This window comes from Pseudonocardia bannensis (assembly GCF_012911875.1).
Taxonomy (GTDB): domain Bacteria; phylum Actinomycetota; class Actinomycetes; order Mycobacteriales; family Pseudonocardiaceae; genus Pseudonocardia; species Pseudonocardia bannensis.
This window is the reverse complement of sequence record NZ_JAAXKZ010000014.1, coordinates 1-56897: the sequence shown is the minus strand read 5'-3', so window position 1 is coordinate 56897 and position 56897 is coordinate 1. Positions and strand designations below refer to the sequence as shown.

General features: G+C 72.7%; 55 protein-coding genes, 1 tRNA gene, 1 rRNA gene and 1 pseudogene. 20 read left to right on the top strand and 38 right to left on the bottom strand.

Features of this window, described 5'->3' with window-relative positions; all coding sequences use genetic code 11:
* Positions 1-76 precede the first annotated feature (76 nt).
* Together HF519_RS06355 and HF519_RS30275 are read left to right on the top strand one after the other, a co-directional pair.
* Positions 77-355, top strand: a complete 279-nt coding sequence (locus HF519_RS06355; protein WP_169411042.1) for an SHOCT domain-containing protein — start codon at positions 77-79, stop codon at positions 353-355.
* A gap of 50 nt (positions 356-405) precedes the next feature.
* Entirely contained in the window at positions 406-1014 is a 609-nt protein-coding gene (locus HF519_RS30275) for a hypothetical protein (RefSeq protein WP_211169620.1), read from the top strand.
* 28 nt (positions 1015-1042) lie between these two features.
* Here the strand turns inward: HF519_RS30275 and HF519_RS06345 are convergent, their stop codons facing one another.
* Together HF519_RS06345 and HF519_RS06340 are read right to left on the bottom strand one after the other, a co-directional pair.
* Positions 1043-2026, bottom strand: coding sequence for an SDR family NAD(P)-dependent oxidoreductase (locus HF519_RS06345; RefSeq protein WP_169411040.1), 984 nt, complete (start codon positions 2024-2026; stop codon positions 1043-1045).
* 177 nt (positions 2027-2203) lie between these two features.
* Positions 2204-2686, bottom strand: a complete 483-nt coding sequence (locus tag HF519_RS06340) for an adenosine-specific kinase (protein WP_169411038.1) — start codon at positions 2684-2686, stop codon at positions 2204-2206.
* Positions 2687-2852: 166 nt separating this feature from the next.
* Between HF519_RS06340 and HF519_RS06335 the strand changes: the two genes are divergently transcribed.
* The 4 genes and pseudogenes from HF519_RS06335 to HF519_RS33215 form a co-directional block, all read left to right on the top strand.
* Positions 2853-3920: an alpha/beta fold hydrolase gene (locus HF519_RS06335; protein WP_169411036.1), complete on the top strand. Its 1068-nt coding sequence runs from the start codon at positions 2853-2855 to the stop codon at positions 3918-3920.
* A 30-nt stretch (positions 3921-3950) separates the two neighbouring features.
* Positions 3951-5954 carry an erythromycin esterase family protein gene (locus HF519_RS06330; RefSeq protein ID WP_169411034.1) on the top strand — a complete coding sequence of 668 codons (2004 nt, stop codon included), beginning with the start codon at positions 3951-3953 and terminating at the stop codon, positions 5952-5954.
* Entirely contained in the window at positions 5951-6304 is a 354-nt protein-coding gene (locus tag HF519_RS06325) for an RtcB family protein (RefSeq protein WP_312859935.1), read from the top strand. The genes HF519_RS06330 and HF519_RS06325 overlap by 4 nt, the downstream gene beginning before the upstream one ends.
* 45 nt (positions 6305-6349) lie before the next feature.
* Positions 6350-6643 (top strand): annotated as a pseudogene (locus tag HF519_RS33215) (HPF/RaiA family ribosome-associated protein); the annotation flags it as partial.
* Positions 6644-6746: 103 nt separating this feature from the next.
* On the opposite strand, the gene HF519_RS30980 reads toward HF519_RS33215, so the two are convergent.
* Complete coding sequence (locus HF519_RS30980; RefSeq protein WP_246242642.1) at positions 6747-7106, bottom strand: metallophosphoesterase family protein; 360 nt, start codon at positions 7104-7106, stop codon at positions 6747-6749.
* Between the two features lie 367 nt (positions 7107-7473).
* A complete protein-coding gene (locus HF519_RS06315; RefSeq protein ID WP_312859934.1) occupies positions 7474-8376 on the bottom strand; it encodes a universal stress protein in 903 nt (300 codons plus the stop codon).
* A 225-nt stretch (positions 8377-8601) separates the two neighbouring features.
* Between HF519_RS06315 and HF519_RS06310 the strand changes: the two genes are divergently transcribed.
* Positions 8602-10326 (top strand): SulP family inorganic anion transporter, encoded by a 1725-nt coding sequence (locus HF519_RS06310; protein WP_169411026.1) that lies wholly within the window; start codon positions 8602-8604, stop codon positions 10324-10326.
* On the opposite strand, the gene HF519_RS06305 is transcribed toward HF519_RS06310, so the two are convergent.
* The gene (locus tag HF519_RS06305) at positions 10315-11241 is read right to left on the bottom strand and encodes a universal stress protein (protein ID WP_169411024.1); all 927 of its coding nucleotides are present in this window, start codon (positions 11239-11241) and stop codon (positions 10315-10317) included. The two genes, HF519_RS06310 and HF519_RS06305, sit on opposite strands and share 12 nt — an antisense overlap.
* A 402-nt stretch (positions 11242-11643) precedes the next feature.
* Between HF519_RS06305 and HF519_RS06300 the strand changes: the two genes are divergently transcribed.
* The 7 genes from HF519_RS06300 to HF519_RS06270 all read left to right on the top strand — a co-directional run bounded on the left by HF519_RS06300 (position 11644) and on the right by HF519_RS06270 (position 20074).
* A complete protein-coding gene (locus HF519_RS06300; protein WP_169411022.1) occupies positions 11644-14238 on the top strand; it encodes a cation-translocating P-type ATPase in 2595 nt (864 codons plus the stop codon).
* A 156-nt stretch (positions 14239-14394) separates the two neighbouring features.
* The gene (gene acsA / locus HF519_RS06295; protein WP_169411100.1) at positions 14395-16170 is read left to right on the top strand and encodes an acetate--CoA ligase; all 1776 of its coding nucleotides are present in this window, start codon (positions 14395-14397) and stop codon (positions 16168-16170) included.
* The gene (pdhA, locus tag HF519_RS06290; RefSeq protein ID WP_211169619.1) at positions 16167-17144 is read left to right on the top strand and encodes a pyruvate dehydrogenase (acetyl-transferring) E1 component subunit alpha; all 978 of its coding nucleotides are present in this window, start codon (positions 16167-16169) and stop codon (positions 17142-17144) included. The genes acsA and pdhA overlap by 4 nt, the downstream gene beginning before the upstream one ends.
* On the top strand, positions 17141-18115 hold the full coding sequence (locus tag HF519_RS06285; protein WP_169411020.1) for an alpha-ketoacid dehydrogenase subunit beta: 975 nt from the start codon (positions 17141-17143) through the stop codon (positions 18113-18115). Before pdhA ends, HF519_RS06285 begins: the two co-directional genes overlap by 4 nt.
* A gap of 1 nt (position 18116) precedes the next feature.
* A complete protein-coding gene (locus tag HF519_RS06280) occupies positions 18117-19454 on the top strand; it encodes a dihydrolipoamide acetyltransferase family protein (RefSeq protein ID WP_169411018.1) in 1338 nt (445 codons plus the stop codon).
* Positions 19454-19726, top strand: a complete 273-nt coding sequence (locus HF519_RS06275) for an acyl carrier protein (protein ID WP_169411016.1) — start codon at positions 19454-19456, stop codon at positions 19724-19726. Before HF519_RS06280 ends, HF519_RS06275 begins: the two co-directional genes overlap by 1 nt.
* Positions 19727-19804: 78 nt before the next feature.
* On the top strand, positions 19805-20074 hold the full coding sequence (locus tag HF519_RS06270; RefSeq protein WP_169411014.1) for a DUF1876 domain-containing protein: 270 nt from the start codon (positions 19805-19807) through the stop codon (positions 20072-20074).
* 55 nt (positions 20075-20129) lie between these two features.
* On the opposite strand, the gene HF519_RS06265 is transcribed toward HF519_RS06270, so the two are convergent.
* Complete coding sequence (locus tag HF519_RS06265) at positions 20130-20549, bottom strand: CBS domain-containing protein (protein WP_169411012.1); 420 nt, start codon at positions 20547-20549, stop codon at positions 20130-20132.
* Positions 20550-20605: 56 nt separating this feature from the next.
* Complete coding sequence (locus HF519_RS06260) at positions 20606-21055, bottom strand: universal stress protein (protein WP_169411010.1); 450 nt, start codon at positions 21053-21055, stop codon at positions 20606-20608.
* A 229-nt stretch (positions 21056-21284) separates the two neighbouring features.
* Here HF519_RS06260 and HF519_RS32695 point away from each other — a divergent pair, with 229 nt between their 5' ends.
* Entirely contained in the window at positions 21285-22244 is a 960-nt protein-coding gene (locus tag HF519_RS32695; RefSeq protein WP_169411008.1) for a universal stress protein, read from the top strand.
* Positions 22238-23764: a bifunctional aminoglycoside phosphotransferase/ATP-binding protein gene (locus HF519_RS06250; RefSeq protein WP_169410955.1), complete on the top strand. Its 1527-nt coding sequence runs from the start codon at positions 22238-22240 to the stop codon at positions 23762-23764. The genes HF519_RS32695 and HF519_RS06250 overlap by 7 nt, the downstream gene beginning before the upstream one ends.
* A 154-nt stretch (positions 23765-23918) precedes the next feature.
* Here HF519_RS06250 and HF519_RS06245 read toward each other — a convergent pair whose 3' ends face one another.
* The gene (locus HF519_RS06245) at positions 23919-24254 is read right to left on the bottom strand and encodes a hypothetical protein (protein WP_169411006.1); all 336 of its coding nucleotides are present in this window, start codon (positions 24252-24254) and stop codon (positions 23919-23921) included.
* Between the two features lie 108 nt (positions 24255-24362).
* Positions 24363-24917: a flavodoxin domain-containing protein gene (locus HF519_RS06240; protein ID WP_169411004.1), complete on the bottom strand. Its 555-nt coding sequence runs from the start codon at positions 24915-24917 to the stop codon at positions 24363-24365.
* A gap of 421 nt (positions 24918-25338) precedes the next feature.
* Between HF519_RS06240 and HF519_RS06235 the strand changes: the two genes are divergently transcribed.
* Both HF519_RS06235 and HF519_RS06230 read left to right on the top strand, forming a co-directional pair.
* The gene (locus HF519_RS06235) at positions 25339-25800 is read left to right on the top strand and encodes a pyridoxamine 5'-phosphate oxidase family protein (RefSeq protein ID WP_169411002.1); all 462 of its coding nucleotides are present in this window, start codon (positions 25339-25341) and stop codon (positions 25798-25800) included.
* A 214-nt stretch (positions 25801-26014) separates the two neighbouring features.
* Positions 26015-26182 carry a hypothetical protein gene (locus HF519_RS06230; protein ID WP_211169618.1) on the top strand — a complete coding sequence of 56 codons (168 nt, stop codon included), beginning with the start codon at positions 26015-26017 and terminating at the stop codon, positions 26180-26182.
* A gap of 81 nt (positions 26183-26263) precedes the next feature.
* On the opposite strand, the gene HF519_RS06225 is transcribed toward HF519_RS06230, so the two are convergent.
* From HF519_RS06225 to HF519_RS06205, 5 genes are all read right to left on the bottom strand, one after another.
* Positions 26264-26337 (bottom strand) — tRNA-Pro (locus HF519_RS06225).
* A 229-nt stretch (positions 26338-26566) separates the two neighbouring features.
* Positions 26567-27607, bottom strand: coding sequence for an alpha/beta fold hydrolase (locus HF519_RS06220; RefSeq protein WP_169410998.1), 1041 nt, complete (start codon positions 27605-27607; stop codon positions 26567-26569).
* Between the two features lie 69 nt (positions 27608-27676).
* Complete coding sequence (gene fmdA / locus HF519_RS06215) at positions 27677-28924, bottom strand: formamidase (protein WP_169410996.1); 1248 nt, start codon at positions 28922-28924, stop codon at positions 27677-27679.
* 39 nt (positions 28925-28963) lie between these two features.
* Positions 28964-29263, bottom strand: coding sequence for an FmdB family zinc ribbon protein (locus HF519_RS06210; protein WP_169410995.1), 300 nt, complete (start codon positions 29261-29263; stop codon positions 28964-28966).
* A gap of 75 nt (positions 29264-29338) precedes the next feature.
* A complete protein-coding gene (locus HF519_RS06205; protein ID WP_169410993.1) occupies positions 29339-30430 on the bottom strand; it encodes a substrate-binding domain-containing protein in 1092 nt (363 codons plus the stop codon).
* 108 nt (positions 30431-30538) lie between these two features.
* On the opposite strand from HF519_RS06205, the gene HF519_RS06200 reads away from it, so the two are divergent.
* Positions 30539-30997, top strand: a complete 459-nt coding sequence (locus tag HF519_RS06200; RefSeq protein WP_312859932.1) for a MarR family winged helix-turn-helix transcriptional regulator — start codon at positions 30539-30541, stop codon at positions 30995-30997.
* 14 nt (positions 30998-31011) lie between these two features.
* Here the strand turns inward: HF519_RS06200 and HF519_RS06195 are convergent, their stop codons facing one another.
* The 12 genes from HF519_RS06195 to xerD form a co-directional block, all read right to left on the bottom strand.
* Positions 31012-32205, bottom strand: coding sequence for a sensor histidine kinase (locus HF519_RS06195; protein WP_246242639.1), 1194 nt, complete (start codon positions 32203-32205; stop codon positions 31012-31014).
* Positions 32206-32207: 2 nt separating this feature from the next.
* Positions 32208-32879, bottom strand: a complete 672-nt coding sequence (locus tag HF519_RS06190; protein ID WP_169410990.1) for a response regulator — start codon at positions 32877-32879, stop codon at positions 32208-32210.
* A 62-nt stretch (positions 32880-32941) separates the two neighbouring features.
* On the bottom strand, positions 32942-34342 hold the full coding sequence (gene der, locus HF519_RS06185) for a ribosome biogenesis GTPase Der (protein WP_246242659.1): 1401 nt from the start codon (positions 34340-34342) through the stop codon (positions 32942-32944).
* Between the two features lie 59 nt (positions 34343-34401).
* Complete coding sequence (locus HF519_RS06180; protein WP_169410988.1) at positions 34402-35058, bottom strand: lysophospholipid acyltransferase family protein; 657 nt, start codon at positions 35056-35058, stop codon at positions 34402-34404.
* Positions 35055-35807, bottom strand: a complete 753-nt coding sequence (gene cmk, locus HF519_RS06175; protein WP_169411091.1) for a (d)CMP kinase — start codon at positions 35805-35807, stop codon at positions 35055-35057. The genes HF519_RS06180 and cmk overlap by 4 nt, the downstream gene beginning before the upstream one ends.
* A gap of 300 nt (positions 35808-36107) precedes the next feature.
* Entirely contained in the window at positions 36108-36470 is a 363-nt protein-coding gene (gene aroH / locus HF519_RS06170) for a chorismate mutase (protein ID WP_169410986.1), read from the bottom strand.
* Between the two features lie 62 nt (positions 36471-36532).
* Positions 36533-37285, bottom strand: a complete 753-nt coding sequence (locus HF519_RS06165) for a pseudouridine synthase (RefSeq protein ID WP_169410984.1) — start codon at positions 37283-37285, stop codon at positions 36533-36535.
* Positions 37285-37944, bottom strand: a complete 660-nt coding sequence (gene scpB / locus HF519_RS06160) for an SMC-Scp complex subunit ScpB (RefSeq protein ID WP_169410982.1) — start codon at positions 37942-37944, stop codon at positions 37285-37287. The genes HF519_RS06165 and scpB overlap by 1 nt, the downstream gene beginning before the upstream one ends.
* Positions 37937-38776 (bottom strand): segregation and condensation protein A, encoded by an 840-nt coding sequence (locus HF519_RS06155; RefSeq protein ID WP_211169628.1) that lies wholly within the window; start codon positions 38774-38776, stop codon positions 37937-37939. The genes scpB and HF519_RS06155 overlap by 8 nt, the downstream gene beginning before the upstream one ends.
* Positions 38777-38778: 2 nt before the next feature.
* Entirely contained in the window at positions 38779-39672 is an 894-nt protein-coding gene (locus tag HF519_RS06150) for a ParA family protein (RefSeq protein ID WP_169410978.1), read from the bottom strand.
* Positions 39673-39894: 222 nt separating this feature from the next.
* On the bottom strand, positions 39895-40656 hold the full coding sequence (locus HF519_RS06145) for a DUF4097 family beta strand repeat-containing protein (RefSeq protein WP_169410976.1): 762 nt from the start codon (positions 40654-40656) through the stop codon (positions 39895-39897).
* Positions 40657-40711: 55 nt separating this feature from the next.
* Positions 40712-41659: a site-specific tyrosine recombinase XerD gene (gene xerD / locus HF519_RS06140; RefSeq protein ID WP_312859930.1), complete on the bottom strand. Its 948-nt coding sequence runs from the start codon at positions 41657-41659 to the stop codon at positions 40712-40714.
* A gap of 195 nt (positions 41660-41854) precedes the next feature.
* On the opposite strand from xerD, the gene HF519_RS06135 reads away from it, so the two are divergent.
* On the top strand, positions 41855-43069 hold the full coding sequence (locus tag HF519_RS06135; protein ID WP_169410972.1) for an FAD-dependent monooxygenase: 1215 nt from the start codon (positions 41855-41857) through the stop codon (positions 43067-43069).
* Here HF519_RS06135 and HF519_RS06130 read toward each other — a convergent pair.
* The 12 genes from HF519_RS06130 to rrf all read right to left on the bottom strand — a co-directional run bounded on the left by HF519_RS06130 (position 43050) and on the right by rrf (position 56686).
* The gene (locus HF519_RS06130) at positions 43050-44036 is read right to left on the bottom strand and encodes an LLM class F420-dependent oxidoreductase (protein ID WP_169411090.1); all 987 of its coding nucleotides are present in this window, start codon (positions 44034-44036) and stop codon (positions 43050-43052) included. The genes HF519_RS06135 and HF519_RS06130 overlap by 20 nt on opposite strands.
* A gap of 58 nt (positions 44037-44094) precedes the next feature.
* A complete protein-coding gene (locus tag HF519_RS06125) occupies positions 44095-44718 on the bottom strand; it encodes an NUDIX domain-containing protein (RefSeq protein ID WP_312859929.1) in 624 nt (207 codons plus the stop codon).
* Positions 44715-46508, bottom strand: coding sequence for a CTP synthase (gene pyrG / locus HF519_RS06120; RefSeq protein WP_169410970.1), 1794 nt, complete (start codon positions 46506-46508; stop codon positions 44715-44717). The genes HF519_RS06125 and pyrG overlap by 4 nt, the downstream gene beginning before the upstream one ends.
* A gap of 103 nt (positions 46509-46611) precedes the next feature.
* The gene (locus HF519_RS06115; protein WP_169410968.1) at positions 46612-47538 is read right to left on the bottom strand and encodes a copper transporter; all 927 of its coding nucleotides are present in this window, start codon (positions 47536-47538) and stop codon (positions 46612-46614) included.
* Positions 47535-48719 carry a putative cytokinetic ring protein SteA gene (gene steA / locus HF519_RS06110; protein ID WP_169410965.1) on the bottom strand — a complete coding sequence of 395 codons (1185 nt, stop codon included), beginning with the start codon at positions 48717-48719 and terminating at the stop codon, positions 47535-47537. Before steA ends, HF519_RS06115 begins: the two co-directional genes overlap by 4 nt.
* 101 nt (positions 48720-48820) lie before the next feature.
* On the bottom strand, positions 48821-50662 hold the full coding sequence (recN, locus tag HF519_RS06105) for a DNA repair protein RecN (protein ID WP_169410963.1): 1842 nt from the start codon (positions 50660-50662) through the stop codon (positions 48821-48823).
* Between the two features lie 50 nt (positions 50663-50712).
* Positions 50713-51660 carry an NAD kinase gene (locus HF519_RS06100; RefSeq protein ID WP_169410961.1) on the bottom strand — a complete coding sequence of 316 codons (948 nt, stop codon included), beginning with the start codon at positions 51658-51660 and terminating at the stop codon, positions 50713-50715.
* A gap of 28 nt (positions 51661-51688) precedes the next feature.
* Positions 51689-52492, bottom strand: coding sequence for a TlyA family RNA methyltransferase (locus HF519_RS06095; protein WP_169411086.1), 804 nt, complete (start codon positions 52490-52492; stop codon positions 51689-51691).
* Between the two features lie 5 nt (positions 52493-52497).
* Positions 52498-52746 (bottom strand): hypothetical protein, encoded by a 249-nt coding sequence (locus tag HF519_RS06090; protein ID WP_169410953.1) that lies wholly within the window; start codon positions 52744-52746, stop codon positions 52498-52500.
* Entirely contained in the window at positions 52743-53816 is a 1074-nt protein-coding gene (locus tag HF519_RS06085; protein WP_169410959.1) for an HAD-IIA family hydrolase, read from the bottom strand. The genes HF519_RS06090 and HF519_RS06085 overlap by 4 nt, the downstream gene beginning before the upstream one ends.
* The gene (locus HF519_RS06080; protein ID WP_211169617.1) at positions 53813-55036 is read right to left on the bottom strand and encodes a tetratricopeptide repeat protein; all 1224 of its coding nucleotides are present in this window, start codon (positions 55034-55036) and stop codon (positions 53813-53815) included. The genes HF519_RS06085 and HF519_RS06080 overlap by 4 nt, the downstream gene beginning before the upstream one ends.
* A 1533-nt stretch (positions 55037-56569) precedes the next feature.
* Positions 56570-56686 (bottom strand): 5S ribosomal RNA (gene rrf, locus HF519_RS06075).
* Positions 56687-56897: the final 211 nt, after the last annotated feature.

The window sequence follows — 56897 nt, the reverse complement described above, 5'->3', positions numbered from 1 at the left end:
TCGAGTCGCTCGTGGACGCCAGTCTTGCCGTGCCGGGCGCCCCATACGGGCGCTCGCTGGGCACGGGAGGTTCCAGATGATGTTCTGGTGGGGCAACCACATGGGCGGCTGGGGTTCGATGCTGATGGCCATCAGCACCATCGTCGTCTGGCTGGTGGTGATCGCGGGCATCGTCGCCTTGGCCCGGTACACCGCCCAGCAACGGCAGGAGTACGCGGCGCCACCACCACCGCGGCCCACTCCCGAACAGCTGCTCGCCGAGCGGTTCGCGCGCGGTGACATCGACGAGCCCGAGTACCGGCACCGCCTCGACACCCTCACCACCACGGTACGCACCCCCGCGGACCGGTCGTGAACCGCGGCCCCGGCGGCCTCGGGCCCGTCCACCCCGTAGCGGAGAGCCCCATGTTCCTCGACACTGCCAGCTCCCGACCCTGGTGGAAGCACCCGCTGCTCCTGTCGGCAGCTGGGCTCGTCGCCCTCCGTCTCCTGGGCGTGCTCGTCTTCCGCACCCAGGTCCCCGCCGTCATGGACAGGCTGCGCGCATTCAACAAGCACGCCCTGAACCCCGCGATGCTCCACCTGGCCGGCCGTCCACACTGGTACGCCGCCCGTGTGGAGCACGTCGGGCGCCGCTCCGGCCGGGCCTACGCCACACCCGTCATCGCACAAGCGATACCGGGCGGATTCACCATCCCCCTGCCCTACGGAACCGACGTCGACTGGCGCCGCAACGTCACGGCTGCCGGAGGCGGCGTCCTCGAGGTGGGGGGCGTGCGCCACACGATCAGCGGGCCCTGCGTCGTGGACAGCTCGGCGGTGCTCGCCGACCTTCCACCGCTCTGGCAATGGGTGTCCCGCATCTACCGGATCCAGCACTGGCTCACGGTCAGCGCAAAGCCGGCTCCCGACTCGAGCGCCGACGGAGCGGCACATTCCGCGGTCCTGCCGAGAGGGACGACCGGTTCGCCGATGTCGACGCCGTCACCGGCCAGCCGACGGCCACCAACCTGATGGCCGAGTACACCTAGACGGCTCCTCACTAGTCAAGTCGATCTTGATTCGGGGTTGTAGGGTCGGGGTTGGCGAGTCCGGGAAGTGACTTGTCCGAAGAGCCGGTGGTAGGGGTTGAGCCGGCCGCGCTGGACTCTGTCGTCGCCCCCTGGTGTCCTCCCGGACTCGCCCCTTCCTGTTGCGTGGCGTCGCAGAGCAGCCGGCGGTAGACGACGACGGAGAGTCGTCGTTTCAGGCAGCGCAGGGCTTCCTTGCGACCTTTCCCGGCGGCGCGTTTGCGCAGGTAGTAGTCCCGTCCCGGGCAGTCGCGCTGGACTTGGCTGATTGCCATGGTGTGTAGGCAGCAGTTGAGCTGACGGTCCCCGGCCCGCGACAGGCGGTGGCGGACGACGTCGCCGGAGGAGACCTCGACGAGGGCCACGTCGAGCAGGTGCGCGACGCCCTCGGTGGGCTGGGGATCAGGCGCAGGCTCGTCGCCCCGCCGTACAGCGCCTCGACGGCCGGGTTGAGGACCGTGCGGGTCGCCGCCCCGGCCGGCGAGCCCGAACGCCGAGCTGGTGGGTACGGCTGCGCCGCCGCGGCCCTGCTCGATCATCAACGGCGCCGTGGCGTGCACGGTGTTCCACACTCCGACGAGGTTCACGTCGAGCTGGTCACGGAACGCCCGTGCCGGGTCGGTGCCCGGCTTCACGATGCCGATGCCGGCGTTGGCCAGCACGATGTCTACGCCACCCAGCTGTCCTGCGGCGTCGGTGACCCCGCTGGTCAGCGTGTCGGCGTCGCGGACGTCGACCTCGGCGGTGACGACGCGGCGACCCTGCTCGCGCACCGGCCGCGCAGTCTCGTCCAGGTCGGCCCGGGTGGCCAGGTCGTAGGCCACCGAGTCGATGTCGTGGCCGATGTCGAGTGCCACGACATCGGCACCCTTGGACGCCGGCCTGACAGCGTGGCTGCGGCCCTGACCGCGGCCCGCACCGGCGATGACCGCGATCTTGCCGTCGAATCTGCGCATGTTCCTCCGTGCGCTCTGTCGTCCACGTAGGCAGACCCTGCCCCGTCCCAGACTCGTCGCCCGACAGCGCGGCCCACCCTGGAGCGCCTCTCCCCGGTCCAGCGGCACCGCAGGGTGTCCCTGTGCCACCTGCTCGCGCGGTGAGCGGAACGCGTGCACTCGGTCAGCCCGCCTGACTCACAGCTTGTAACCGATCCGGCGTAGGAGTGCCTTGCGCTGGTCCTCGTCATGTGAGCTCTCCACCCCTCGCGGCGATCCGCCGTCAATCACCCCGAGGACCCCGCGGCCGAGATCGGTCTCGGCCAGCAGCACCTGCACCGGGTTGGCTGTGGCACAGAAGATCGTGCAGATCTCGCTGACCTGCTTGAGCCGGTTCAGGACGCTGACCGGGTGGCCATCCCGGAGCAGCACCACAAAGGAGTGTCCGGCCCCGATCGCCTGGGCGTTCCGCACGGCGAGCGCGACCAGTTCCGGGTCGTTGCCCGAGCGGCGCACGAGGCACGGCCCTGACGCCTCGCAGAACGCGATGCCGAAGTGCAGCTGGGGTGCCGCCTCGGCGAGCGTCTCGTGAATGTCCTCCACGGTCTTGATGAAGTGCGCTTGGCCCAGGACGAGCTCGACGTCCTCACCGGTCTCGATCGGCACCACGGTCAGGTCCACGTCACACCTCCCGTCCGGGCACAGCCCGATCCTCGGCCGACCGTGCCGGGTTCGTCAGATGCCCAACGGCGCTCCGGTGCAGGGCCGATCGGCACTGGGCCGGGCTGCCCACCGGCCGACACCCTCTTCAGATGCCGTACCAGCGGAGGGTGGCGGGCGCACTGTCATGACCCGCCTGCCGGACATCGCGCTCGACATGCTGGACCAGATCCGGCGCGCTACGGGGCTGCTGTTCGATGCTCTCGGTTCCGGGCCGCGCACCACCCCGTCCACCGTCCTCAACATTGCGCCGGGAGTGCGACTGCACGTCTACCCCTCGGCCTCGCCGTCCGGCTCCCCGGTGCTGCTCGTGCCGGCGCCGATCAAACGCTCCTACATCTGGGACATCGAGCCGGACCTCAGTGTCGTGGCCCGCTGCCTGGAGCACGGCATGCGTGTCCACCTGGTGGAATGGACCGATCCGGGACGCGCCCAACAACGGTTCGGGCTCGACCAGTACGCCGATCGCCTGCTCGTGGAGTGCCTGCGGGTGGTCACCGAGCGGACCGGCGCCCAGCGCGTCCCCCTGGTCGGACACTCGCTGGGCGGAACGTTCAGCGCCGTCTGCGCGGCCCGCCACCCCGACCTCGTGACCGCCATCGCGCTACTCGAGGCTCCGCTGCACTTCGGGACCGATGCAGGCGCGTTCACGCCTTTCGTGTCCGCGACGCCGGCCGCGTCGTCGCCTCCGCTCTCGGCGGGCGGCGTACCGGGCTCGCTGCTCGACATCGTTGCCGCCACCGCCGCGCCGGCCGAGTTCCAGCTCGACCGCTGGACCGATTTCGTGCGAAGCGCCGCCGACCCGGTGACGCTGGCGTCGTATCTGCGCGTACTGCGCTGGACCATGGACGAGTTCCGGCTACCGGAACACCTGTTCTCCGACGTCGTCGAGCGGCTGTACCGCGCCGACGAGTTCATGCGCGGCACGCTCGTGGTGGACGGGCGGCCCGTCGGAGCCGCAACACTGGTCGTGCCGATGCTCAACGTCGTCGATCCTCGCTCCGACGTGGTCCCAACGTGCTCGATCATGCCGTTCCACGAGGCGGCCGCCAGCGCCGAGAAGCGGGTGCTCGAGTACCACGGCGACACGGGAGTGGCCGTACAGCACGTCGGCGTACTCGTCGGGCACAACGCCCATCGTGACCTGTGGCCGGAGATCCTCGGTTGGCTGACCGGTCTGCCCACGTCGCGATGAATCCTTGACCACTCCCCACGAGGAGGCCCCATGTCCGATCGAGTGTTCCGGGACCGGAGGGACGCAGGCCGGGTCCTGGCCGGCCTCCTCGGTCGTTACCGGGGCGGTACCGACGTCGTGGTCCTCGGGTTGGCACGGGGCGGTGTGCCGGTCGCCTACGAGGTCGCTCGAGCCCTGCGTGCTCCGCTCGACGTGTTCGTGGCCCGCAAGCTCGGTGTTCCCGAACACGCGGAGCTGGCCATGGGAGCAATCGCCGGTGGGGGGGTCGTCGTCATCGACGACGATGTTGTCCGGGGCCTGCGCGTCACCCCCGAACAACTTCGACAGGTGGCCGAGCAGGAGGGCCGCGAGCTGCTCCGCCGCGAGCGGGCCTACCGGGACGACCGGCCGGCGCCCGACGTCCACGGCAAGACCGTCATCCTGGTCGACGACGGCCTCGCCACCGGTTCGAGCATGTACGCGGCCGTCGAGGCGCTGCGCCGGTTGCGGCCCGCCCGGATCGTCGTCGCCGTGCCGGCCGCGCCGCAGTCCACTTGCCGTGAGTTGGGGGCCGTGGTCGACGAGATGGTCTGCGCGACCACTCCGTCACCCTTCTACGCGGTCGGGCAGTCCTACTGGAACTTCTCCCAGACCACCGACGCCGACGTCCGCAGGCTGTTGCAGGCGGCATCGGCGCTCGCTCCTGCCGCGCCGGAGAGCGCCACCGCGGTGGAGATCCTCCGTGCCGCCGCGGTGCCCACGGAGGACGGCGTTCCGCCCGGCGACATCCTGTCCGACCTGGTCGGCGACGCGCACTTCGTGCTGATCGGAGAGGCGAGCCACGGTACCCATGAGTTCTACGCGGCGCGCGCCGCCATGACGCAGCAACTCATCGAGGAGAAGGGTGTCTGTGCGGTGGCGATCGAGGCGGACTGGCCCGACGCCTACCGGGTGAACAGGTACGTCCAGGGTCGTGGCGATGACCGGATCGCCGAGGAGGCGCTGCGCGGCTTCGAACGCTTCCCCACGTGGATGTGGCGCAACGCGGCCGTACTGGAGTTCGTGGGGTGGTTACGGGAGCGCAACGACCGGTCCGGGGAGGAGCGTGGCCGGGTCGGCTTCTTCGGCCTCGATCTCTACAGCCTCTACCGCTCCATCCACGAGGTCATCGCGTACCTGGACGGCGTGGACCCGGCCGCCGCGGCACGCGCCCGCGAGCGCTATGCCTGCTTCGACCACCACCACACCGAGGACGGCCAGGCCTACGGTTTCGCGGCGGCGTTCGGTGCTGGCGAGACGTGTGAGCGCGAGGTGCTCGACCAGCTCGCCGACATGCAACACCACGCACTGGAGTACGCGCGGCGCGACGGGTGGCCGGCCGAGGACGAGCTCTTCTACGCCGAACAGAATGCACATACCGTGAAGAACGCGGCCGAGTACTACCGCTCCATGTACACCGGACGGTCCTCGTCGTGGAACCTGCGCGACCGCCACATGGTGGACACCCTGGACGCGGTGGCCGCGCATCTCACCCGACAGCGGGGCGAGCCGGCGAAGATCGTCGTATGGGCCCACAACTCCCACCTCGGTGACGCCCGCGCGACGGAGTCCACCGTCCGCGGAGAGCTGAACGTCGGGCAGCTCATGCGGGAGCGGCACGGCCTCGACTGCCGCACCCTCGGCTTCACCACCTACACCGGCACGGTGACGGCAGCCGACCAGTGGGGTGGTGCGGCGCAGCGCAAGTGGGTCCGCCCGGCGCTGCCCGGCAGCACCGAGGAGCTCTTCCACGAGGTGGGCGTCAAGGAGTTCCTGATCCCGTTCGGCGTGGCCCCGCACGCTGCCGAGGTCCTGCGCGCGGTCCGCCTGGAACGCGCGATCGGCGTCATCTACCGGCCCGAGACCGAGCGCCAGAGCCACTACTTCCAGGCTCGGATGGCCGACCAGTTCGACGCCGTGATCCACATCGACGACACCCGAGCGGTTGAACCGCTTGAACGAACAGCTCACTGGGAGACCGGCGAGGTCCCGGAAACGTATCCGTTCGCCGTGTGACGGTTCGACAGGACCGACCCGGAGGCGGGACGCCGGACCTGGCGAGGGCCGGTCAGCCCGTGCTGGTACCCGGCTCCATGGGAACCGCCTCCAACGGGCTCGCCGGTACCCACGACGGCGTGGCGTTCCACTCCGCATGCCACGCCGCGACGCGGGCGATCACCGGCCGGAAGCTGAGACACGAGCTGGAGGAAGCCGGGATCGCGGTCCGGGCCGCCTCGCAACGGGGACTAGCCGAGGAGGCGCCGTTCTCCTACAAGGACGTCGACGAGATCGTCGACTGCCGCGAGCACGCAGGACTGGCCCGGCGCGTGGCGCGGTTACGCCCGCTCGGGGTGGTCAAGGGATGAGGCTCGGCCCCCCGAAGGGCGGCAGCGCCGGAGAAGGAGCAGCACATGCGTCAGGAACGAGAGCGACTCACCGTGCCGGAGATCGTCGTCCAGCTGGAGGGCGGGGTGCAGCCGGACCTGGCCGATTACGCGCGGGAGAAGGCCGCAACGGCGCTGCATCACAGCAGGCAACCTGCACTGCACGTCCGGGTCCGGGTCGTCCGTCACGGCGACCCGGCCCGGGAGCGACCGGTCACCGCGCAGGTCAACATCGATCTCAACGGCCAGCTCGTCCGGGTGCAGACCTCCGCGTCCACCCCGCGCGAGGCGGTGGACCGGCTCGTCGCCCGGCTGCAGCACCGGCTGGAGCGGTGGCGCTGGACCGGGAGGCCCGGCGGAGCCGGATGTACCACCGGGACCCACACGAGTGGCAGCACGACGCACCACCCGCGCAGCGCAAACCCTACTTCCCCCGGCCGCCCGAGGGGCGGGAGATCATCCGGCGCAAGCAGCCCGGAGGCGGCGGGTGATCCACGCTGCTTCGCCGGGTCGACGAGGCGGTGTGGCAGTAGTCGAGTGCGAGCGGGACCGCCTCCACCCGCACCGGCCCGTGGTCATCGACCGTCACCAGCCACAGCAGGCCGAGGTCGTTGCGCAACCGCGGATGCCTGGCGTAGTCGTCGATGAAGTCGCCGAGGTCATGGAGGATCCCGTCCTGGACACCGAGGAGCACGTGCGCGGAGTGTCCGGCGACCGGCGTGGCCCCGGCCGACCGGAACTCGGCCGCCGCCCGCCGCACATGGGCGAGTGGCTCGGCGACCATGTTCGGCCCCCGTGCGGGGACACCACCACGACCTCGGCATCCAGGGCGGCGATACCGTCCAGCAGCCACCCTGGGAGGTGGCCCGCACCAGAGATCGGCGTAGGCGACGCCGGGGCGGCTCGGTCCCGCCTCGAACGCAGCGGGATGGTCGGTGACGCCCACGACTCCCACACGGGCGCCGCCCCGGGCGAGAACGACCGGTGCCCGCGCAGCGGCCTGGTCCACCCCGGCCCCGGCCCAGGCGAAGCCGGCGGCGTCGAACAGGGCAGAAGGCGGCACGTGCGGGATCCGCTCTCCCACTCCACGGCCGAGCATGGTGTCTTCGGCCAGGGCGATTCTCACCATTCCCCGGTCCGGGTGCGGACGGTCACGAACGCCCCGCTTGGTCGGGCCGCACGATCACGACGGGGCAGCGCGCATGGTGCACCAGGGCCTGGCTGGTCGAGCCGAGAAGCAGACCGATGAAGCCGCCCCGTCCGCGGGCCCCGACGACGACCAGTCGGGCACCGGCCGAGCGTTCCACCAACACCCGCGCCGGGCTGTCACGGACCACCACCCGCTCCACCGGCACGTCCGGATACTTCTGCGCCAACCCGGCCAGCCGCTCGGCCAGCAACCGATGCTCCTCGGCCTCGATCGCCTCCCAGTCCACGAACCCGGCGGCGGCCGGATCCATCACCGCGTCCTGCCAGGCGTGCACCGCGACCAGCGCGCTGCGGTGGGCATCGGCGTCCGCGAACGCGAAGGCCAGCGCCGTGTCGCTCAGCGGCGACCCGTCCACACCGACGACGACGGGACCCTCCAGTGCCACCGCGACGTCCTGGTCCGTGCCCCGGACCACCACGACCGGGCATGCCGCATGCGCGGCCACCGCCACCGTCACCGAGCCCACCAGCAGGCCGCTGAACCCCCCGAGGCCACGGTTGCCGAGCACGACAAGCTGAACCTCTCGCGATTCGTCCAGCAGAGCGGGAACCGGATATCCCTCCAGCACCTGCGGCACGACCTCGACGTCGGGTGCGACCCCCCGGGCCACGTCCGCGGCCGCCGCCACCTGCGCGCGGGCGATCTCGAGCAGCGCCTCCTGATAGTCCGGCCCCCAGTTCGGCTCACCGAAGTGCCGGACACTGCTCCCGCCGGAGGCCGTCACCACCCGCAGCGGCACCCGCAACCGCAGCGCCTCCTGGGCGGCCCACTGCACGGCCCGCAACGCCGGCTCCGATCCGTCCACCCCGACCAGTACCGGGCGACCACCCTGCAGATCCGCCACCGCGACCCCTCCTCGCGTCACCGCCTGCCACGACGCTGCCACCCCGGCCGGGGCACCAGGAGCGGCCATCGGCTCACATCACCGGGCCGTTCGGCCCAGGACCCGCAGGGACCACGCCCATGGGCGCTCCCCCTGCGCACACCCAGGATGGGAGACGGCCCAACCTCGGCATCCGGGCGGAGTGATCATGCGCGTGGGTACAGCCGGACCATGAGCGCGCCTCGCATGACTCGACCGTCGTTCGGAACGGCGTTGCGACCGGGGCTGGCCGCCCTGCATCGCCGCGATGGCCCCGCGCTGCGGGGTGATCTGCTGGCCGGGCTCACCGTCGCCGCCTACCTGGTGCCGCAGGTTCTGGCCTACGCCGAGCTCGCGGGACTGGCACCGGCGGTCGGGCTGTGGGCGGTCGTCACGGCACTCGTGGTCTACGCCGTCCTGGGCTCGTCTCCGCAGCTGTCCGTGGGCCCGGAGTCGACGACCGCGCTGATGACCGCGGTCGCCATCGCGCCGCTGGCCGGCGCCGATCCGGGCCGCTATGCCGCGCTGGCGGCCGGGCTGGCCCTGATGGTCGGGGGCATCTGCCTGCTCGGCCGGGTCGCCCGGCTGGGGTTCCTCGCCGACCTGCTGTCCCGACCCGTCCTCGTCGGCTACCTGACCGGCATCGCGCTCATCATGATCGTCAGCCAGCTGGAGAACATGACGGGGGTGCCCGTGGAGGGCAGCACCTTCCCGCCCGACCTCGCCTCCTTCGCCACCCACCTCGGCAGCGTCCACCTGCCGACGGTGCTTCTCGGCACGAGCGTGCTCGCGTTCCTGCTGGTGGGCAGCCGGCTGCTGCCCCGCGCGCCGATACCACTGCTCGGGGTCCTGCTGGCCACCGCCGCGGTCGGTGCCCTCGCGCTGTCGCGCTACGGCATCGAGACCGTCGGACCGGTCCCCGCCGGTCTGCCCAGGCCTGCGCTGCCGGCGCTCGGCCCCGACGATCTGGCGCAGCTGATCCTCCCGGCCATCGGCGTCGCGATCGTGGGCTACTCCGACAACGTGCTCACCGGGCGGGCCTTCGCCACCCACCACCGCGAGAACATCGACGCCGACCAGGAGATGCTCGCGCTCGGCGCCGCGAACGTGGTGGTCGGGCTGTTCCACGGCTTCCCGGTCAGCAGCAGCGGCAGCCGGACCGTCATCGGCGACGCTCTCGGCAGCCGCAGCCAGCTGTACTCGCTGGTCGCCCTCGTGGCGGTGTTGGCGGTGCTGCTCGTCGGGGGCCCGGTCCTCGCCGCCTTTCCCACAGCAGCCTTGGGAGCCCTGGTCATCTACGCCGCGCTGCGGTTGATCGAGCTCGGCGAGTTCCGTCGGATCGCCCGGTTCCGCCGCACCGAGCTGGCCCTGGCGCTGGCCACCACGGCCGCCGTGATCAGTCTGGGCGTGCTGTACGGCGTCCTCGCTGCGGTCGCGCTGTCCATCCTGGACCTACTGCGCCGGGTCTCCCGCCCGCACGACGGGATCCTCGGCTTCGCCCCCGGCCTGGCAGGCATGCACGATATCGACGACTATCCCGACGCCACCGTCGTTCCCGGCCTCGTCGTCTACCGCTACGACGCACCCCTGTGCTTCGCCAACGCCGAGAACTTCCACCGACGCGCCCTCGCCGCGCTCGATGACGCACCGAGCGCACCCTCGTGGCTGCTGCTCAATGTCGAGGCATTCACCGACGTCGACCTCACCGCCACCGACATGCTGCACCAACTCCACGACGAACTCGCCCGCCGACGGATCGTGCTCGCCCTCGCCCGCGTCAAACAGGAACTGCGCGCGAGCCTGCAGGCCAGCGGCCTCCTCACCCGGATCGGTGAGGACCGGATCTTCCCCACCTTGCCCACCGCGGTGCAGGCGTTCCACGCGGAGCACGGACCACCCGGATCGGCGGGGCTCTCCCGTTCAGCAGGCTGAACCGGGTGGCGCGACCGGTGCGGAACGCTCTTCGGCACGGGGGGCATCGTCGACCGTCGTGATCGGCTTGGTCACCACGACCGGGCACGGCGCGAACTCGACGAGGGCATGGCTGGTGGATCCGAGCAGCATGCGGTGGGACGGTGTGCTGCCGCGGTGCCCGACGACCAGCAAGCGGGCGGTGCCCGCACGATCGAGCAGTTCGCGCAGTGGATCGTTCTCAACGGTCTGTCGCTCGACCCGCAGTCCAGGGTGGCGGGCCAGGACGGGCGCGAGCCGTGCGTCCAGCAGTGCGGCACCGCGTGCGGCCAGGACATCCCCGTCCTCGGGCAGCCGTCCTACCCGGCCGGGCCCGTCGGCGACGACCTCGGACCAGGTGTGCACTGCGACCAGGGGGGCGCCGATCGACTCGGCCAGTTCCGCGGCGAACTCCAGTGCGGCCGCACCCGCTGCGGAGTCATCCACTCCGACAACGATGGGGCCCCCGCGGGGTGGCGGTATCTGCGGTGCGCTACCGCGAACGACCGCGACCGGGCAGGCGGCCCTGCCGATGAGTGCGAACGCGGTCGAGCCGGCCAGCATCCCGGACCAGGCTCCGTCGCCGTAGCTGCCCAGCACCAGCAGCCGCGCCCCTGCCGACCGCTCCACCAGCAGGTCGACGGCGCCTCCCGGCACGATCTCGATGTCGAGCGACCCGGCGCCGGCGCGATCGGCGGCGTCGAGCAACTCGCGCAGCCAGGTGGGCACCGTCGCGATCGGGGCATCGTCCCGTTCACCGAGGACGGTGTGCACCAGGCACAGCGGGGCGTGCCACGCTGCCGCGATGTCTGCGGCCCAGGCCAGAGCGTGCCGGGCCGAGTCCGACTGGTCGACCCCGACCACGATCCGCCGAGGCTCTGTCGTTCTGGCATCCATCCGGCGGCCTCCTCCAGCGCGGTCCCGAGCGGGTAGATCGCAAGCCTCGCCGGGCCGTGGTGCCGAACCCAGGGGCAGCGGGCCGCAGACAGCGGGACGAAAGGCCCGCGGTTCCGGCTTCGTCGACCTCCCGCTCGGCGCCGCAGGCTTGATCTGCCTATGTCCTGGCCCCTCGGGGTTGAACGGCCCGTGCGCAACCGACCCTCGGCCCGTCCGCGGGGGGCCTCCTCCCGTCGCTCCACGCATCGGCACGAGGAACGCTTGTCGGTGAGCCGATCCGAAGGGGACCTTCATGCGCAGCGGCCTGCGGGACCACGAGCCGCTCGCCCCCGCGTGGGCCGACGGCGAGCGCGGCTGCCGGCCACCAGTGACCGAAGCGGGACGTGTCCCGGCGGGGCCACGATGAACACCGCCCCGGGACCCGCCCTCCGGACCAGCACGCTGGAAAGCCCCTGGACGGCGCCGCCCGCGGACGTCGCCCGTGCGCTCGGGGTGGACCCGGCGGTCGGGCTCGCCGGGGCCGAGGCCGCTGATCGGCTGCTCACCAACGGTCTCAATGACCTGCCTCGGGACCCGCCGCGCTCGATCCTGCATTCGGTCCTCGCGCAGCTGCGCGAGACCATGATCCTCGTCCTACTGGTGGCCGCCGGGCTGACCGCGATCACCGGTGATCTCGCCGACTGCGCAGTGATCCTGCTGGTGATCACGGTCAACACGACCGTCGGCGTTCTGCAGGAACGACGCGCGGTCGGGGCGGTGACGGCGCTGCGCTCGCTCGCGACGCCGTACGCCACCGTCGTGCGCGACGGCACGGCGCAGCGGATCGCCGCCCGCGGGCTGGTGCCGGGTGACGTGCTGCGAGTCGCCGAGGGCGACGTCGTCGGCGCCGACGCACGCCTCGTTGACGCCCACGAACTGCAGGTCGACGAGGCGCTGCTCACCGGGGAGTCGCTGCCGGCGGAGAGGGACGCGCAGGCGGACACTCCCGCGTCCGCCGTCCTGAGCGACCGGCGGACGATGCTGCACGGCGGCACGCTCGTCGTCCACGGCACCGGTACCGCCGTCGTCGTCGCGACGGGCCCGCGGACGGCGCTCGGCGGGATCGCGGCGCTGCTGCACGAGCGGGACGTCCCGGACACTCCGCTGCAGCGCCGGCTCGCGGCCCTCGGCCGCCGGCTCTCCCTCGCTGCCACGCTCGGGTGCGCGCTCGTCGTGGTGCTGGGTCTGTTCCGTGGCGAGCCGTGGGAGCTGATGGTGGTGGCCGGGATCAGCCTGGCCGTCGCGGCGATCCCGGAGTCGCTCCCCGCAGTCGTCGCGCTCGCGCTGGCCGCCGCGACCCGCCGGATGGCCGCACGTGGCGCGATCGTCCGCTCGCTGCCTGCGGTGGAGGCGCTGGGGTCGGTGACCGTGCTCGCCACGGACAAGACCGGGACATTGACCTTCGGGAGCACCGCCTGCGTCGGGCTGTGGACGCCGGACACCGGCGAGTTCGGGCTCGGAATGGCCGCCCCGGTCCTCGAGGGGCCGGGAATCCTCGACGGGACCGGCCCGCTTGCCCTGCTGGAGGCCGCGGCGCTCTGCAACGACGCGCAGCCCGGCGCGGGAGGCACCGAAGGGGCGCTGCTCGAAGCGGCCGTGGAGGCCGGGATCGACGTCGTCGCGCTGCGCCGGGACCTCGCCCGCACCTCCCAGGTGCCGTTCGACTCGAACCGCCGGTCGATGCGCACGTGGCACGCGAGCCCGGGCGGAAGCCTGGAGGTCGTCAAGGGTGCACCGGAGGTGGTACTGACCGAGGTCCCTACCGTGCCGGACGCCGAGAGCGTCGTGGACCGCTGGACCGGAATCGGCCGGCGAGTGCTCGCGGTCGCCGCCGGGCCCCCCGGGGCGATCCGCCTGCTCGGGCTGCTCGCGTTGGCCGACCCGGTGCGACCGGATGCCCGCAGAGCGGTGCTGGCGGCGCGAGCGGCCGGGATCCGGACGATCATGATCACCGGGGACCATCCGGGCACCGCGGCCGCGGTTGCACGCGACACCGGCCTGATCGCCGCCGGCGACCTGCCGGACGATCCTGGGAGTGGGCTGCGCAGCGTGTATGCACGCACCGACCCCGGCGGCAAGCTGGACATCGTCGCTGCGTGGCAGCGGGCCGGCCACCTCGTCGCGATGACCGGTGACGGGGTGAACGACGCACCGGCGTTGCGCGCCGCCGACGTCGGCGTCGCCATGGGCCGGCGCGGCACCGAGGTGGCCAAGGAGGCCGCGGATGTCGTGCTCACCGACGACAGCCTGGGCACGATCGTGGCTGCGGTCGCCGAAGGCAGGCGGGTGTTCGACAACGTCCGCCGCTTCGTGCGCTACGGGCTCTCCGGCGGGTTGGCGGAACTGCTGGTGATGCTCGTCGGGCCGTTCATGGGAATGCCGCTGCCGCTGCTGCCGGCCCAGATCCTGTGGGTCAACCTGGTGACGCACGGGCTGCCCGGGGTGGCGATCGGTTCCGAGGTCGCCGAACCGGACGTCCTGCGCCGCGCTCCCCGGCCACCCCATGAGGGCATCCTCACCCGGCGCACCGCCACCGAGATCCTCATCGTCGGATCCGTGATCGCGGCCGCCTGTCTCGGCCTGTCCGGCTGGGCGGCAACGCAGGGGATGCCCTGGCAGACTCTGCTGTTCGCCACGCTCGCGCTGGCCCAACTCGGTGTCGCGCTCACCACGCGATCGGACAGCCGTCCACTCTGGCGGACCTCCCCGGCCGGCAATCCGTTCCTCTACGGCGCGGTCTCGCTCAGCCTGGCCGGGCTGCTGGCGGCGATCTATGCGCCCGGTCTGTCCGATCTGCTGGGTACCGCCCCGCTGAGCGGCGCCGAACTGGGGCTGGCCGCTGCGGTTGCTGCCGTTCCGGCACTGCTGATCGAAGCGGCGAAGGTGGCGAGAGGCCGGCGCAGCCGGCGGGCAGACAGCCATCCCGGGTCGGCGGCTGAGCCGCTACGTGTCACCTGAGCCCGCGGTTCGGCCGTCGAACGGCCCGCGCGAACCGGCCGATCGACCCTCGTGGCGCCGCGGCGGCCGGCGACAACCTGATCCCATGCACACGTGCCCGAGCGTCGCCTCCCCGCCGTACGCCTGCCGGGCCCGGCCGTGACCGTCGAGCGGACGCTGCGGTCGGAGACGATTCACAAGCGCGGCGATGAGCGGGTCGAGGCCTACCTCGTCGACTACGACCGGGCCCGTCGCGAGTTCAGCTGGGAGCAGGCGCGCGCCGCGCTCTCCGGGCTGTCCGGCGGGACCGGGCTGAACATCGCGTTCGAGGCCGTCGACCGGCACGCCGCGGGGTCGCGCGCGAGCATCACCGCGTTGCGCTGGCTGGATCGCGCCGGCGGCGTGCAGGAGATCAGCTACCGCGACCTCGCGGAACTCACCGCGCGCTTCGCCAACGTGCTCGGTGCCCTCGGCGTGCGTCCCGGTGAGCGCGTGTTCACCCTGCTCGGGCGCGTGCCGGACCTCTACGTGGCTGCGCTGGGCGCGCTGAAGGCCCGCTGCGTGCTCTCCCCGCTGTTCGCCGCGTTCGGGCCCGAGCCGGTGGCCGAGCGGATGCGCCTGGGCGAGGCCGCGGTCCTGGTGACCACGCCGGCGCTGTACCGCCGCACCGTCGCCCCGATCCGGGACCGGCTCCCGGCGCTGCGGCACGTCCTGTTGACCGGACCCACCGAGACCGACTTGTCCGGCACCGGGAGCCTCGCCGGTCTGCTGAGCGCGGCCTCCCCGGAGTTCACCATCGGCCCGACCGACCCGCAGGACGCCGCGCTGCTGCACTTCACCAGCGGGACGACCGGCCGGCCCAAGGGAGCGCTGCACGTGCACGAGGCCGTCGTCGCTCACCACGTGACCGCCCGGTTCGCCCTCGACCTGCGCCCCGACGACGTCTTCTGGTGCACCGCCGACCCGGGCTGGGTCACCGGTACCTCCTACGGGATCATCGCGCCGCTGGTCATCGGGGCCACGATGCTCAGCGACGAGAGCGAGTTCGACGCCCGCCGCTGGTACCGCGTGCTCGCCGAACAGCGCGTCAGTGTCTGGTACACCGCGCCCACTGCGATCCGGATGCTGATGCGCCGGGGTCCGGAGGAGGCCGCCCGGCACGACCTGTCGGCCCTGCGCCTCATCGCGAGCGTCGGCGAGCCACTCAACCCGGAGGCGGTCCGCTGGGGCGCGGAGGTACTGGGGCGGCCGGTGCACGACAACTGGTGGCAGACCGAGACCGGCGCCATCATGATCGGCAATTTCGCGGCCGCCGAGATCCGGCCGGGCTCGATGGGCCGCCCGCTGCCGGGAATCGATGCCGGCCTGCTGGAGCGCGGACCGAACGGACGCGCGCTGGTCGACGCCGATGGCCGTGTGCGCCCATTGGAGGAGGCCGCCGAGGGCGAGCTGGCGCTGCGCGCGGGCTGGCCGTCGATGTTCCGCGGCTACCTGCACGACGCCGATCGCTACGCGGCTGCGTTCGCCGACGGCTGGTACCTCACCGGCGACGTCGCCCGCCGCGACGCCGACGGCTGGTACTGGTTCGTCGGCCGGGCCGACGACGTGATCAAGTCCGCCGGTCACCTGGTCGGCCCTTTCGAGGTGGAGAGCGCGCTGATGGCACACCCCGCGGTGGCCGAGGCCGGAGTGATCGGCACGCCGGACCCGGTGGCCGGGGAGCTGGTCAAGGCGTTCGTGACGCTGCGTGCGGGGGTGGAGCCGACCGAGGAGCTGCGCACCGAGCTGCTCGGCTTCGGGCGCCGCGCGCTGGGCAGCGTCGCTCCGCGCGAGATCGTCTTCGACGACGCGCTGCCGCACACCCGCAGCGGCAAGGTCATGCGCCGGCTGCTCAAGGCCCGCGAGCTGGGCCTCCCGGAGGGGGACCTGTCCACCCTGGAGGTGACCCGATGACCGCGTCGCTCCGGGAGGAGAAGGACCGCCTGGAGCTGCTGACCGAGATGCTGCGCATCCGGCGTTTCGAGGAGCGCAGCGTGGAGCTCTACAGCAGCGCCGCGATCCGCGGGTTCCTGCACCTGTGCATCGGCGAGGAGGCCGTGGCGGTCGGCGTGTTGCAGGCCCTCGGCGCCGACGACGCGGTGGTCTCCACCTATCGCGAGCACGGGCATGCGCTGGCCCGGGGGGTGCCGATGCAGGCCGTGTTCGCCGAGATGTTCGGCCGCACCACCGGGTGCAGCCGCGGGCGGGGCGGCTCGATGCACCTGTTCGACGCCTCCCGCCGGTTCTACGGCGGCAACGCCATCGTCGCAGGCGGGATCCCGGTGGCCGTGGGGCTGGCGCTGGCCGACGCGATGCAGCGGCGGCCGCTGGTCACCGCGTGCCTGTTCGGCGACGGCGCGGCCGCGGAGGGCGAGTTCCACGAGTCGCTCAACCTCGCCGCCCTGTGGCGGCTGCCGGTCGTGTTCTGCTGTGAGAACAATCAGTACGCGATGGGCACCGCCCTGGCCCGCAGCCACGCCCAGACCGACCTCGCGCTGCGCGCCGCCTCCTACGGCCTGCGGTCCTGGGCCGTCGACGGGATGGACGTGCTCGCGGTGCGCGACGCCGCCCGGCTGGCCGTGGACACCGCGCGGGCGGGTGGTGGCCCCTGCTTCCTGGAGCTGCGGACCTACCGCTTCCGCGCGCACTCGATGTACGACGCCGACCGCTACCGGGGCAAGGCCGAGATCGCCCGCTGGCGCGAGCGGGATCCCGTCGAGCTGCTGGCGTCCGCTCTGGTGGCCGAGGGCGTGATCGACACGGCTCGGCGCGCGGCACTGGAGGCGGAGGTCGCCGCGGAGATCGACCGGGCCGTCGAGGCCGCCGAGGCCGCTTCGCTGGAGCCGGTCGAGGATCTCACCCGCTTCGTCCGGTCGGAGGTGTCATGAGCACGACCACCTACCGGGAGGCGTTCCGGGCGGGGCTGCGCGAGGCGCTCGCCGTCGACGACCGGGTCTTCCTCATGGGTGAGGACGTCGGCCGCTACGGCGGCTGTTTCGCCGTGAGCCAGGGCCTGCTGGAGGAGTTCGGCGAGCAGCGGATCCGGGACACGCCGCTGTCGGAGTCGGCCTTCGTCGGCGCCGGCATCGGTGCCGCTCTGGGCGGCATGCGCCCGATCGTCGAGATCATGACGGTCAACTTCAGCCTGCTCGCCCTGGATCAGATTCTCAACAACGCCGCCACCCTGCTGCACATGTCCGGCGGGCAGCTGGGCGTCCCGGTCGTGATCCGGATCCCGACCGGCCCCGGTCGGCAGCTCGCCGCGCAGCACTCGCACACGCTGGAGGGGTGGTACGCCCACATTCCCGGTCTCCGGGTGGTCGCTCCGGCGACGCTCGCCGACGCGCGGGGGATGCTGGCCACCGCCCTAATCGACCCCGACCCGGTGCTGATCTTCGAGCAGATCGCGCTCTACGGTGCGTCCGGTGAGCTGGCCGACGACGCGGGGCCGGTGGACCTCGACCACGCCGTGGTCCGCCGGCCCGGGTCCGACGTCACCCTGGTCGCGTACGGCGGTTCGCTGGCCCCGGCGCTGGCCGCGGCCGAGGAACTGGCCGTGGACGGCGTGTCCGCCGAGGTGGTGGACCTGCGCACGCTGCGACCGTTGGACACCGAAACCGTGCTGGAGTCGGTGCGCCGGACCCACCGGCTGGTCGTCGTGGACAACGGGTGGCGCAGTGGCAGCCTCTCCGCCGAGATCGCGGCCCGGGTGGCAGAGCACGCGCTCTACGAGCTGGACGCCCCGGTGGAACGGGTCTGCGCCGTCGAGGTACCGATTCCCTACCCGCGGCACCTGGAGGAGGCCGCTCTCCCCGGACCCGCTGACGTGATGGCCGCCGCGCGGCGGGCGGTCGGCTGACATGGCCGAGTTCCGGATGCCGTCGCTCGGGGCGGACATGGAGTCCGGCACGGTCCTGGAATGGCTGGTCGGGCCCGGGGACCAGGTGCGGCGCGGCGACGTCGTCGCCGTCGTCGACACCGACAAGGCGGCCATCGACGTGGAGTGCTTCGACTCGGGGGTGATCGAGCGGCTGCTCGTGCAACCCGGGGAGAAGGTCTCGGTCGGGACTCCGCTGGCCCTCATCGCAGCCACCGGAGCGGACGCCGGGCCGGCGCCGCCCGAGACCGCCGCGCGGCCCCGAGAAACCCCACCGCCCGCACCTCATCCGGCCGCACTCTCACCGCTGGTCCGCCGACGCGCCGCCGAGGCCGGTCTGGACATCGCCACGCTGACCGGTACCGGGCCGGGTGGGGTCGTCACGGCCGCCGACGTCGACCACGCCCTGCACCCGGCGGTGCCGGTCGCGGCACCTCTGGTGCCGTCTGTGACCCCCGGGCCCCCGGAGCCGGTCGTCGCCGCGGCACCCGGTGCCCGGATCCACGTCTCGCCCTACGCCCGGCGGCTGGCCGCCGAACGCGGGGTGGACCCGACGGTGCTGCGCGGGTCGGGCCCCGATGGCGTGGTGCATGCCCGTGACGTACCCGCGGTCCCGGCCCCGGTCGTGACGAACGGCGCCGGGCCGGCACCCGTCGCCGCGACGGCCCTGCGCCGGGCGACCGCCGCACTGATGGCTCGTTCGAAGCGCGAGATCCCGCACTATTACCTGGCCCTGGACATCGACCTGGGACCGGCCCTGGACTGGCTGCGCGCCCACAACCGGGCGATTCCGGTGGCGGCCCGGGTGCTGCCGGCTGCGGTGCTGCTGCGCGCCGTGGTGCTGGCCGCGCAGGCCGTCCCCGAGCTCAACGGGCACTGGATCGACGATCGCTTCGTCCCCGGCCGCGGTGTCCAGCTGGGCGTCGCGGTGTCGCTGCGCGGCGGCGGCCTCGTGGTGCCCGTCATCCGGGACGCCGGCACGCTGGGGCTCGACGACCTGATGGCCCGCGTGCGCGAGGGCGGGGAGCGCGCCCGCACCGGGCGGCTGCGCTCGTCGGAGGCCGGCGGAGCGACCATCACCGTCACGAACCTCGGCGAGCTCGGCGTGGACGCGGTCGACGGCGTGATCCACCCACCGCAGGTGGCGCTGGTCGGTTTCGGCGCCGTCCGGCCCCGCCCCTGGGCCGCCGGCGACGCGGTGCTCGTGCGCCCGGTCGTCACCGCCACCTTGTCCGCGGACCACCGCGCGACCGACGGCGCTCTAGGGGCGCGCCTGCTGCGCGAGATCGACCGACGCCTCCGACGACCCGAGGAGCTGTGATGACCGCACCCCGGCACGACCTGACGCCTCTCGAAGCCCGCACACTGGTGCTCGATGTCCTGCGCACCGTCTCCCCCGGTCCGGCGCTCGACGCCCTCGGCCCGCACGACGACCTGCGCGACGCCCTGGGGCTCGACTCGCTGGACTTCCTCGCGGTGGTGACACGGGTCAGCGAGCGGACCGGGCGGCGGATCGACGAGGACGACTACGACGGGCTCGCCGACCTGGACGGCTGGGTGGGTTTGCTCACCACGTCGGATCCGGCCCTCTGACCGGTGCGGGCGTCTCGTCGCCGCAGATCCGATACCAGGCAGTCAGCACGACCTGACGACGGACAAAAGGGAACGATCATGGGCAACGCCACACAGTGGACCGTCAGCATCGACATCGATGAGCATGACGGGCGTACGCGAGCCGTGGCGAGGTTGCACACGCGCGACAGCGATCGGCTCGTGGGCGTCGGCCTCGCCCGCCTCAACCCGGACGACCAGGACGTGCCCACGATCGGTGACGAGCTGGCGGTCGCCAGGGCCCTGTCGGAGCTGAGTCATCGCTTGCTGAGCACCGCAGCCGACGACATCGAGGGGGTCACCGGGAGCCTGGCACATCCTCACCTCTGAGCGGCCCTCGTCTGCGCGTACCGCTGTCCGGCAGGTTCGCCCGGGCAGCACCCGATCAGTTCTCGGCGAGCAGCACCGACAGCACGTCGCGCATCGCCACCACGCCCAGCACCTCGCGGTCGTTACCGACGGGTATGTGCCGTACCCCGGCGTCGCGCATGAGGATCCCGACGGCTCGGACGGAGTCGGCCGGGTCCGCCCATACGACCTCGGTGCTCATGACGTCCTCCGCCTGCACCTCGGCGAGGTCTCGTGCCGTGGTGAGCGCGGTCACGACGTCCCGCTCGGAGAGCACGCCCAACGGTCCGTGCTCGCCGGTCACCAGTACCGCACCGATCTCGTCGGCCACGAGCTCGGCAACCACCTCGAGCATCGAGCAGCCGACGTCGACGGTGGCGACCGTGCTGTTCATGATCAGGCGTACCGGGTCGGACGGCGTGACGTGGCCGGTCGCGGCGTCGTTCACAGCAGGCATCGCTAGCTCTCTTCTGTGCGTCTTCTGTGCGGCACGTGTCCGGTGAGGACCACGGACTAACCCACCGCCACCCGGTCCGGAGTGGGGACGATCGTGACCGGGCAGGTCGCGTGCAGGACGCACTTCGAGGCCACCGAGCCGAGCAGCAGATTGGCGAAGCCCCCACCACCCCGATGACCGACCACCAGTAGATCGGCGTGGCGGGCCGCGTCGACCAGGGCGGCGGCCGGATCACCGACCACCGGGCGGATCTCGACCGGGACGTCACGTGCCTGCTCGCCGAAACTGTCCGCCACCTTTCTGACGTGGGCTTCGACATGGTCGCGGATGGTCTCGCGCAGCGCCTCGGAACTCTCGGGCGCGGCGGGCATACCGTAGGCGCATGCCCAGTAGGGCGGCAGGTCGAACGCCGCCACGACGATCAGCTGCGCTCCGCGACGGGCCGCCTCCTGCAGCGCGAACCCGATAGCGACCTCGGACCCGGGGGAGCCATCTGCTCCGACCACGACAGTTCTCGTTCGGTCGTCCACGGTTGACCTCCTGCGCGCTACGACCGGCGCACCTGCGGGCCGGGCTCCGATCAGCGTGCGCGTCCGGCGCCGCGTCGGCCCACCGTCGGCAGGCCTGATCGTGCGGGCTGGAGGACCCGCACGATCAGGCCTGCCGGCCCTGCTGGCCGGTATCGGGTCGAGCGCACCCTGACCGGGCCGACGAGCTGCGGACAGAGGAGATCTCGTGACCGAGCAGACCCCCCATGAACCGCCCGTGGTCGTCGGCGTGAACGGAACCCAGACCGCGTTGCGGGCGGTCCTCTGGGCAGCGCACGAGGCCCGGCTGCGCCGCGCACCACTACGGATCGTGCACGCGGCGCCCTACGCCACCGAGCCGACCGGGCCCGGCCGGCGCCGCGCCGACGCGATCCTGGCCCGCGCCTACACCCTCGCGCGCCGCCAAGGCCACGCCCTCGACGTCCACACCGAACGATCCGACCACGAACCGGAGCAGGCCCTGCTCGAGGCGGCCGACCGCGCCCAGCTCCTCGTCCTCGGCATGGCGGGCGGGCAGCGGCTCACCGACGCACTCATCCCGTCCACGGCGCTGCCGGTCAGCAGCCACGCCGGCTGCCCGGTGGTCGTGGTGCGCGGCAGGCAGGTCCCGATGTCCCCGGGCCGCCCGGTGGTGGTCGGCGTCGACGACCCGACCACCGATTCAGCCGCGCTGCGCACCGCCTTCGACGACGCCCGCCGCCACCGCACCCCACTGACCATGCTGCACGCCCGGCACCGCGCCGGCCCGTGGCGCGGGCACCTCCACGAACGCGACACCCAGGCCGAGGCATTCGGGCACCTCACCGATGCGCTGTCACCGTGGCGCACCCGCTACCCCGACGTCCAGGCCGGCCTGCGCCTGCTGCTCGGCAACCCGGTGGACCTCCTGCTGCGCGAGGCCGTACACGCACGGCTGGTCGTGCTCGGCACCCACCGGCGCGGGACCACCGCACGCGCAGTCTTCGGATCCACCAGCCGCGAAGTACTCCGCGCCTGTTCATGCCCCGTCGAGGTGGTGCACCCCAGCGCCTGGCATACGGTAAGCGGCACCACGCCGGCTACCGCAGCTCCAGCCCCGTCGGCGGTGACCACACCGAGCACACCCGCCTGGACGAACCACCCGCACGACCGTGGCGAACTGTGGTGACGGCCCCGCCCACCGCAGAGTTCGCGGCAGTCCGTGAGACACACGTCGGCGTGGTCTTCCTGGTCGGCGACCGCGCCTACAAGCTGAAGAAGCCGGTGCGCACGGGATTCCTGGACTTCAGCACACCCGACCGGCGGCTCGCCGCCTGCCGCCGCGAGCTCGAACTCAACCGCCGGCTCGCGCCCGACGTCTACCTCGGGATCAGCGACGTCTCCGCCCCGCACGACGGAGCACAGGACCGGAGCGGCTCCGGAGACGCCGCAACCGCCACGGCGGAGCATCTTCTGGTCATGCGCCGCATGCCCGGCGGGCGCCGGCTGTCCGCGCTGGTGCGCGCGGGAGATCCGGCGACCGGCCCGCTGCGCGAAGTGGCCCGGTTGATGGCCGGCTTCCACGCGAGCGCCGAACGCGGGCCCCGCATCACCGCCGAGGGCGGCCCGGAAGCGTTGCGGCGCCGATGGACCGACAACCTCGAGCAGGCCAAAGCGTTCCGGGGAAGGGTGCTGTCCGAGGCGGTGGTCGACTCGATCGCCCGGCTCGCCCTGCGCTTCATCGACGGCCGGGGCGAGCTGTTCGCCGACCGGCAGGCCCACGACCGAATCGTGGACGGCCACGGCGACCTGATCGCCGAGGACGTGTTCTGCCTCGACGACGGACCGCGGGTGCTGGACTGCCTGGAGTTCGACGACCAGCTGCGCTTCGTGGACGGCCTGGACGACGTCGCGTTCCTGGCCATGGATCTGGAACGGCTGGGCCGGCCCGACCTGGCCCAGCTGTTCCTGGGCGCCTACGTCGAGTTCTCCGGCGACCCGGCACCGGCGGCGCTGCGCCACCACTACGTGGCCTACCGCGCGTTCGTGCGGGCCAAGGTGGCCTGCCTACGCCACGAGCAAGGCGACCCCCCTGCGGCCGAGGACGCGACGGGATACGCGGAGCTGGCACAGCGTCATCTGCAGGACGGCGCCGTGCGCCTCGCCCTCGTGGGCGGACTGCCCGGAACCGGCAAGACGACCCTGGGAGGTGGACTCGCCGACCGGTTCGGCGCGGTGCTGCTCTCCAGCGACCGGATCCGCAAGGAGCTGGCCGGCCTGGACCCCACCCTGCCGGCCGCCGCCGGGTACCGGCAGGGGCTCTACACCCCGGAGCACACCGACACGCTCTACCGGGAGCTGCTCCGCCGCGCCGGGGAACTACTGGGCCGTGGGGAATCGGTGGTGCTCGACGCGTCGTGGGCCGACGCGGGCCACCGGCACGCCGCCGAGGCGCTCGCCCACCGCACGCACAGCGACCTCGTCCGGCTGCAGTGCCGGGCCACCGCCGAGACCGCCGGACGGCGGATCCTGACCCGAGGACCTACCGCCTCCGATGCCACACCTGCCGTGGCGACCGCCATGGCCACCGACGCCGGCCTCTGGCCTGAGGCGGTCGCCATTCCCACCTCCGGGTCCATCGAGGACTCGCTGGACCGCGCGGCCGCGGTGTGGCGCCTCACCGCAGCCCGGACTACGACCCACCGGTGAGGACCGACCGGAACAGTCGCCATCGGCGCAGTCTCCCGCGGTTCGACGAGCACCAGCGGTACACCGTGCGCGTCCGGCCGGGCAAGGACCGGCTACCCGGCCCTCCGCGTCGCCCGACCGCTACGAAGATGCCGCACCGTCGCGACCACCCACATCAGTGAGATCGCGGCAACGCACACCGCGAGTGTCCCGGGCTGCCGGAGTCGATGGTCGACAGGGCGAAGGCCACTGCGATGATCCCGACGGCGCCCAGCAATCCGGCCCTCAGCCTGCCGACAGTCGCGACTCGCGCATCGACGACGAACGCCGTGATCCCGGCGACCAGTGCGATCACGGCGATGCCGCGGGGCCCGGGGACGAAAGGCAGACCGGGGCGGGTCAGGTCGGGGACCAGGAGCAGCACCACGACTGCGACCAGAACGCTCGCCACCGTGTCCCGCCAGACCCACCCAGGCGTCGGCTCCCCTGCGACGTCCCGGACCGGGCTCATGGTTCCGTCCCCGGCCTCTGGCCCGCCTCGACCCCGCCCCCAACGGCGTCCACGGCACTCCGTGCAGTGGGCACTGGGGTGAGATGGCGGAGGACGAGCATCTTCGGATCAGCCGTCGGCGTCATGAACGCTCTGCATCCGAGGTTCCCGCGATCGCGTTTCCAGCTGATCCGCGATGTCGTCGGCCCACGCGTCGACGTCGTCCCAGTCGCGGAAGTCGCCGTAGCGCCCGGCCAGGACGGCGAAGAGCGCGCGGCCGACCAGAGACCTGTTCTGCTCCTTCTGGTAGACGCCGGAGAAGAGGCGGTGGCCCCGGAGCTCTACGAGGTCGCGGAGACCGGCGATCGCCTTCGGCCCCTCCGACATGGCGAAACGGCGCAAGGGCCGGCGTAACGCCGCCGGCATTCCGACGCTGAACAACCACGTTGGCCGGTGGCGGAGGATGTCGGCGTTCTCCCGGACGAACCGCGTCGCCTGCCCGAGCCAGACTCCGTTGTGGATGGCGCTACCGAGCACCACCGCGTCGTAGCGTTCGGCGTCCGTCACCCGGTCCAGGGCGACGACCTCGACGCGCCGGCCGTGGTCGGCCAACCGGGCCGCCACCCGCTCGGCGATCTCCCGCGTCGAGCCGTGCTCACTCGCGTAACCGACCAACACCGACATGACCCACCTCCGGGTCCGGATCTGATCTCCAGCATTCGCGCACATTCCGGTCGGTCGAAGAGCCGATGGTCCCCCTTCCGAAGGGCTTCCAGCGGCCTCCGCCCAGTAGCCCACACACCAGGACCTGCAGCTCGGTCAGCTGCAGCCGCACGAGAAAACCGGGCGACGCGGACAGCCACGATCAGGCGGGACCCCCCTCAGGGCTGCTCCTCCAGTCAGGCGCTCAGCGACCAGTCAGGCGCTCGGCGACTCATCAACGTCGGGCCGAAGCCAGCAACGGAGGCCGCGAGGGCCAGATGGTGGGAAGGTCCAAATCCGGATGCTCCGCGGCCTCCCAGAGCGGGTCTTCCGGCCCTGGACGGCTCTGCCCGGCGCTCTACCGTCGAGGACCGTCCGATGACGCGCAATGGAGGAGAGGGCGATGAACAAGGGCCCGGGCTCCCCGGACGAACGACCCCTCGAGACTCTCGACCGCGATGCCTGCCTCGCGCTGCTCTCGACCGTCGCCATTGGACGGGTGGCCTGGGCTACATCGACCGGAGCTGTCGTCGTGCTGCCCGTCAACTTCGTCCTCGACGGAGAAACGATCGTGTTCAGCACCGGGCCGGGCGAAAAGCTCACCGCAGTACGCGAGGGCAGGCAGGTCTCCTTCGAAGCGGACGATGTCGAGGAGGCGATTCATACCGGGTGGAGCGTGCTGATCACCGGCACCGCAGAGGTCGTCGACGATCCTGAGCAGGCGCACCGAATCGAGCGACTCCACCTCGAGACCTGGGCTCCAGGCTCCGGGCGGTTGTTCATCCGGTTGCCGGTGGAGGAGGTCACCGGCAGGCGCCTCCCTCTGCGACCGGGCAGGGTGACGATCGAACGGCTCGACCGCTGAGAGCCGGCCACGGCGGCGGGCTGACGAGCGACAACCGCTGGGCGCGGATATGCGCCCGACGGGCGTCGCGCGACGCCACCGCCGCGTGACCGCGCCGGGTGTCTGATCCCGGGGCCAGCGTCGCTACGACCACCTCATCCGGGGCGGATGATGCCGGGCCACATGTGGGGCCTTTGTGCTGGGACGGCAGCTGTAGCCGGCCGTGGTGGCCATCATGCTGCGGATGGTCCACGACGACGCCGACCCCGCCCGGGGCGACGCGGGTGCCACCGGGAGCATGGCCTCCGACCGGATGGTGGCGCTGGCGCGGCGCTGCGGGCAGGGGCTGGTCATCGGGGCCTCGGTCAACGAACTTCGTTGCCGCGACACCAGGACCCGATGAGGTCCGGCCCGCGCACTGTTCTCGCTGCCCAGATATGCCGATGGGCGGTGTCCCCGTCGAAAGACACCGCCCATCAGACCGTCGGGACGACAGGATTTGAACCTGCGACCCCTTGACCCCCAGTCAAGTGCGCTACCAAGCTGCGCCACGTCCCGGCCGCCCCCTTGGGGGCTCGATCAGACTACCGCACCGCAGATCGGAGTCCCCTACCGGCCGGTCGTCAGCTCCCCCCTAGCTCGCTGGCCTGCACGCTTGCTGGATACCGACCGCGAGGGCACCCGCGGCGGGCATGTCCAGTTTCGACGATCAGGTCCCGTGTGACCACCGCCCTCGGTCGCCTCGGCAGGGGCGACTTTCGTGGGTACCGACGAGTAGCCCAACCTCTCACTTCCCCGGATCCGCACTGAGCAGCTCCGCGACCGCGGCGTCGATGACCGCCGTGTCTGCCGGGTTCTGTCCGGCGCCGGCGAAGTGGCCCCAGACGCCGGGTATCACCCGCAGCTCGGCGTTCGGCATGTGGGAGACCTCCCACTCCTCGTCCTCGGGCGGGAAGTAGAGGTCCTTCTCCGCCGGCATCACGATCGCGCGCGCCCGAATGGAGGCGAGAGCCTCCTCCGTGGAGGAGAACCCGGGCGTGGTGCCCACGTCGCCGTGCCACCACGTGTCGAGCATCGTGAGCAGGTTGTCGGGATCGCGGTCGTCCAGGAAGAAGCCCTCCCAGAAGCCGACGAGGAAGTCCTCCAAGGAGGTGTAGCCGAGTTCGCGCCACACCTCGTCCCAGTAGAAGGCCTGCGAGTAGCCCCATCCGGCGTAGACCCGGGCGGCGGCGCGCAGGCCGGTGACCGGTAGCAGTTCGGGCGAGTACCACCCACCCTCGAAGGCGCAGTCCGCGGTCAGCGCGGCCTTGACCCCCTCGAGGAAGACCCTGTTGTGCGGGGCGGTCCGTGCGGACCCGCAGAACGGCAGGATCCGCTGCACCATCTCCGGATGGCTGACCGCCCACTGGAAACTCTGGCCGGCGCCCATGGACCAGCCGAGCACCAACGGCAGGGTCTCGATCCCGAACACCTCGGTCACCAGCCGGTACTGCGAGGCGACGTTGTCGCGCACCGAGACCCTCGGGAACCGGGCCCGATCCCAGGGTGGCGGCGTGTTCGACGGCGAGGACGACAGCCCGTTGCCGAGCATGTTCGGCACGATGATGAACCAGCGGTCCGGGTCGAGCGCCATGCCCCGCCCGATCAGCCATTCGTTGTCCCAGTGTCGCCCGGAGTACCAGGTCGGATACACGATCGCGTTCGACTTGTCGTCGTTGAGCGTTCCGTAGGTTTGGTAGGCGACCCGTGCGGGCCGCAGCGTCTCACCGCATTCGAGGGTGAAGTTCGCGATCTCGTGGACCTCGTACGGTGCGTCAGGGCCGGTCATGGCGCCTCCTCGCTCTCGTGGCCCCCCGCATCGATGGTGCTGCGCTGAATCGTGGCCCCGCAATCCCCGTCACGTGGAGACCGCGCAGCCACCGCGATCGACCGCGACCGGCCCCGACGCGGACGGCCGGATGTCGACGTCGAAGATCGCGGTCGGCAGGTAGAGCGAGCAGCACGCGTTGGGGATGTCGACGACGCCGGACACCCGCCCCTCGATCGGCGCCGCGCCCAGCAGCAGGTACGCCTGGGGCCCGCTGTAGCCGAACTTCTTGAGGTACTCGATCGCATTGAGACAGGCGTTGCGGTAGGCGACGGTCGCGTCGTTGTAGAGGTTGGTGTCCGTCTCGTGGTCGACCCCGATGCCGATGAACGTGACGAACTCCGAGTACCGCGGCTCCACGTTGCCCGGCATCAGGATCGGGTTCGTCGTCACCCCGTAGGTCTGCATGCCGCCCTTGATCAGGTCGACGTGGAAGTCGATGAACCCGCCCATCTCGATGGCGCCGCAGAAGGTGATCTCGCCGTCGCCCTGACTGAAGTGCAGGTCGCCGCCCGAGAACATCGCCCCGGGCACGTGCACGGGATAGAACACGCGCGAGCCGCGGGTGAAGTTCTTGATGTCGTGGTTGCCGCCGTTCTCCCGGGCCGGCACGGTGCGCGCGCCGTCGCGCCCGATCGCGGCCAGCAGGTCGCCCTCGGCGGTGCCGCCCAGCACCGCGTTCTCCAGCGGGGGCAAGGCGAGCGGCGGCACCCGGTCCGGGTCGGTCGCGATCAGCGCCCGCTCGCGGGCGTTCCAGCGGGCCAGCAGCTCGGCCGAGGGCGCGGTACCGAACAGCCCCGGGTGCGTGATGCCGGTGAAACTCACCCCGGGGATGTGCCGCGAGGTCGCCTTCTGCCCGCTGAAGTCCCAGATCGCCTTGTACGCGTCGGGGAAGTGGTCGGTCAGGAAACCGCCGCCGTTCTGCTTGGCGAAGATGCCGGTGTAGCCCCAACCCTGGCCGGGCGCGTCGCCGACCTCCTGGGGCACGGGCCCGAGGTCGAGGATGTCGACGACGAGCAGGTCGCCCGGCTCGGCACCCTCGATCGCGATCGGGCCCGACAGCATGTGGCAGCCGTCGAGTTGGACGTCGCGCACGTCGTTGGCCGAGTCGTTGTTGCCGATCTGCCCGTCGGTCCACTCCCGGCACTCGACGCGGATCGAGGAGCCGGGCTGCACCGTGACCGCCGCAGGGATGTCGGGGTGCCAGCGGTTGTGACCGGGCACCGCCTGGTCGCGCATCGACTTGGCCTGGTCGACGCTGAAGACGACATCGGGCATGGGGGACCTCCGACGCTCGGGTTGTCGAACGGGTGCGGATCAGGGACGCGGCAGCCGGGCGTGCCGCGGGTCGGTCGTGTAGCGCGTCGCCCGGCCGGGCCGCCGGTCGGCCGACCGTGGCGGCACCGCCGTCACGACCTGCGGGGAGTCGGCACTGCGCTCCCCCGCGTCGAGGGCCCGGCGCAGGCGCGCGTCCATGCGCCGCAGCGCCGGTGCACCGAACACCCGGCGGCCCCGCATCCCGCAGCCCGGGCACACCGCCACGGCATCCACCTCGGACATCGGCCGCACGAGGTCGAAGCCACCGCAGTTCGGACAGTGATAGGCGTAGGTGGGCACGGGCGCCTCCCGGTCACCGACAGGTACTGCCGAGTGAAACTATTCGGAATGACAGCCTCTGGTCAAGGCCGGGCCTCAGCCGGGTGCCCGCGTCAGCTCGGCGATGACGTCGAACTCCAACCCGTCCGCCCTCGCCAGGTGGACGCTCTGCAGCAGGTGGTTCCCGGCCATCCGAACGACGCCACGTGGACTCTCGTACACCAGCGTCTGCGCAGCGGCGGACAGCTCGTCCAGCTCCAGGCTCGCGGCCCGACCCGCCAGCCGGGAGAGCAGCGTCAGCCCCTCGTAGCAGGATTCGCCCAGCGAGTTCAGGACCGGGGCGTCGACTCCGAATCGGTCCACGTAGCGGCCGGAGAAGTCCAACCCGCGCGACGTCGCCAGCGTTTCGAAGAACCCCGCCGCGGCGTAGAGCTGCCGGGTGTTCTCGGCGCCCGTGGCGAGCAGCATGTTCTCCTCCATCAGCGGGCTGAGCCGGACGCACCGGCGGTCGAGCCCGGCCGCTGCGAACAGCCGGTTGAACCGCACCGCGTCCGAGCCGACCAGGAACATCAGCACCCCGTCGGCTCCACTGCGCTCCACCCGGGCCAGCGAGGGCCCGAAGTCCTCTGTTCCGAGCGGGACGAACACCTCGTCGAGGACCTGGACGTCCGGGGAGTCGAGCGCGTACCGGCGCGCGGCACGGGCGGACATCCGCGGCCAGACGTAGTCGTCACCGACGACGCACCAGGTGCGCACGCCCAGTTCCCGCGACATCCAGCGCATCGCCGGCAGCAGCTGACGATCCGGGGTCTCCCCCGCGAGGAACACCCCCGGGGTCCGCTCGCCGCCCTCGTAGAGCGGTGTGTAGACGTAGGGCACCCGCCCGGCGACGACCGGCGTCAGTTCCTGGCGTACGGCCGAGATGTGCCAGCCGCTGACGGCCTGGACGGCGCCCGCCTCGACGAGCCGGGCGACCTCGCAGGCGACCTGAGCGGGCGGACGACCGCCGTCGACCAGGCGCAGCCGAAGCTCGCGACCCAGCACGCCGCCGTCGGCGTTGATCTCCTCGGCCGCCAGCCGGCCGCAGGCCTCGCAGGACGGCCCGAAGATTCCCGCCGGCCCGCTTCGCGGCACCACGAAGGCCACGTCGAGACGCCGACGGCGCGCCGCCGTCTCCAGGCGCTGCATCGACCACCTCCCCGGCGGGATACTCCGAGGTGCCCCCTTCCGCGTGACAGTGTTTACGATGAGAGCGATGTAGTCACTGTCTGACTCGATCCGAAATGGGGGGCGCAGGTGTCGCCAGGGGTAGGTCCGGTCACGACGTCCGGCACCACCGCCGCCACGCTCGGCCGCCTGCTCAGCCAGGTGGAGCAGCGCGTGGCCCGCCGGATCGAGGGCGTCCTCGGCACCCCACCGGGCGCGCCCACGCTGGACCAGTGGCGGGTGCTGGAACTTCTCGCCGACGGCGCGGGCCACCCGATGACGGAGATCGCCGGGTACGTGATGGTCCCGGCGCCCACCCTGACCAAGATCGTCGACCGGCTCGTCGACGCCGCCCTGGTCTACCGGCGGGTCGACGACGCGGACCGCCGCCGGGTGCTCGTCTTCCTCTCCGATCACGGCCGCGAGTTGCACGGCCGGCTGGCCCCGGCGGTGCAGGAGGTCGAGCGGGACGTCGCCGACGAGCTCGGGGGCGACGACGCGGCGAAGCTGATCGACCTGCTGTCCCGGCTGGCGCAGCGGCTCGGCTGAGCAGCCGAGGCCCCTCAGACGGCCGGGCCCACCGGAGTCATCGACCCGTCCTCCCGTAGCGCCGCCGCATCGCCCGACGCGATCCGGGGCCGGACGACGCCGGGTTCCGAGCTCAGCGGGAACACCGCCCGGACCGTGAATCCGCCATCCGGGCCAGGCCCCGTGGTCAGCTCACCGCCGACCGCACCGACCCGCTCGGCCAGTCCGGCCAGGCCCGCACCGCCCACTCCGAAGCCCTCGCCGCCCGGGGTGCGACGACGTCCGGCCCCGGGCACCTGGTCGTTGTGCACGCTGACCGACAGCTCGCCGGCGTCCCGCCAGCACAACTCGATCCGGACCGGTGCACCCGGGGCGTGCCGGGCCGCGTTCGTGAGCGACTCCTGCACCACCCGGTAGACAGCGCGGTCCAGTCCCGGCGGCAGCTCTCTGGACGTGCCCACGTCGACGAGATCTGCCTGCACCCCGGCCGCGCGGGATCTGGCGACCAGCCCCGGCAGATCGGCCACCCCGGCCGGCTGATCGGGCCGTCCGTCGAGCAACCCGAGCGCCGCCCGCATCTCGGCCAGCGCGCGCTTGGCCAGCACGCGCAGCCGCTCCGCTCCCTCGCGGGTCTCCGGCTCGGCCGTCGACGCGGCCAGCGCCGCCGCCCCGACCGCGATCAGCGTCGCGTGGTGGCCGACGGCGTCGTGGATCTCGCGCCCGATCCGGGACCGCTCCTCCGCTCGGGCGGCCGTCTCGCGGGCCTGCAGCATCGCCTCACGCGCCCGCTCGAGCTCGCGCAGGCTCGCGGTCAGCCGCTCCCGGGTGCTGATCAGCAGCCCCATCGCGGCGGGAGCCCCGGCCCACAGTGCGGTGAAGGCGACCGTCAGCACGCGATCGGCCCAGGACAGGTCCTGCAGGAGGAGTACCGGCAGCACCGCGGCCAGCCCGGCCAGCACCACCCACGGCGAGGTCCGGGAGACCCGGCCGCTGCGTCGGCCGAGCGTGTACAGCGCAACGAGCGCGGGTGGCCAGCCCAGCCCCCCGACCAGCCCCCACAGCACACCGAGCACGCCCAGCGAGGGCCACAGGTGCCGAAGCGGGAGCAGCGCGCAGCCCACCAGACCGGCCGCCACCGAGTAGCCGAACGGCGGGTGGCCGAGCAGCACCGCACAGGCCGGCACCAGCACGGCGAGCAGCTCGAGCCCGATCCTCCGCGATGTCGTCATCCTCATCCGGCTCCCCAGCCCTGTGCCAGCAGCGCGGCCTGGACCCGGTTCTGGGCACCGAGCTTCACCAGCAGCGCCGAGACGTACTTCTTCACGGTGGCCTCGGCCAGGCCCAGATGGCAAGCGATCGCGGCGTTCGACTCGCCGGCGGCGAGCAGTCCGAGCACCTGGTTCTCGCGCATGGTCAGGTCCGCCGGCCGGCCCGACGCGGGCGGCGCGGACCCGGCGGCCAGCCGAGGCAGAAGCCGCGCGGTGATGCGCGGGTCGAGCACGGCGCCGCCGGCCGCGAGATCGCGCACCGCACGGATCAGCGCGTCGGGCTCGGCGTCCTTGAGCAGAAAGCCCTGGACCCCGATCCGGAGCGCCTCCGCGACGTAGTCGTCGAGGTCGAACGTGGTCAGGACCGCGGCCGGGGGCGCGTCCGGACGGGCGCACAGGATGCGCAACGCGGCCAGCCCGTCGGTACCGGGCATCTGCACGTCGGCGAGCACCACGTCGGGGTGGTGCTCGCCGACCGCGGCCAGCAGGGCGTCACCGTCACCCGCCTCGGCGACGACGCGGATCGTGCCTCCGACCTGCAGCACGGTGCGCAGCCCGGCACGGAGCAGCGGCTCGTCGTCGGCCAGCACCACGCGTACCGGGGCCGGACCAGGTGCCCCCGCCGCCGGCTTCATACGGCGAGACTAGTCGGCGGCCTGTGGAACGATCGTTCCCTTCGTGGCCGCCGCCCGGCGTGTCAGCGCTGCTTCTTCGCGTTCTTCGCGTTCTTCGCGCGCTTCTCCCGCACCCGCACCGACAGCCGGACCGGGGAGCCTTCGAACCCGAACTCCTCGCGCAGCCGCCGCTCCAGGAACCGCCGGTACCCCGCCTCCAGGAAACCGGTGGTGAACAACACGAACGTCGGCGGACGGGTCTGGGCCTGGGTTGCGAAGAGCACCTTCGGCTGCTTGCCGCCGCGCACCGGGGGCGGGGTCGCGGCGATGACGTCCGCCAGCCAGCCGTTGAGCCGGCCCGTCGGAATGCGCTGGTCCCACGACTCGAGCGCGGTGCGCAGCGCGGGCGCGATCTTCGCGACCGACCGCCCGGTGAGCGCGGAGACGTTGACGCGCTCGGCCCACCGCACCCGCACCAGGTCGCGTTCGAGCTCGCGCTTCATCGCGAGCCTGCGGTCCTCGTCGACCAGGTCCCACTTGTTGAACACCAGGACGAGCGCGCGGCCGGCCTCCTCGACCATGCTGATCACGCGCTGGTCCTGCTCGGCGATCGGCTCGCTCGCGTCCAGCAGCACGACGGCCACCTCGGCGGCCTCGATGGCCGCCTGCGTGCGCAGGCTGGCGTAGTACTCCATGCCGCTGGCCATCTTGACCCGCTTGCGCAGACCGGCGGTGTCGACGAAACGCCACACCTCGCCGTCCAGCTCCACCAGCGAGTCGACCGGGTCGACGGTCGTGCCCGCCACGTCGTGCACCACCGAACGCAGCTCCCCGGAGACCCGGTTGAGCAGGCTCGACTTGCCGACGTTCGGCTTGCCGACCAGCGCGACCCGGCGCGGGCCGCCCGAGGACGCACCGAAGGTGTCACGCGGGGTCTCCGGCAGCGCCTCCAGGATCGCGTCGAGCAGGTCGCCCGAACCGCGGCCGTGCAGACCGCTCACCGGGTGCGGCTCGCCGAGCCCGAGCCGCCACAGCGAGGCGGTGTCGGCGGTGAGCCGGTCGTCGTCGACCTTGGTCGCGGCCAGCAGGACCGGCCGGTCCGAGCGCCGCAGCACCCGGGCGACGGCCTCGTCGGTCGTGGTGGCCCCGACGCTCGCGTCCACCACGAGCAACACCGCGTCGGCGGTCTGCATGGCCAGCTCGGCCTGCGCCGCGACGGCGGCCTGCAGGCCGGTCGCGTCCGGTTCCCAGCCCCCGGTGTCGACCAGCGTGAACCGGCGGCCGTTCCAGAGCGCGTCGTAGGCGACCCGATCGCGGGTCACTCCCGGGACGTCCTGCACGACCGCTTCACGGCGTCCAAGCATCCGGTTGACCAGCGTCGACTTGCCGACATTGGGCCGGCCGACCACGGCCAGCACCGGGGTGGCCACCACGGCGCCGTCAACACCGTCCGGGGCGCCCGCCCCCTCGTCTTCTTCATCCATGGCCACGAAGTCGGCCGGGTCGATGCCCAGCTCCGCCATCGCGGCGCGATCGTCTGCACTCACGTTCTGCTCCGTACGTCATCCAGCTCCACGACCAGCCCGGCCAGCGCGGCACGGATGGTCTCGGTGGCCGCGGTCAGCTCCGCGCGGCCCTTACCTGCGGGAGCCGGCAACGGCTCCCCCACCAGGACGTCCACCCGCGGCCGGAAGCGGCGGCGGACGCCGTCGGGCCGCCGGGTGCCCCGGCACACGACCGGCAGCACGACCGCACCCGACGCCCGCGCCAGCCACGCCGCACCGTGCTGGGCCGCCGCCACGTCACCGCTGCCCCGGGTTCCCTCGGGGAAGACCCCCACCAGGCCACCGCCCCGCAACACACCGAGAGCCGCCATGAGCGGCCGGCGATCGGGTTCGCCGCGGCGCACCGCGAGCTGCCCGATTCGCGGCAACGCCCAGGCCAGCGGCCCGGTGAACATCTCCTGCTTTACCAAGAACACCGCGCGGCGCCCCAGTAGTCCGTACAGCAGCGGCCCGTCCACGAGCGCGCTGTGATTTGCGACGAGCACCACCGGGCCGGTGGGGGGAACCCGGTCGAGGTGATGGACCCGAACGCGGTATACCGGGCGAAAGCACCAGGTACCCACCCAACGCGCGAGGTCGTGCAGCCGCTGCGACGCGCCCGGGGGTAGATCGGCGAGTTCCGCCGGGGCGGTCACGACACGAGCCCGCGCTCGGTCACGAGGCGCAGCAGCTCGTCGAGCACGGCATCGACGCTGAGGTCGTCGGTGTCGAGGATCAATGCGTCCGGGGCGGCGTGCAGCGGTGACGTGGCGCGGGTCGAGTCGAGCCGGTCCCGGCGCCGGACATCGGCCAGCGTCGTCTCGTGGTCCCCGGCGCGGCCGGCCTTGCGGTCCTGAGCGCCGCGGCGAGCAGCGCGGACCTCCTCGGACGCGGTGAGGTACACCTTCAGCTCGGCGTCCGGCGCGACCACGCTGCCGATGTCGCGGCCCTCCACGACGATTCCGCCGACGGTGCCCAGTGCCTCCGCGATGAGCTTGCGCTGCCGCTCGACGAGCACCGCACGAACCGTCGGCTGCGCGGACACCGCGCTGACCAGCATCGTCACCGGCCCGCCCCGGATCTCCGCCTCGACGTCCTCGCCGTCGAGGAGGATCCTCGGCGCCGCCGGGTCGGTGATCGACTCCAGCTCGGCCGCGACGGCGACGGCGGTGATGTCCTCGGCCGGGCTCTGCTCGTCCAGACCCGCGCGCAGGACCGCGAGGGTCGCGGCCCGGTACATCGCCCCGGTGTCGAGATACGCGGCCTCGCCCGCGATCGCCAGCCGCCGCGAGACCGTCGACTTGCCGGTGCCCGACGGCCCGTCCATCGCCACGACGCCGCGTAGCCTGCCCGGACCGGACACCGCTCGACCCCTCTCCGGGCCCTGCGGCCCATTCCGCCGCATCACCGGCCGTGCCCCCACGACCGGCGCGGGTTGGCTCCATTGTGCCGTGCGGGGTGACACGGCCGGTCAGGGGCATGCGGTCGCGCTCCCCGGTCAGCGGCAACGGATCGCTGGACGGCGCAACCGCTGCCTCACCAGCTCCTGATCGGTGAGCCGAAGGCGGTGACCGCGCCGTCCGCGGCTCGAGGCCCCGAAACGGTGATCGCCGGTAGCACTGGGTCGGCGGCGCCGGGTCGGTGACGCCGGGTTGGCGGCGCTGGGCCGGCCGGCGACCGCGCCGGCCGGAGGCCCGGCCGGGCCCTACTGCGGCAGGTCCGTGCGGAGCGCCGATGCTCCGCGCAGGTACACGTGCCGCAGCGCGGAGCGCGGCCGATCGGTCTCGACGTGCGCGAGCAGCCGCAACGTGCGCGGCAGCGCTCCCGGCACCGCGATCTCCGACGCGCACAGCAGCGGCACGTCGGTCAGCCCCAGCAGCCGGGCGGCGTATGCGGGGAACTCCGCGGTGAGGTCGGGGGTCGCGGTGAAGACGATCGAGATGATGTCGTCGGGGGTGAGGTCGTTGCGCTTGAGCACCGCGCTGACCAGCTCCGCGGAGCCATCGAGGATCTCCTGACGATCGTCGGAGTCGACCTGGATGGCCCCTCGCACCGCTCGTACCGCCATGGGCCCGCAGCCTAAGTGATCGGCTATCAGCTCGATGCCACCGCCCCGCGCGACGCCCGATCTCAGAGACCGACGGCCTTGTACAGAGCACCGACCTCGGGCCGGGTCAGCGGCCGGATCCGGCCGGGCCGCTGGTCGCCGAGCCGGACGTCGGCGATCGCGGTGCGGACCAGCCGCTGCACCGGGAACCCGACCTCGTCCATCAGCCGGCGCACCACGTGCTTGCGCCCCTCGTGCAGCACCAGTTCGATCATCGACCGGCCGGCGTGCGAGTCGACCAACCGGAACGAGTGCACGGTCACCGGACCGTCCTCGAGCTCGACCCCGGCGCGCAGCCGCTTGCCGAGATCGCGCGGTAGCTGCCCGGCCACCTCCGCCATGTAGGTCTTCTCGACCTCGAACGACGGGTGCATGAGCCGGTGCCCGAGATCGCCGTCGTTGGTGAGCAGCAGCAGTCCCTCGGTGTCTGCGTCGAGCCGACCGACGTGGAACAGCCGCTCCGTGCGAGCGGCCACCAGGTCGCCGACGCAGGGCCGGCCGCGGTCGTCGGACATCGTGGAGAGCATCCCGCGCGGCTTGTTCAGAGCCAGGTGCACCAGGTCCTCGCGCAACACGATGCGTGAACCGTCGACATGCACCACGGCGGTGTCCGGGTCGACCCGCCGGCCCATCTCGCGCACGACCTTGCCGTCCACGCTCACGCGGCCGGCCGCGATCAGCTCCTCGGCGGCGCGGCGGGAGGCCACACCGGCCTGCGCGAGCACCTTCTGCAGTCGGACGCCGTCGGGCCGGGTCTGGGGATTGTTCACACTCATCACAGTTCGTCGATCGCATCCACGTCCGGCAACAGCGGGGCCAGCGGTGGCAACTCGTCCACCGATGACAGGCCCAGCCGCTCCAGGAACAGTTCGGTAGTACGGAACAGGGTTCCCTGGGTCTGCCCGTCGACGCCGGCCTCCTCGACCAGCCCACGGGTCAGCAACGTGCGCAGCACGCCGTCGCAGTTGACCCCGCGCACCGCGGCCACCCGGGCCCGGGTGACGGGCTGGCGGTAGGCGACGACGGCGAGGGTCTCCAGTGCGGCCCGGGTCAGCCGGGCCCGCTGCCCGTCGAGCAGCAGCCGCTCGACGTAGGGGGCGTAGGTCTCGCGGGTGTAGAAGCGCCAGCCCTCACCCGCGCGCCGCAGGTCGATGCCGCGACCCGCGGACCGGTAGCCGTCGGCCAGCCGCAGCAGGGCGGCACCGACCCGGTCCGCAGGCTGACCGAGGGCCCCGGCCAGGGTCTGTTCGTCGGTGGGCGCGTCCACGACGAGCAGCAGCGCCTCCAGCGCGGCGTCCAGTTCGGCGTCGTCGGCGAGGGCGGGCGGCACCCCCGGCGTCTCGGTGGCCTCCTCGGCGCCCGGGCCGGTGGCGGGGTCGTCGGCATCGACGCAGGGGGTGGTGCTGGGGGTGCTCACGCTGTCGGGGTCACTCACTGATCTCGGTGTCGTCGTCCGCGGATGTGCTGTGCACGAGGTTCTCGGATCCGCCGGTCCAGCGTACTGTCAGCTCCCCGAACGCCTCCGGCTGCTCCAACCAGATGCTCGCCTCGCGGTAGAGCTCGAGGATCGCGAGGAAACGGGCCACGACCTCCAGCGGCGACACGCAGTCGGCGGTGAGCGTTGCGAAGGTCGCCTCGCCCAGTTCCATCAGCCGCCGGCGCAGCAGTTCGATGTGCTCGGCCACCGATACCTTCGGCCCGTGCAGGTGGTCGAGGCCGACCGTGGGTGGCGGCTTGGGGCGGAACACCGTGGCCGCCAGCTCGGCGAAGCTCTCCGGACCCACTCCGAGCAGGACCTCGGGGAGCAGGCCGGCGAACCGGTCCTCCAGCGCGACCGAGCGCGGGAACCGGCGCAGGGCCGTCGACTCCAGCTCGACGAACAACGCCGCGACCTGCTTGTACGCGCGGTACTGCAGCAGCCTGGCGAACAGCAGGTCGCGGGCTTCGAGCAGGGCGAGGTCCTCGTCGTCCTCGACCTCGGCGTCGGGCAGCAGCCGGGCCGCCTTCAGGTCGAGCAGCGTGGCGGCGATGACGAGGAACTCGGTGGTCTCGTCCAGGTCGGCGTCGTCGCCGAGATCGGTCAGGTGCGCGATGAAGTCGTCGGTGACCCGGTGCAGCGCCATCTCGGTGATGTCCAGCTGGTGCTTGCCGATCAGCTGCAGCAGCAGGTCGAACGGGCCGGTGAAGTTGTGCAGCCGCACAGTGAAGCGACGGCGGCCGTTCTCCGTCGGGACGCCTTCCGGGACGAGCGGTTCGTTCTCGACCAGGGTCACCGGGCGAGGACCTCGCGGGCCAACAGCCGGTAGGCCTCCGCGCCGTTGGACGTCGGCGCCCACGTCGTGATCGGTTCGCCGGCGACCGTGGTCTCCGGGAACCGGATCGTGCGGTTGATGACGGCGCCGAAGACCAGGTCACCGAACGCCTCGATGACCCGCTGGTGCACCTCACGGGTGTGCAGCGTCCGCGGATCGAACATGGTCGCCAGGATGCCCAGGACTTGCAGGTCGGGGTTGAGCCGGTCGCGAACCTTGTCGATCGTGTCCATCAGCAGCGCCACGCCACGCAGGCTGAAGAACTCGCAGGCCAGCGGGATGAGCACGGCGTCGGCGCAGGCCAGCGCGTTGATCGTGAGCAGGCCCAGCGAGGGCTGGCAGTCGACGAGGATGACGTCGTAGCGGTCGAGCACCCGCTTCAGCGCGCGGCCCAGCGCCTGCTCCCGGCCGACCTCGGTGACGAGCTGGACCTCGGCCGCGGACAGGTCGATGTTGCTGGGCAGCAGGTCCATGCCCTCGACGGTGGTGGGGCGGATGACCTCGTCGGTCTCGGGGCCCCGCTCCATCAGCAGGTTGTAGATCGTGGTCTCCAACTGGTGCGGCTGGACGCCCAGACCGACCGACAGCGCCCCCTGCGGGTCGAAGTCGACGAGCAGGACACGACGGCCGTACTCGGCGAGCGCGGCGCCCAAGTTGATCGTCGAGGTCGTCTTGCCCACTCCGCCCTTCTGGTTGGCCACGGCGATGACCCGTGCTGGACCGTGCTCGGTCAGCGGCGCCGGGACGGGCGCGGTCAGGCGGAGTCGCCCCCCGGAAACGTACAGATCCGTCTCGTCAGCCTCATCGCTGAGCGGCTCCGGCCGGGGGTCGAAGGGCCGCGGCGTGTTCATGCGGACTCCGGTCTCTCGTGGGCGGCCCCGAAGGGGGACGTTCCAGGCACGCAGACTAGGAGGCAGGCCCGACCAGCAGCAACGCGCCCCGCCGTTGGGTGTCGAACTGTTGTCCGACGATTCCGCGTGCTCAGCGCGCCGCCGGACCCCGGGTGCGGAGGCTGGAGCCCGTCCGCGGGGGTGCACATTGGGCACCACTGTAAACCCCCGGGCGCGGCGGCCTCAGCGGTACCCGACGGTCACGTCCCCGGCACTGCTGCGTGCGGCGATGCGGGGGTCGGCGCCCGGGTCGTCGGGCACCTGGACGTCGACGTCACCGGCACTGGTCGAGGCTTCCACGCGGTACACCGGCCCGCTGCGCGGGACGTAGACGCTCACCGAACCGGCCGACGAACGGGCGTCGACGGACCGGGGCGGCGTCGCGAACTCGAGCTCGATCGAGCCGGCACTCCCCCGCGCCGTGACGGTCGCCGCGCGGAGTCCGGTCGCCCGTATCTTCCCGGCCGAGGTGCTCAGGTCCTGGTCACCGGCCAGGTCCGAGACCTCGATACCGCCGGCTCCGAGCTTCGTGCGCACCGTGGTCGCCGCCGGGACCGTGACGGTGAGGTCGACCTCGCACCGCTCACCGGCGGAGCGGTCCGGGCAGCGCGCGGTGATCCGCAAGGTGTCGCCCTCGACGGCCTGGGTGAGTTCCGGCCGGGTCCCGGACCAGGTCGAGGTGTGGCCCACCGCGGCCGCGCCGTCGGGCCCGGGGCGCACGGTGACGCGACCGCTGTCGGAGTCGATCTCCAGGCGGGTGACCGGATGTGGGTGGGCCTGCTGACCGGTCTCGGTCTCGACCTCGCCGCTCCCCGCCGGCCCGGAGCCGGAGCTGACGTTGTTGCCACTGATCTGCACCGCACCGCAGCCGGCGAGGAGCAGGCACAGCCCGGCGGTCGTGGCGGACAGCGCGGCCCCGCGCCGCAGGCGGATGATCGTCTTCATCGTTGCCGGACCATAGCGGGGCGCCCGGGCGGAGCCGACGGGGAGCCTCGGCCGCTCACCCTCGGGCGCGCGGGTGCGCCAGGGCGTAGACCTCCCGCAGCGAGTCGACGGTGACGTGCGTGTAGACCTGCGTGGTCGTCACCGAGGCGTGTCCGAGCAGTTCCTGCACGACGCGGACGTCCGCACCACCGGACAGCAGGTGCGTCGCGAAGCAGTGTCGCAGCGTGTGCGGCGACACCTCCGCGTCCACCCCGGCGACCTCGGCCGCGGCCCGCAGCGCGTGCCAGGCGCTCTGCCGCGACAGCCGCGCACCGCGCGCGTTGAGCAACAGCGCCGGGGTGCCACGACCCCGGGCGGCGAGATCGGGCCGGGCACGGACCCGGTAGGCCTCGACGGCCGCGAGCGCGGGCCGCCCGACCGGCACGATCCGCTGCTTGCCGCCCTTGCCGCGCAGCAGGACGGTGCGGCCGGCCAGGTCGAGGTCGTCGAGGTCGATGCCGACGGCCTCGGAGATCCGTGCGCCGGTCGAGTACAGCAGTTCGAGCAGTGCGCGGTCGCGCAGTGGCGCGGGGCCGTCGCCGATGCACCCGGCGAGGAGCTGTTCGACCTGATCCACGGTGAGCGACTTCGGCAGGCGTTTGGGCAGCGCCGGGGGCGCGACGGCGCGGGCCACGTCGGCGGGGACCAGCCCGTCACGCACGGCGAACCGGTGCAGTCCCCGCACCGCCGCGAGCGCCCGGGCGGCCGACGACGCCGCGAGCGGGGCGGGCCCGCTGCGCAGCGCCGCCACGAACCCGCTCACGTCGGCCTCCCGGACGGCGGCCAGGTCGTCGATGCCGTGTTCGCTCAGGTAGTCGCGGTAGCGGCGCAGGTCGCCGGTGTAGGACCGCAGAGTGTTGGGCGAGCTGCCGCGCTCGACCGCGAGGTGCGCGAGGTAGGCCTCGACGACGGCCTCCGCCCGCGTGTCGCCGGCCAGGCCGGTCCCGTTCAGCTGTTCCCGCACCTGATCATGCTGCCCCAGCACCGGCCGGCGACGGGCCCGACGCGCCCGGGCCGTCGTCCGGAACCGTCCGTTCCTCATTGCGGAACATGAACGACCCACTCGTCCGATTCCGCCCTACGGTCGGCGGCGGCGGCGCCGACCGATCGCCGCGCTCCCGGGGCCGGCACCGTCGCCGCCCGGGCGGAAGGAGGCTCGATGTCGGGACGACCGCTGCGGGTGGTGATCGTCGGTGCCGGCGTCGGCGGACTGACCCTGGCGTTGCTGCTGCGCCGACGCGGCGTCACGGCCGAGGTTCTCGAGCAGGCCCCCGAGCTGCGCGAGGTCGGCGCCGCGGTGGCGCTGGCCGCCAACGGAACCCGGGTGCTGCGCGAGGTCGGTCTCGTCGACGCCCTCGAACGGGTGTCGTTCGAGCCCACCGAGCTCATCCACCGTCGCGGAGTCGACGGGCACCGCATCACCGCGCACCCCGTCGCGGGGTGGTACCGCGACCGGTTCGGCGCACCGTTCCTCGGTGTGCACCGTGTCCACCTGCAGCTGCTGCTGGGCGAGGCCTGGGGTCCCGAGCACCTGCACCTGGGGTGGCGGGTGACCGACATCGAGCAGCGCGACGGCGCCGTGCGGGTCCGCGGCGCGGACGGCCGGGAGGTCGACGCCGACGTGGTCGTCGGGGCCGACGGCGTGCACTCGGTGGTCCGCAGCTGGGTCACCGGTGGCGACAGCGCGGCCTACTCGGGCACCAGCGGCTTCCGCGGGCTCGTCCCGGTCGGGCAACTCACCGCGCTCCCCGATCCCGGTGCGATCCAGTTCTGGGTCGGGCCCGGTGCGCACCTGCTGCACTACCCGATCGGGGACGGATCGGTGATCAACTTCCTGGCGGTGGTCGAGGGTCCCGCACGCTGGACGTCGCCGGTGTGGATGACCGACGCCGAGCCCGGCGAGCATCTCGCGCCCTTCGCCGGCTGGCACCCTGCCGTCACCCAGATGATCGACGCGGCGCCGCAGGGACCGCGGTGGGGCCTGTTCTCCCGCCCACCGTTGCACCGCTGGAACCGCGGGGCGGTGATCCTGCTCGGCGACGCGGCGCACGCGATGCTGCCGCACCACGGCCAGGGCGCCAACCAGACCATCGAGGACGCCGCCGTCCTGGCCGCGGAGCTCGCAGAATGCGGCGCCGAGGACGTCCCCGGCGCGCTGGACCGCTACACCGCGCGCCGTCGGGGCCGGACCCGGCAGGTGCAGCTGGCCTCGTGGGCGACCTCGCCGGCACTGCACCTGCCCGACGACAGCCCGGCCCTGCGGCAGCGGGACTCCCGGCTCGCCCGGCTGCCGGAGGACCTGGCCTGGATGCACGGCCACGACGCGCTGGCCACCGAGGGTCAGCCCACGGCGGTCACGACAGCGCGGGGATGACCTCCCGCTCGAACATCTCGATCCCCGACCGGTCGTAGGCGGCCTCGGGGAAGTAGAAGATCCCGTAGGACATCCCGCGCTCGCGCAGCGCCGTGAGGTTCTCCACGATCTGCTCCGGGGTGCCGCACGCCGGGAGACCGCGGAACGCACCGAGCGCGCCCTCCGCCTTCTCCGGTCCGACGATCGGCTCCAGACGGGCCTTGAGCGCCTGCAACCGCTCCTCGACCTCGGCCTCGGTGCGGCCGATGGCCACGTTGTAGTTCGCCGAACGCACGATCTTGTCGAAGTCGGTGCCGACGGCCTTGCAGTGCTGGGCGAGGATCTCGGACTTGCGGGTGAAGCCGTCGAGGGTGCCGTCGAAGTTCGTGTACTGCGCGTACTTCGCGGCGATCTTCAGGGTGACCTTCTCCCCACCACCCGCGATCCACATCGGGATGCCGCCGTCCTGCAGCGGCCGCGGCTGCACGATCGCGTCATCCACCTGGTAGTACTTGCCGTCGAGGGTCGCGTGGCCGGTGCTCCAGGCCTGCTGGAAGATCTGCACGCCCTCGTCGAGCATCCCGAGGCGTTCCCGTGCCGGCGGGAACCCGTAGCCGTAGGCGCGCCACTCCTGCTCGTACCAGCCCGCGCCGATGCCCATCTCGACCCTCCCGCCCGAGATGACGTCGGTGGTCGCGGCCACCTTCGCCATGTAGGCAGGGTTGCGGTACGCCATGCAGGTGCACATCTGGCCGAGGCGGACGCGCTCGGTGGCTGCGGCGAACGCGGCCATCAGGGTCCACGCCTCGTGGGTCGCCTCGTCGGTGGCTGCGGGCACGGTGTGGAAGTGGTCGTAGACCCAGATCGACTCCCACGCCCCGGCCTCCGCATGGCGCGCGACGCCGAGCATGGCGTCCCACTGGGCGGCCGGTTCGATGCCGACCAGGTCAAGCCTCCAGCCCTGGGGCACGAACAGTCCGAATCGCATTCCAACCATGATCCGATCCTATCCGCGACCGACCCGGGCTGCTGGGCTGTCGAACCGCTCAGGCGCGGGCGGCGAAACGGGTGGGCCGGTCGGGCCACTCGGCGTCGACCGGACGGGGCCGGGCCCCACCCTCCACGGCGGCGTGCACGGCGAGCACGGCCGCGACCGTCACCCCGTTCACGACCGTCCCGTCGAACACCATGCCCACCGCGACCGGCAGCGACACCCAGCGCAGCGCCAGGTCCGCCTCCTCGTCGTCGGCGAGCGGAGGCCGGCCGACCTCGGTGATCCCGCGGGCCAGGTACACGCGCACCGACTCGTCGGAGAAACCCGGCGAGGGCACGACGTCGAGCAGCACCGACCAGTCGCGCGCGGCGAGTCCGGCCTCCTCGGCCAGTTCCCGTGCCGCCGTCACGGCCGGGTCCTCGCCGTCGACGTCGAGCAACCCCGCCGGCAGCTCCCAGAGCCGGCGCCCCACCGCATGCCGGTACTGGTGGATCATCATGATCCGGTCGTCGTCGTCGAGCGCCGCGATCGCGACGGCCCCCGGGTGCTCCAGGATCTCGCGCGTCGCGACCCGCCCGCCGGGCATCTCGACCTCGTCCGAGCGCAACGCCATGACCCGCCCGCTGTAGATGTCGCGCGACCCCGCGACCGGGAAGTCGTGACGCGAAGCCGTCACGGGCTCACCGTGCTCACGGCATCGGCATCGGCATCGGCCTTCGCGCCGGCGGCCTCGTCCGTCCGCGCGGACGTGTCCGCCCCGTTCGACGACGGCGCTGGCAGCGCCCGGTCCCGGCTCGGCAGCTCCACCGGCAGCCGGTCGGCCGCCCGGTAGCGCAGCGCGGCCTCGGCGAACGCCGAGAACAACGGGTGCGGACGGGTCGGGCGGCTCTTGAGCTCGGGGTGCGCCTGGGTGCCGACGAAGAAGGGATGCACATCGGCGGGCAGCTCGACGAACTCGACGAGGGTCCCGTCCGGCGACGTCCCACCGAACACCAGGCCGGCCTCGGACAGCCGGCCGCGGTAGGCGTTGTTGACCTCGTAGCGGTGCCGGTGCCGCTCGGACACCTCACGAGCGCCGTACGCACCCGCCACGACGGTGCCCTCGCCGAGGACCGCCGGGTACGCCCCGAGCCGCATGGTGCCGCCCATGTCCCGGTCGCCGGCGACGACGTCGACCTGCTCGGCCATCGTCGAGATCACCGGGTGGGCGGTGTTCGGGTCGAACTCCGTCGAGCTGGCGCCCTCGAGCCCGGCCATGTTCCGCGCGGCCTCGATCACCATCGCCTGCAAGCCCAGGCACAGTCCGAGGGTCGGGATGCCGCGGGTCCGGGCGTGCTTGATCGCGCCGAGCTTGCCCTCGATGCCACGGATACCGAACCCGCCGGGGATGAGCACGCCGTCGACACCGTCGAGGGCCTCGGCGGCACCCGCCGGGGTCTCGCACTCGTCGGAGGCCACCCACTTGATCTCGACCCGGGCCCGGTGGGCGAATCCGCCGGCGCGCAGCGCCTCGGTGACCGACAGGTAGGCGTCGGGCAGGTCGACGTACTTGCCGACCAGCGCGATGCGGACCGCCTCGTCGGGATGGTGCACCCGGTCGAGCAGGTCGCCCCACACCGCCCAGTCGACGTCACGGAACGGCAGCCCCAGCCGGCGCACCACGTACGCGTCCAGGCCCTCCCGGTGCAGCACCCGCGGGATGTCGTAGATCGACGGCGCGTCCGGTGCCGCGGCGACACCGTCGAGGTCGACGTCGCACATCAGGCTGATCTTGCGCTTCATGCCGTCCGGGATCTCCCGGTCGGCGCGCAGCACGAGCGCATCGGGCTGGATACCGATGTTGCGCAGGGCCGCCACCGAGTGCTGCGTCGGCTTGGTCTTCAGCTCCCCGGACGGGGCGAGGAACGGGACCAGCGACACGTGCAGGAAGAAGCAGTTGTCCCGGCCGACGTCGTGGCGGACCTGACGCACCGCCTCGAGGAACGGCAGCGACTCGATGTCGCCGACGGTCCCGCCCACCTCGGTGATCACGACGTCGGGGATGACCCCGTCGGTGTCGGGTTCCGCCATCGCGAGGATGCGGTCCTTGATCTCGTTCGTGATGTGCGGGATGACCTGCACCGTGTCGCCGAGGTACTCGCCGCGACGCTCCTTGGCGATCACCGACGAGTAGACCTGGCCGGTGGTGACGTTGGCCCGGCCGTGCAGGTTCCGGTCGAGGAACCGCTCGTAGTGGCCGATGTCGAGGTCGGTCTCCGCACCGTCCTCGGTCACGAAGACCTCACCGTGCTGGAAGGGGTTCATCGTGCCGGGATCGACATTCAGGTAGGGGTCCAGCTTCTGCATGATCACCCGGAGTCCTCGGGAGGTCAGCAGCTGGCCCAGGCTGGACGCCGTGAGACCTTTACCCAGCGAGGATGCGACCCCGCCGGTGACGAACAGATGACGGGTCGCGCGTGGCTGCACGGGTCTTCAGGGTACCCGCCGATCCGCCACCGGTGCTCATGCCCCCGCGTGTCGGGCCCTCGGTCCGGGGTGATCCGCCTCTCGTGGACGCTCCGAGCTGCGATCATGCGGCCGGCGAGGCCCCGTCCTCGGCGGTCTCGGCGGAGCCGTAGCGCCCGGCCCGCCCGTCCAGCTGCTCGCGCAGAGCCAGCACCGCAGCCACTCGCCCCGATCCGGTGTCCACGTCATCGACGGTGGACAGTCCGGCGGTCACGCTCCCGCCCGCCCTGGCGACCCCGACGGCCCCGGTCGACCCGGCCGAGCCCGACCGTCCGGCCAGCACCGCGCCGGCGCCGGAGCGGTCGAGCTCCGCGGCCAGCCGGGCCGTGACGGCGGCGGCGTCGCCCGCGTCGATGCCGCTCAGCGCGCCACCGGTGAGCACCAGCACCAGGTTCGCCGGGCGCGGAGTGTCGCCCGGCCGGACGAACCCGGCGGCGGCCAGGCCGGACAGCACCGCCTGGGCCTGGTCGGGCGTCGACTGCGGCTGGCCGCCACGCGCGGCCACGACCGCACCGAGCAGGCCACCGGTCAGGCTGCCGGTGTCCGAGGCCGCGGGCAGCTGAGCGCCGCTGGGCAGCAGCTGCGAGGTCAGCTCACGCAGCTGGTCGGCCCGGGCCGGGTCGGCGACCGCCTCGGTCAGCGCGACCTCTCCGGTCACCGTCGCCCCGGCCTGCCCGACCAGTTCGGCGACGGCGTCGCGGTCGTCCTGGTCGGCGCCGGCCGTCACGAGCGCGACGGTCTGGCCGGACAGCAGCCCCCGCACCGCGGCCGGGCCGATCCGCGTGGCGAACTCGTCGGCGGACTGCTGTGCGGCGGCGAGGTCGTTACGCTCCGCGGTCAGCTTGTCGACCTGTGTGCTGAGGTCGTCGCGCTGCGCCGAGACCGCCGAGAGCAGCCGGTCGGACAACCCACTCGCCCCGAGGAACACCCCCACGGCGAGCGCCAGGAACACCGCGGTGATGGAGACCGCGTGGTAACGCAAGGAGATCACACGAACCAGCCCTTGATCTGCTCGACGATCCCCAGCCAGCCCTGGGAGAACCAGGCCAGCACCGCGTCCCCGGCGTCGGAGACGAGCAGTGCGGCCACCACCGCGACGACCGCGGACGCGATCATCAGCGCGACCGCGCCGAAGGAGATCCGGCTGCGGTACAGCGACGCGATCACCCGCCCGTCGACGAGCGTCCCGCCCATCTGCAGCCGGGTGAGGAAGGTCGAGGCGTTGCTGCCGGATCGGCCGCGGTCCAGGAACTCGGCCATGCTCGCCGACAACCCGACCGTGACGATCATCGCGGCGCCGTGGTGCTGGACCAGCAGCAGCGCGAGGTCCTCCGGGTTGGCCGTGCTGGGGAACGTCACGGCCCCCGCCCCGAGGTCCTGCACCCGGTGCAGTCCGGGTGCGTGCCCGTCGGCGAACGCGGGCACGACGACGTCGGCCCCGCAGGTCAAGGCCTCGGTCGACACCTCGGCCGGGTCGCCGACGATCAGGTCGGGCTTGTGCCCTGCCGTCATCAGCGCGTCCGCGCCCGCGCCCACGCCGACCAGCACCGGGTGGTACTCCCGGATGTAGTTCTTCAGCCGGGCGAGCTCGGCCGCGTGGTCGAACCCGGCCGCGACGACGAGCACCTGTCGGTTGGCCAGCTCGACGTCGACATCGGGTACGCCGTGGCCGTCGAGCAGGAGGGACCGCTCGCGGCGCATGAACTCGATGGTGTTCGCCGCGAACGCCTCGAGCTGGTGGGTCAGCCCTGACTTGGCCTCGACCAGGGCGTCGGCCACCGAGTCCGCGGTCTGCTCGACGCCTTCGGCGAGCACCGTCTCGCCCGCGTAGAGGACGCCGTCCAGCAACCGGACCCGGCTGCCGTCCTTCACGGCGTGCAGCGCCTCCGCACCGACGCCGTCCACCAACGTGATGCCCGCGGTGATCAGCGCCTCGGGCCCCAGGTTCGGGAACCGGCCCGAGATGGACGGCGAGGCGTTGAGCACCGCCGCGACCTCTGCGGCGATCAGCGCGTCAGCGGTGGTCCGGTCGAGGTCGATCTGATCGAGGACGACGATGTCGCCCGGCCGGAGCCTGCGCAGTAACGCATCGGTCCGGCGATCCACCCGGGCGATGCCGGCAAGCCCGGGCAGCTCCGGTCGGGATCGGTGCAGCAGGCCGGACAGCTTCATGCACGCACTGTGACATCTGAGGCGCATGTTGCCCGGAAGGCACGCCGCAGCGTGACTGCGGAGTCACCGGGGCCGGGTACCGCGGCGGTGTCCCGCCGGTCCTACTTCGCCGCCGCGGCCTTCACCGGGGCCTTCCGCTGCCGGCGAGCCGGCTTGTCCGCGGCGACGTTGCGCTCGCCGGCCCGGTCGGCCTCCCGATGAGCCCGGGCCGAGGCGAGCAGCTCTTCCGCGTGCGCCCGCCCGGTGTCGGTGTCGTCGAGACCGGCCAGCATCCGGGCCAGCTCGGCGATCCGGTCGCCCTCGGCGAGGGTCCGCACGCGGCTGCGGGTCACACCGCCTTGTCCGGCCTTGTGCACCACGAGGTGCCGGTCGGCGTACGCGGCGACCTGTGGCAGGTGGGTCACGACGATGACCTGGTGGCGGGCGGCCAGCCGCGCCAACCGGCGGCCGATCTCGACCGCGGCCCGCCCGCCCACGCCGGCGTCGACCTCGTCGAACACCATCGTGGGCACCGGGTCCGCGCCGGCCAGCGCGACCTCCAACGCCAGCATGACGCGGGACAGCTCTCCGCCGGAGGCACCCTTGTGCAACGGCTGCGGTGCCGACCCCGCGTGCGGGACCAGCCGCAGCTCCACCTCGTCGACGCCGTCACTGCCCGCCACCAGTGCCACCCCGTCGACGACGACCGCGTCGGCGGCGTCCGGGCCCGCGGCCGTCCGCGGCGACACCGCGACGGTCAGCACCGCGTCCCGCATCGCGAGGCCGGCCAGCTCCGCGGTCGTCTCGGTGGCCAGCCGGGCGGCGGCTTCGGCACGGGCCGCGGTCACCGCGGCGGCATGACCGGCCAGTTCACCCGCGAGCTCGTCGCGGTGGGCGGCCAGTGCCGCGAGGGCCTCGTCGGAGGTGTCGAGCCGCTCCAGCCGCTCCCGGGCCTGCTCGGCCCAGGCCAGCACACCGTCGGTGTCGGCGGCGTACTTGCGGGTCAGCGCCTTGAGCTCCGCCTGCCGGGACAGCACCACGGCCAGCCGTTCGGGATCGGCGTCGAGCCGGTCGAGATACCCGGACAGTTCACTCGCGACGTCGCCGAGCACGGCCAGGGCCTCCCCCAGCCGCGGGTCCAGTCCCGCGAGCTCCGGATCGCCCGTCGCGGCCAGCCGGTGCCGCGCCTCACCGATCAGCCCGAGCGCGCCGAGAGCCCCCGGATCCGCCATCGACCCCGCGTCGTCGGCCCCGGCCAGCGCCGCCCGGGCGATCGACGCCGCCTCCCGCAGGTCGTCCGCGGCGGCGAGCCGGCGGGCCTGTTCGACGAGCTCGCGGTCCTCCCCCGGCTGCGGGTCGACCGCCTCGATCTCGGTGAGCCCGTGGCGCAGCATGTCAGCCTCCTGCGCCAACCGCCGTGCGCCGTCGCGTCGCTCGACCAGCTCGGCCGATACCCGCTGCCACTGCGCACGCACCTCCCGGTACGCGGCGAGCGGCTTGCCGACCGCGTCGCCGGCGTAGCGGTCGAGCAGGGCACGCTGGTCGGCGGGGCGCAGCAATCGCAACTGGTCGTTCTGCCCGTGCACCGCGAGGGTCGCCTCCGACAGCCGTGCGAGCACCCCGACGGGGACCGACCGGCCACCCAGGTGCGCGCGGGACCGCCCGTCGGCCGAGACCGTGCGCACCGCGATCAGCGCGCCGTCCTCGTCGGGCTCGGCACCGACCTCCTCCGCCAGCGCGAGCGCCTGCTCCCCCGCCGTGAAGCGCCCCTCCACCACGGCGCGGCGGGCGCCGTCGGCCACCCGTGACGCCTCCGCGCGGCCCCCACCCAGCAGTGACAGACCGGTGACCACCATCGTCTTGCCCGCACCGGTCTCCCCGGTGAGCACCGTCAGGCCGGGATCGAGCTCGAGCGTCGCGTCGTCGATCACGCCGAGGCCCTGGATCCGCATCTCGGCCAGCATGGTCCGCAGGGTACGTCGCCGGTCGGACGGAGCGGGGCCCGACGCCCCGATCAGGTCCGCGGATCCCGGTCGTGATCGTCGGCGTGCTCGTCTTCCGGGTGGGCCGGCGCGCCGCGCCAGCCCCGCACCGGAAGGTCGAACTTGCGGACCAGCCGGTCGGCGAACGGCTGGCCGTCCAGCCGGACCATCCGCACCGGCTGCTCGCCGCGGGACAGCTCGACGCGCGCCCCCGGCGGCAGGTCGATCGTGCGCCGGCCGTCGGCGTCGAGCACCGCCGGCGGCCCGTTGGCGTCGACCTCGATGGCGACGTCGCTGTCGGGCGCGATCATCATCGGCCGCGCGAACAGCGCGTGGGCGTTGCTGGGCACCACCACCAGCGCCTGCACCTGCGGCCACACCACCGGGCCCCCGGCGGAGAACGCGTACGCCGTCGACCCGGTCGGCGTGGCGCAGATGACACCGTCGCAGCCGAAACTCGACACCGGCCGGCCGTCGATCTCGAGGACGACCTCGAGAATCCGCCCCCGGGTGCTCTTCTCCACCCACACCTCGTTGAGCGCCCAGGTGCGGCCGAGTACGGACCCGTTGGACCGGACGACGGCGTCGATGGTCATCCGCTCCTCGACCTTGTAGTCGGCGGCGACGATCGCGTCCAGGGCGTGGTCGAGCGACTCCTGCTCCGCCTCGGCCAGGAAGCCGACCCGGCCGAGGTTGACCCCGAGCAGCGGGACCCCGGCCGGACGGGCGAGCGCGGCCGCCCGCAGGAACGTGCCGTCACCGCCCAGCACCAGCACCACCTCGGCGCCCTCGGCCGCCTCGGGTCGGTCCTCGACGGGTATGGGCTCCCATCCGGGCGGCAGGTCGGCGCCGACGTCGGACAGCTCCGAGGCGAGTATCCGCAGCCGGATGCCCTCCGCGGCCAGGCGCTTCGCGACTGTGGCCGCGGTGCGCCGGTTGGTCTCGCGACCGGCGTGCAGAACCAGTAGAGCTTGCCTCACCCTGTCGTCCCTGTCGTCCCTGCCGTGTTCACCGAGGTCCGTCCGCGACGGCCTGCGCCAGTACCGCGTCCCCGGCGTCCGCTCCCCCGTGCTGTGGCCCCCCGAGCCGCAGGAAGTACTCCACGTTGCCCGACGGGCCCGGCAAGGGGCTCGCGGCGGCCCCGAGCAACGTCAAGCCGAGTGCCCTGGCGGCGGCCGTGACCTCGGTCAGCGCGGCCAGGCGCAACTGCGGGTCCCGCACGACGCCGCCCGCTCCGAGTCGGTCACGGCCCACCTCGAACTGCGGCTTCACCATCGGCAGCAGGACGCCTTCCGGCGTCGTGCAGGCGGCCAGCGCGGGCAGCACGGTGCGCAGCGAGATGAACGACAGGTCCGCGACGGTGAGGGCGGCCGGGCCGCCGATCTCGTCCGGGGTCAGCGAGCGGACGTTGGTGCGGTCGTGCACGTGCACTCGCTCGTCGGCCTGCAGCCGCCAGATCAGCTGCCCGTAACCGACGTCGACCGCGACGACCTCCGCGGCCCCGTGGTGCAGGAGCACGTCGGTGAACCCACCCGTCGACGCCCCGGCGTCCAGGCAGCGCACCCCCTGGACATCGATGTCGAACGCCTCCAGTGCGCCGAGCAGTTTCCTGGCCCCGCGCGACGCCCACTCGGGTCCCTCGTCCGCGGTGACGACGACGGGGGTGTCGCGCTCGATCTGGGTGGCGGGCTTGCCGGCGGGAACACCGCGCACCGCGACCCTGCCCTGTTCGATCAACTCGGCCGCCTGCTGTCGCGACCGGGCGAGACCCCGGCGGACGAGTTCGGCGTCGAGACGGGCCCGGGTGACCACCGTCGTCACGCTCGGCCGGCAGCCTGGTCGCCGGGGGTGCCGGCGGCCAGTGCCTCGCCCAGCGCGGCGTGCACCCGCTCGAAGGCCTGCACGTGCTCACCGGCAGGACGGCCGGCGAGGTCGGCGAGTCCGGCCATGGCGGCGTCCACCGCGGCCTGCACGACCTCCAGCGGACGAGCGTCGGCAGGCCGGGGATCGCCCGGTCGCGGCCCGTCGTGCGCGGGCCGCGACAGGTGCTGCGACGGGACGGTCATCGGTGCGCTCCCGGTGCGGTGTCGGCACGCTCCACGGTAGTGGAGTCCAGCGCCGCCGAAGCCGTCGGCAGGCCGAGCTCACGCACCGCCCGTTGCGCCGCGTCGCCGTGGGCACGCACGATCACCGCGCCGCCGTCACCGGCCCAGTGCGCGGCGCACAGCGAGCGCAGCGCGTCGAGCGCCGGCTCGGCCGAACCCGCACCGTCACCGGACAGCACGAGCGTCGCCGGATCGTCGGAGCGCACCTCCCAGCCGGGCCGCGGGGCGACGGCCAGGTCCGCCGCGGAGCGGGTGAGCGCGGTGAGGTCGGCCGCGAGGTAGTCGGGGCGCAGCGCGGGCGGCGCGGCCAGCACCTCGACGGCGTCCGAGACACCGGTGAGGACGAGCAGTGTCGGCAGACCGACCGACCGCCCGCCCTCGATGTCGGTGTCGAGCCGGTCGCCGACCACCAGGGCACTCTGGGCACCGCTGCGCACCACGGCCGCACGCAGCAGCTGCGGAGCGGGCTTGCCGGCGACCTGCGGTTCCCGGCCGGTCGCCGTCCGCACCGCGGCGACCATCGACCCGTTGCCGGGCAGTGGACCGCGTTCGGTAGGCAGCGTCGGGTCGACGTTGCACGCCACCCAGACCGCGCCCGCCCGCAACGCGACCGTCGCATCGGCGAGCTTGCGCCACCCCGTGTCCGGAGAGTGGCCCTGCACCACGGCCACGGCCTTGTCGGGATCCTCGGTGACGGCCAGGCCGACGCCGGTGATCTCCTCGGCGAGCGCCTCCGTGCCGACGACGAGAACGGGCGACCCGGCCGGCAGCTGCTCGGCCAGCATGGCCGCCGCAGCCTGCGAACTGGTCATGACGTCCTGTTCGGTGGCGGGAAAGCCCAGCTCGGCGAGGTGCGCCGCCACCTCCGTCGGACGACGCGAAGCGTTGTTCGTGACGTAGACGGTGCGGGCACCACGCCGGATCGCACCGGCGAGGGCGTCCACGGCGCCCGGCACCGCGGCCTGGCCCCGGTACAGGGTGCCGTCCAGGTCCACGAGCAGGACGTCGTGCTGCGCCAGCAGGTCGGTCACGAGCCGGTGCCGTCCCGGTCGGCGGAGCCGGCCTCGGTGGCCGCATCCTCGTCGTCGGCGTCATCGTCGTCTGCGTCATCGTCGTCTGCGTCATCGTCGTCGAAGGCCGTAGCGGACTCGACGACGTGGCGCCGGTCCGTCCCGGCCGTACGGTCCGTCGTGGACCGGATGACGTCCTCTCCGACCTGACCCGCCCCTGCGGCAGAGTCGGTTCCGATGTGGCCGGTCCTTGTGGACGCGGCGTCGGCACCGTCCTGAGCCGAATCCGTGGCCTCGGCCTCCAGGGTGTCGACATCATCAGCCTCGGCGTCAGCACCGGTGTCGGTGTCGGCGTCGGCGTCGGTGTCGGAGTCGGTGAGCTCGCCTTCCTCTTCGGCGTCGGCATCGGCGTCCGAGTCCGCAGATTCAGCGTCGGCGTCGGCGTCGGCGTCGGCGTCGGCGTCGGCCTGGACCGCGCCGCGATCTGCAGCCTCCGCCGCCCCTGCCTCCGCAGGGCGTCCGGGGAGCTCAGCCTTCTCCTGATCGGACACGGCCGTTTCGCCGGCCGCTACCGGCTCGTCGTCGGTGAGTTCTTCCTCCCCGAAGACGATGTCGTCCTCGGGGTTGGGCTCCCCGGTCAGCTCGGCTATCCGGGCGGCCACGTCCGTCTCACCGTCGGTGTCGGCGGCCGCGGTGTGCACGAACCACTGCAGCGCGTCGGACTCCCGACCGGCGGCGAGCAGGTTGTCGGCGTAGGCGTAGAAGAGCCGCGCGCTCCACGGATCCCGCCGGGACGGGTCGAGGGCCGAGATCTGAAGCCCCACGACCGCCGCGTCCAGCTCGCCCAGGTCGCGTCGGGCACCGGCGGCGACGATCGCGAGCTCGATCTGCTCGGCCGGGCTCAGCTCGGACACCTCGGGACCGCGGGCGAGCTCGAGAGCCCGCTCGGGACGTCCCAGCGCCCGCTCGATGTCCGCCATCACCGCGATGTGACCCGGCCCGCCGCCCATGCGACGGGCGGCCCGCAGCTCTCCGAGCGCCTCGTTCCACTCGCCCGCGTGGTAGGCCGCGATGCCGGCCGCCTCGCGCACGACCGCGATCCGGGACGCCCGGCGGCGCGCATACCGCGCGTGCTGCAGCGCCAGTTCCGGGTCCTCGTCGACGAGGGTGCCCGCCGCGACGAGGTGTCGCGCCACGCTATCCGCGGTGTCCTTCTGCAGGCCCCGCAGATCCCGGCGCACCTCGACGTCCAGGTCGGTCGCGGCGATGTCGTCGGGCAGATCGGGCTCGGGAACGAAGGTGCTCTCTGCGCTCTCCGGGACCCGACGCGGACGGTTCTCCTCGCGGCTCCAGCGAGCCTGCCCTGCACCGCTCGCGGGCGCGTCCCGGTCTCGGTGGCGACCAGGAGCCGAGGACCGATCCCCACCGCGCCGATCAGGCCGATCCGCGCCGGAACGCTGCTCACGCCGGGCACCGCCCCGGTCGTCCCGACGGAAGGCCGGCCGGTCATCGCGTTGGAACGAGCGCTCCGGTCCGCGGTCCCCCCGGTACCCCGAGCGGTCTCCAGCCTGGTCCTCACGCCGCGACGGTCGGTCGGTGTCCCGATCAGCCCGATACCCCGCGCGGTCCCCACCGCGATCGTCACGCCGGGACGGCCGGTCGCCACTCCGGTCTTCCCGGCTACCGCGGTACCCCGGGCGATCGTCACGCCCGAACGACCGGGTCGATCCGCGGTCGTCGCGCTTGCCGGGAGCTCGGTCGGGCCGCCCGCTCCGATCACGATCGTCTCCGCGGAATCCACGGTCCGGCCGGCCGCGGTCGTCGTGACGGTCGCGCCCCTGGCTCAGACCGGACCGGCCCTCCGACCGATCCCGACGCGGCCCGGCGCCCTCGGACCGGTCCCGACGCGGCCCGGCGCCCTCCGACCGGCGGTCGCCTCCTCCACGGCCCTCACCACCGGTGCGGTCGTCATTGCCACGCCGGCCGCCGCCTCGGCGCTCATCCTCCGAGCGTCCCGTCCAGCCACCACGTGCGGTGCCCGCGCCGCTGTCCCTATCCCGTCGCGGACCACTACGGTCCGGGCGACCGCCACCGGATCCAGGACCGCCGGTCCAGCGATCCTGGCGCTCCCGAGGAGCGTCGGTCTCGCCGCGACGGAAGGGGCGTCGCTCGTCGCCACGCCGGTCCCCACTGCGCCGGTCGTAGCCACGGCCGCCCGTGGGGGCGTCACCGCCGCGCCACGATTCCCCTCGACGCTGACCGCCCGGCTCGCGGTCGTCACGGGACCGGCCGCCCTCGCGCCGCGGGCGGTCTGCCGCACCTGCACCACGCGAGTAGCCACCGGATCCACCGCCACGGCGGGGACCGCCTTCCTCACGCCCTCGATCAGGCCGTGCGTCCGAACGGGCCGGGCGGTCGTCCGAGCGCCCACCCCACCCACTACCGACCCGGCCTGCTCCGCCCGACGATCGGTCGCGTCCCGGTGCGCCGCTGCGGCGGGAACCGTCGAAGCCGCCGGAGCGACCACCGCTGCCGTTCCGGTCGCCGCGGGGGGCGTAGCCGCCCCGGTCGTCCTGCCGTCCGCTTCTGCTCGAGCGATCAGAGCGCCGCTCGTCGCCGTGGGTCGGCCTGTCAGTTCGGCTCCGGGAACCATCGCGCTCGTCGCGGTGCGGACGGTTATCGCCGGAACCATCCGCGATACTCATATGTTCAGAATACAAAAGTGGGCCCCCACCTGACGGCGGGGGCCCACTTCTTGAATTTTCCACGTTTGATGTCGGCGGTGACCTACTCTCCCACACCCTGGCGAGTGCAGTACCATCGGCGCGGGCGGGCTTAGCTTCCGGGTTCGGGATGGGACCGGGCGTTTCCCCACCGCCATGACCACCGACAACACTATCAACTTATCCCTACCGGAACCCCCGGCCGACACCGGCCACCGCCGACGCCACCGGAAACCCGGATACATGTGGATGCGCACACCGAAACCGGTGCCCGCACCCCGACCACACAAGGCTGTGTGCTCAGGGTCGCACAGTGGATGCAAACAACTCGTTATGGCAAGCCCTCGGCCTATTAGTACCAGTCGACTCCACCCGTTAC

Bases quoted from the DNA above. Each gene is read 5' to 3' on its own strand.
- HF519_RS06130 (WP_169411090.1), bottom strand. From the start codon at position 44,036: ATGCGATTCGGACTGTTCGTGCCCCAGGGCTGGAGGCTTGACCTGGTC.
- HF519_RS06195 (WP_246242639.1), bottom strand. From the start codon at position 32,205: ATGACGACATCGCGGAGGATCGGGCTCGAGCTGCTCGCCGTGCTGGTG.
- HF519_RS06090 (WP_169410953.1), bottom strand. From the start codon at position 52,746: ATGACCGTCCCGTCGCAGCACCTGTCGCGGCCCGCGCACGACGGGCCG.
- HF519_RS06150 (WP_169410978.1), bottom strand. From the start codon at position 39,672: ATGAACACGCCGCGGCCCTTCGACCCCCGGCCGGAGCCGCTCAGCGAT.
- HF519_RS06285 (WP_169411020.1), top strand. From the start codon at position 17,141: ATGAGCACGACCACCTACCGGGAGGCGTTCCGGGCGGGGCTGCGCGAG.
- HF519_RS06135 (WP_169410972.1), top strand. From the start codon at position 41,855: ATGTCGGGACGACCGCTGCGGGTGGTGATCGTCGGTGCCGGCGTCGGC.
- HF519_RS06270 (WP_169411014.1), top strand. From the start codon at position 19,805: ATGGGCAACGCCACACAGTGGACCGTCAGCATCGACATCGATGAGCAT.
- aroH (WP_169410986.1), bottom strand. From the start codon at position 36,470: ATGGCGGTACGAGCGGTGCGAGGGGCCATCCAGGTCGACTCCGACGAT.
- HF519_RS06235 (WP_169411002.1), top strand. From the start codon at position 25,339: ATGAACAAGGGCCCGGGCTCCCCGGACGAACGACCCCTCGAGACTCTC.
- HF519_RS06355 (WP_169411042.1), top strand. From the start codon at position 77: ATGATGTTCTGGTGGGGCAACCACATGGGCGGCTGGGGTTCGATGCTG.
- HF519_RS06345 (WP_169411040.1), bottom strand. From the start codon at position 2,026: ATGCGCAGATTCGACGGCAAGATCGCGGTCATCGCCGGTGCGGGCCGC.
- der (WP_246242659.1), bottom strand. From the start codon at position 34,342: ATGGATGAAGAAGACGAGGGGGCGGGCGCCCCGGACGGTGTTGACGGC.
- HF519_RS06310 (WP_169411026.1), top strand. From the start codon at position 8,602: ATGACTCGACCGTCGTTCGGAACGGCGTTGCGACCGGGGCTGGCCGCC.
- recN (WP_169410963.1), bottom strand. From the start codon at position 50,662: ATGCTGGCCGAGATGCGGATCCAGGGCCTCGGCGTGATCGACGACGCG.
- HF519_RS06230 (WP_211169618.1), top strand. From the start codon at position 26,015: ATGCTGCGGATGGTCCACGACGACGCCGACCCCGCCCGGGGCGACGCG.
- HF519_RS06220 (WP_169410998.1), bottom strand. From the start codon at position 27,607: ATGACCGGCCCTGACGCACCGTACGAGGTCCACGAGATCGCGAACTTC.
- fmdA (WP_169410996.1), bottom strand. From the start codon at position 28,924: ATGCCCGATGTCGTCTTCAGCGTCGACCAGGCCAAGTCGATGCGCGAC.
- HF519_RS30275 (WP_211169620.1), top strand. From the start codon at position 406: ATGTTCCTCGACACTGCCAGCTCCCGACCCTGGTGGAAGCACCCGCTG.
- HF519_RS06300 (WP_169411022.1), top strand. From the start codon at position 11,644: ATGAACACCGCCCCGGGACCCGCCCTCCGGACCAGCACGCTGGAAAGC.
- steA (WP_169410965.1), bottom strand. From the start codon at position 48,719: ATGAAGCTGTCCGGCCTGCTGCACCGATCCCGACCGGAGCTGCCCGGG.
- HF519_RS06280 (WP_169411018.1), top strand. From the start codon at position 18,117: ATGGCCGAGTTCCGGATGCCGTCGCTCGGGGCGGACATGGAGTCCGGC.
- HF519_RS06205 (WP_169410993.1), bottom strand. From the start codon at position 30,430: ATGCAGCGCCTGGAGACGGCGGCGCGCCGTCGGCGTCTCGACGTGGCC.
- pdhA (WP_211169619.1), top strand. From the start codon at position 16,167: ATGACCGCGTCGCTCCGGGAGGAGAAGGACCGCCTGGAGCTGCTGACC.
- HF519_RS06330 (WP_169411034.1), top strand. From the start codon at position 3,951: ATGTCCGATCGAGTGTTCCGGGACCGGAGGGACGCAGGCCGGGTCCTG.
- HF519_RS06190 (WP_169410990.1), bottom strand. From the start codon at position 32,879: ATGAAGCCGGCGGCGGGGGCACCTGGTCCGGCCCCGGTACGCGTGGTG.
- HF519_RS30980 (WP_246242642.1), bottom strand. From the start codon at position 7,106: ATGGTCGCCGAGCCACTCGCCCATGTGCGGCGGGCGGCGGCCGAGTTC.
- HF519_RS06145 (WP_169410976.1), bottom strand. From the start codon at position 40,656: ATGAAGACGATCATCCGCCTGCGGCGCGGGGCCGCGCTGTCCGCCACG.
- HF519_RS06335 (WP_169411036.1), top strand. From the start codon at position 2,853: ATGACCCGCCTGCCGGACATCGCGCTCGACATGCTGGACCAGATCCGG.
- HF519_RS06165 (WP_169410984.1), bottom strand. From the start codon at position 37,285: ATGAGTGTGAACAATCCCCAGACCCGGCCCGACGGCGTCCGACTGCAG.
- HF519_RS06245 (WP_169411006.1), bottom strand. From the start codon at position 24,254: ATGAGCCCGGTCCGGGACGTCGCAGGGGAGCCGACGCCTGGGTGGGTC.
- HF519_RS06265 (WP_169411012.1), bottom strand. From the start codon at position 20,549: ATGCCTGCTGTGAACGACGCCGCGACCGGCCACGTCACGCCGTCCGAC.
- HF519_RS06275 (WP_169411016.1), top strand. From the start codon at position 19,454: ATGACCGCACCCCGGCACGACCTGACGCCTCTCGAAGCCCGCACACTG.
- HF519_RS06305 (WP_169411024.1), bottom strand. From the start codon at position 11,241: ATGGATGCCAGAACGACAGAGCCTCGGCGGATCGTGGTCGGGGTCGAC.
- cmk (WP_169411091.1), bottom strand. From the start codon at position 35,807: ATGCGGCGGAATGGGCCGCAGGGCCCGGAGAGGGGTCGAGCGGTGTCC.
- HF519_RS06240 (WP_169411004.1), bottom strand. From the start codon at position 24,917: ATGTCGGTGTTGGTCGGTTACGCGAGTGAGCACGGCTCGACGCGGGAG.